The organism is Microbacterium marinum (assembly GCF_014204835.1).
GTDB classification, from domain to species: domain Bacteria; phylum Actinomycetota; class Actinomycetes; order Actinomycetales; family Microbacteriaceae; genus Microbacterium; species Microbacterium marinum.
This window is the reverse complement of sequence record NZ_JACHMD010000001.1, coordinates 619,742-677,412: the sequence shown is the minus strand read 5'-3', so window position 1 is coordinate 677,412 and position 57,671 is coordinate 619,742. Positions and strand designations below refer to the sequence as shown.

At 71.0% G+C, this 57,671-nt stretch carries 48 protein-coding genes (2 of these 48 running past the window's edge); 21 read left to right on the top strand and 27 right to left on the bottom strand.

Annotated elements, in window-relative coordinates:
- Both BKA24_RS15865 and purU read left to right on the top strand, forming a co-directional pair.
- On the top strand, positions 1–324 hold the end of the coding sequence (locus BKA24_RS15865; protein WP_184215060.1) for a rhodanese-like domain-containing protein. 531 nt of this gene lie to the left of the window's left edge; only the last 324 of its 855 coding nucleotides appear in the window; its start codon lies off the left edge, out of view; the stop codon is at positions 322–324.
- Positions 325–385: 61 nt separating this feature from the next.
- Positions 386–1,264, top strand: a complete 879-nt coding sequence (gene purU, locus BKA24_RS03305) for a formyltetrahydrofolate deformylase (protein WP_184215057.1) — start codon at positions 386–388, stop codon at positions 1,262–1,264.
- Between the two features lie 12 nt (positions 1,265–1,276).
- On the opposite strand, the gene BKA24_RS03300 is transcribed toward purU, so the two are convergent.
- Positions 1,277–2,050, bottom strand: coding sequence for an SDR family NAD(P)-dependent oxidoreductase (locus tag BKA24_RS03300; protein WP_184215055.1), 774 nt, complete (start codon positions 2,048–2,050; stop codon positions 1,277–1,279).
- An 84-nt stretch (positions 2,051–2,134) separates the two neighbouring features.
- On the opposite strand from BKA24_RS03300, the gene BKA24_RS03295 reads away from it, so the two are divergent.
- Entirely contained in the window at positions 2,135–2,614 is a 480-nt protein-coding gene (locus tag BKA24_RS03295) for a MarR family winged helix-turn-helix transcriptional regulator (RefSeq protein WP_184215051.1), read from the top strand.
- Positions 2,615–2,683: 69 nt separating this feature from the next.
- Here BKA24_RS03295 and BKA24_RS03290 read toward each other — a convergent pair whose 3' ends face one another.
- The 4 genes from BKA24_RS03290 to BKA24_RS03275 form a co-directional block, all read right to left on the bottom strand.
- Complete coding sequence (locus BKA24_RS03290) at positions 2,684–3,487, bottom strand: MerR family transcriptional regulator (RefSeq protein WP_221417271.1); 804 nt, start codon at positions 3,485–3,487, stop codon at positions 2,684–2,686.
- A gap of 139 nt (positions 3,488–3,626) precedes the next feature.
- The gene (locus tag BKA24_RS03285; RefSeq protein ID WP_246366997.1) at positions 3,627–4,184 is read right to left on the bottom strand and encodes a 2'-5' RNA ligase family protein; all 558 of its coding nucleotides are present in this window, start codon (positions 4,182–4,184) and stop codon (positions 3,627–3,629) included.
- Positions 4,185–4,186: 2 nt separating this feature from the next.
- Entirely contained in the window at positions 4,187–6,169 is a 1,983-nt protein-coding gene (locus tag BKA24_RS03280) for a M13 family metallopeptidase (RefSeq protein WP_184215045.1), read from the bottom strand.
- Between the two features lie 69 nt (positions 6,170–6,238).
- Entirely contained in the window at positions 6,239–8,023 is a 1,785-nt protein-coding gene (locus BKA24_RS03275) for an alpha/beta fold hydrolase (RefSeq protein WP_184220370.1), read from the bottom strand.
- 157 nt (positions 8,024–8,180) lie between these two features.
- Here BKA24_RS03275 and BKA24_RS03270 point away from each other — a divergent pair, with 157 nt between their 5' ends.
- The 4 genes from BKA24_RS03270 to araA all read left to right on the top strand — a co-directional run bounded on the left by BKA24_RS03270 (position 8,181) and on the right by araA (position 13,090).
- Positions 8,181–9,167: a LacI family DNA-binding transcriptional regulator gene (locus tag BKA24_RS03270; protein WP_184215042.1), complete on the top strand. Its 987-nt coding sequence runs from the start codon at positions 8,181–8,183 to the stop codon at positions 9,165–9,167.
- A gap of 85 nt (positions 9,168–9,252) precedes the next feature.
- On the top strand, positions 9,253–9,972 hold the full coding sequence (locus BKA24_RS03265; protein ID WP_184215039.1) for an L-ribulose-5-phosphate 4-epimerase: 720 nt from the start codon (positions 9,253–9,255) through the stop codon (positions 9,970–9,972).
- Positions 9,969–11,591, top strand: coding sequence for a xylulokinase (locus BKA24_RS03260; protein WP_184215036.1), 1,623 nt, complete (start codon positions 9,969–9,971; stop codon positions 11,589–11,591). Before BKA24_RS03265 ends, BKA24_RS03260 begins: the two co-directional genes overlap by 4 nt.
- Positions 11,588–13,090: an L-arabinose isomerase gene (araA, locus tag BKA24_RS03255; protein ID WP_184215033.1), complete on the top strand. Its 1,503-nt coding sequence runs from the start codon at positions 11,588–11,590 to the stop codon at positions 13,088–13,090. The genes BKA24_RS03260 and araA overlap by 4 nt, the downstream gene beginning before the upstream one ends.
- Before the next feature lie 211 nt (positions 13,091–13,301).
- Here the strand turns inward: araA and BKA24_RS15710 are convergent, their stop codons facing one another.
- From BKA24_RS15710 to BKA24_RS15500, 17 genes are all read right to left on the bottom strand, one after another.
- Entirely contained in the window at positions 13,302–13,424 is a 123-nt protein-coding gene (locus tag BKA24_RS15710) for a hypothetical protein (RefSeq protein ID WP_281385732.1), read from the bottom strand.
- A 340-nt stretch (positions 13,425–13,764) separates the two neighbouring features.
- Positions 13,765–14,871 (bottom strand): glycerate kinase, encoded by a 1,107-nt coding sequence (locus BKA24_RS03250; protein ID WP_184215030.1) that lies wholly within the window; start codon positions 14,869–14,871, stop codon positions 13,765–13,767.
- The gene (locus BKA24_RS03245; RefSeq protein WP_184215027.1) at positions 14,868–15,911 is read right to left on the bottom strand and encodes a LacI family DNA-binding transcriptional regulator; all 1,044 of its coding nucleotides are present in this window, start codon (positions 15,909–15,911) and stop codon (positions 14,868–14,870) included. The genes BKA24_RS03250 and BKA24_RS03245 overlap by 4 nt, the downstream gene beginning before the upstream one ends.
- Before the next feature lie 26 nt (positions 15,912–15,937).
- Entirely contained in the window at positions 15,938–16,843 is a 906-nt protein-coding gene (locus BKA24_RS03240; RefSeq protein WP_184215024.1) for a sugar phosphate isomerase/epimerase family protein, read from the bottom strand.
- Entirely contained in the window at positions 16,840–18,042 is a 1,203-nt protein-coding gene (locus BKA24_RS03235; protein ID WP_184215021.1) for a DUF993 family protein, read from the bottom strand. The genes BKA24_RS03240 and BKA24_RS03235 overlap by 4 nt, the downstream gene beginning before the upstream one ends.
- A 3-nt stretch (positions 18,043–18,045) precedes the next feature.
- Positions 18,046–19,173 (bottom strand): Gfo/Idh/MocA family protein, encoded by a 1,128-nt coding sequence (locus tag BKA24_RS03230; RefSeq protein WP_221417419.1) that lies wholly within the window; start codon positions 19,171–19,173, stop codon positions 18,046–18,048.
- A gap of 191 nt (positions 19,174–19,364) precedes the next feature.
- Positions 19,365–20,885, bottom strand: coding sequence for an arabinosylfuranosidase ArfA (gene arfA / locus BKA24_RS03225; protein WP_184215018.1), 1,521 nt, complete (start codon positions 20,883–20,885; stop codon positions 19,365–19,367).
- Positions 20,886–20,914: 29 nt separating this feature from the next.
- A complete protein-coding gene (locus BKA24_RS03220) occupies positions 20,915–21,580 on the bottom strand; it encodes a hypothetical protein (protein WP_184215015.1) in 666 nt (221 codons plus the stop codon).
- A 2-nt stretch (positions 21,581–21,582) separates the two neighbouring features.
- Positions 21,583–22,509, bottom strand: coding sequence for a carbohydrate ABC transporter permease (locus tag BKA24_RS03215; RefSeq protein ID WP_184215012.1), 927 nt, complete (start codon positions 22,507–22,509; stop codon positions 21,583–21,585).
- Positions 22,506–23,498 (bottom strand): ABC transporter permease subunit, encoded by a 993-nt coding sequence (locus tag BKA24_RS03210; RefSeq protein ID WP_184215009.1) that lies wholly within the window; start codon positions 23,496–23,498, stop codon positions 22,506–22,508. The genes BKA24_RS03215 and BKA24_RS03210 overlap by 4 nt, the downstream gene beginning before the upstream one ends.
- A 73-nt stretch (positions 23,499–23,571) precedes the next feature.
- On the bottom strand, positions 23,572–24,861 hold the full coding sequence (locus BKA24_RS03205; RefSeq protein WP_184215006.1) for an ABC transporter substrate-binding protein: 1,290 nt from the start codon (positions 24,859–24,861) through the stop codon (positions 23,572–23,574).
- A gap of 219 nt (positions 24,862–25,080) precedes the next feature.
- The gene (locus tag BKA24_RS03200) at positions 25,081–26,016 is read right to left on the bottom strand and encodes a family 43 glycosylhydrolase (RefSeq protein ID WP_184215002.1); all 936 of its coding nucleotides are present in this window, start codon (positions 26,014–26,016) and stop codon (positions 25,081–25,083) included.
- Positions 26,013–27,113 (bottom strand): Gfo/Idh/MocA family protein, encoded by a 1,101-nt coding sequence (locus BKA24_RS03195; protein ID WP_184214999.1) that lies wholly within the window; start codon positions 27,111–27,113, stop codon positions 26,013–26,015. The genes BKA24_RS03200 and BKA24_RS03195 overlap by 4 nt, the downstream gene beginning before the upstream one ends.
- A gap of 23 nt (positions 27,114–27,136) precedes the next feature.
- Entirely contained in the window at positions 27,137–28,912 is a 1,776-nt protein-coding gene (locus BKA24_RS03190) for an ATP-binding cassette domain-containing protein (protein ID WP_184214996.1), read from the bottom strand.
- A gap of 329 nt (positions 28,913–29,241) precedes the next feature.
- Positions 29,242–30,651 carry an MBL fold metallo-hydrolase gene (locus tag BKA24_RS03185; RefSeq protein ID WP_184214993.1) on the bottom strand — a complete coding sequence of 470 codons (1,410 nt, stop codon included), beginning with the start codon at positions 30,649–30,651 and terminating at the stop codon, positions 29,242–29,244.
- 152 nt (positions 30,652–30,803) lie between these two features.
- Positions 30,804–31,172, bottom strand: a complete 369-nt coding sequence (locus BKA24_RS03180) for a thioredoxin family protein (protein ID WP_184220364.1) — start codon at positions 31,170–31,172, stop codon at positions 30,804–30,806.
- A gap of 5 nt (positions 31,173–31,177) precedes the next feature.
- A complete protein-coding gene (locus BKA24_RS15500) occupies positions 31,178–31,363 on the bottom strand; it encodes a hypothetical protein (RefSeq protein WP_246366996.1) in 186 nt (61 codons plus the stop codon).
- Between the two features lie 99 nt (positions 31,364–31,462).
- Here BKA24_RS15500 and BKA24_RS03175 point away from each other — a divergent pair, with 99 nt between their 5' ends.
- The gene (locus BKA24_RS03175; protein ID WP_184214989.1) at positions 31,463–31,756 is read left to right on the top strand and encodes a metal-sensitive transcriptional regulator; all 294 of its coding nucleotides are present in this window, start codon (positions 31,463–31,465) and stop codon (positions 31,754–31,756) included.
- Between the two features lie 286 nt (positions 31,757–32,042).
- Here BKA24_RS03175 and BKA24_RS03170 read toward each other — a convergent pair whose 3' ends face one another.
- Complete coding sequence (locus BKA24_RS03170) at positions 32,043–33,008, bottom strand: M24 family metallopeptidase (RefSeq protein WP_184220361.1); 966 nt, start codon at positions 33,006–33,008, stop codon at positions 32,043–32,045.
- A gap of 169 nt (positions 33,009–33,177) precedes the next feature.
- On the opposite strand from BKA24_RS03170, the gene BKA24_RS03165 reads away from it, so the two are divergent.
- The 8 genes from BKA24_RS03165 (at position 33,178) to BKA24_RS03130 (ending at position 42,809) form a co-directional block, all read left to right on the top strand.
- The gene (locus BKA24_RS03165; RefSeq protein WP_184214986.1) at positions 33,178–34,176 is read left to right on the top strand and encodes a LacI family DNA-binding transcriptional regulator; all 999 of its coding nucleotides are present in this window, start codon (positions 33,178–33,180) and stop codon (positions 34,174–34,176) included.
- Positions 34,177–34,266: 90 nt separating this feature from the next.
- Positions 34,267–35,601 (top strand): Gfo/Idh/MocA family protein, encoded by a 1,335-nt coding sequence (locus tag BKA24_RS03160; protein WP_184214983.1) that lies wholly within the window; start codon positions 34,267–34,269, stop codon positions 35,599–35,601.
- A complete protein-coding gene (locus BKA24_RS03155) occupies positions 35,598–36,560 on the top strand; it encodes an NAD-dependent epimerase/dehydratase family protein (RefSeq protein ID WP_184214980.1) in 963 nt (320 codons plus the stop codon). The genes BKA24_RS03160 and BKA24_RS03155 overlap by 4 nt, the downstream gene beginning before the upstream one ends.
- Entirely contained in the window at positions 36,557–37,456 is a 900-nt protein-coding gene (locus BKA24_RS03150; RefSeq protein WP_184214977.1) for a 5-dehydro-4-deoxyglucarate dehydratase, read from the top strand. Before BKA24_RS03155 ends, BKA24_RS03150 begins: the two co-directional genes overlap by 4 nt.
- Positions 37,453–38,526, top strand: a complete 1,074-nt coding sequence (locus BKA24_RS03145; RefSeq protein WP_184214974.1) for an enolase C-terminal domain-like protein — start codon at positions 37,453–37,455, stop codon at positions 38,524–38,526. The genes BKA24_RS03150 and BKA24_RS03145 overlap by 4 nt, the downstream gene beginning before the upstream one ends.
- Before the next feature lie 24 nt (positions 38,527–38,550).
- A complete protein-coding gene (locus tag BKA24_RS03140) occupies positions 38,551–39,999 on the top strand; it encodes an aldehyde dehydrogenase (NADP(+)) (protein WP_184214971.1) in 1,449 nt (482 codons plus the stop codon).
- A gap of 93 nt (positions 40,000–40,092) precedes the next feature.
- The gene (locus tag BKA24_RS03135) at positions 40,093–41,844 is read left to right on the top strand and encodes a beta-galactosidase (RefSeq protein ID WP_184214968.1); all 1,752 of its coding nucleotides are present in this window, start codon (positions 40,093–40,095) and stop codon (positions 41,842–41,844) included.
- Positions 41,844–42,809: a serine hydrolase domain-containing protein gene (locus BKA24_RS03130; protein ID WP_184214965.1), complete on the top strand. Its 966-nt coding sequence runs from the start codon at positions 41,844–41,846 to the stop codon at positions 42,807–42,809. Before BKA24_RS03135 ends, BKA24_RS03130 begins: the two co-directional genes overlap by 1 nt.
- A 167-nt stretch (positions 42,810–42,976) precedes the next feature.
- Here the strand turns inward: BKA24_RS03130 and BKA24_RS03125 are convergent, their stop codons facing one another.
- Together BKA24_RS03125 and BKA24_RS03120 are read right to left on the bottom strand one after the other, a co-directional pair.
- On the bottom strand, positions 42,977–45,193 hold the full coding sequence (locus BKA24_RS03125) for a beta-galactosidase (protein WP_184214962.1): 2,217 nt from the start codon (positions 45,191–45,193) through the stop codon (positions 42,977–42,979).
- 319 nt (positions 45,194–45,512) lie between these two features.
- Complete coding sequence (locus BKA24_RS03120) at positions 45,513–46,451, bottom strand: AraC family transcriptional regulator (protein ID WP_246366993.1); 939 nt, start codon at positions 46,449–46,451, stop codon at positions 45,513–45,515.
- Between the two features lie 52 nt (positions 46,452–46,503).
- On the opposite strand from BKA24_RS03120, the gene BKA24_RS03115 reads away from it, so the two are divergent.
- Together BKA24_RS03115 and BKA24_RS03110 are read left to right on the top strand one after the other, a co-directional pair.
- Positions 46,504–49,737 (top strand): DUF5107 domain-containing protein, encoded by a 3,234-nt coding sequence (locus BKA24_RS03115; protein ID WP_184220355.1) that lies wholly within the window; start codon positions 46,504–46,506, stop codon positions 49,735–49,737.
- On the top strand, positions 49,734–51,038 hold the full coding sequence (locus BKA24_RS03110) for a cellulase-like family protein (protein ID WP_184214959.1): 1,305 nt from the start codon (positions 49,734–49,736) through the stop codon (positions 51,036–51,038). Before BKA24_RS03115 ends, BKA24_RS03110 begins: the two co-directional genes overlap by 4 nt.
- A 205-nt stretch (positions 51,039–51,243) precedes the next feature.
- Here the strand turns inward: BKA24_RS03110 and BKA24_RS03105 are convergent, their stop codons facing one another.
- Positions 51,244–53,562 (bottom strand): rhamnogalacturonan lyase family protein, encoded by a 2,319-nt coding sequence (locus BKA24_RS03105; protein WP_184214956.1) that lies wholly within the window; start codon positions 53,560–53,562, stop codon positions 51,244–51,246.
- Between the two features lie 296 nt (positions 53,563–53,858).
- Positions 53,859–54,863: a substrate-binding domain-containing protein gene (locus tag BKA24_RS03100; protein ID WP_184214953.1), complete on the bottom strand. Its 1,005-nt coding sequence runs from the start codon at positions 54,861–54,863 to the stop codon at positions 53,859–53,861.
- Positions 54,864–54,964: 101 nt separating this feature from the next.
- Between BKA24_RS03100 and BKA24_RS03095 the strand changes: the two genes are divergently transcribed.
- The 3 genes in view from BKA24_RS03095 to BKA24_RS03085 are tightly spaced (at most 43 nt apart) and all read left to right on the top strand, a layout consistent with a single transcriptional unit that may run on beyond the window.
- Positions 54,965–55,330 carry an L-rhamnose mutarotase gene (locus BKA24_RS03095; protein ID WP_184214951.1) on the top strand — a complete coding sequence of 122 codons (366 nt, stop codon included), beginning with the start codon at positions 54,965–54,967 and terminating at the stop codon, positions 55,328–55,330.
- Positions 55,327–56,493, top strand: a complete 1,167-nt coding sequence (gene rhaI / locus BKA24_RS03090) for an L-rhamnose isomerase (RefSeq protein ID WP_184214949.1) — start codon at positions 55,327–55,329, stop codon at positions 56,491–56,493. Before BKA24_RS03095 ends, rhaI begins: the two co-directional genes overlap by 4 nt.
- Before the next feature lie 43 nt (positions 56,494–56,536).
- Positions 56,537–57,671, top strand: the 5' portion of a protein-coding gene (locus BKA24_RS03085; protein WP_184214947.1) for a bifunctional aldolase/short-chain dehydrogenase. The gene runs 902 nt beyond the window's last position; 1,135 of the gene's 2,037 nt are visible here — the first part of the coding sequence; its start codon is at positions 56,537–56,539; its stop codon lies beyond the right edge, outside the window.

Genomic DNA, 57,671 nt, shown 5'->3' with positions numbered 1-57,671 from the left:
GGCCGCGCGGCGACCCTCGATCCCATCGGCGGCCACATCCCGGGTGCGGTGAACGTCCCCGCCGTGACCCACATGCGCCCCGATGGGCGACTGCGCGCCCCCTCCGAGATCGCGTCTGCCCTCGCCGCCCACGGCATCCGCCCCGGCGTGACCGTCGCGGTCTACTGCGGATCGGCCGTGGCGTCCACGCACTCGGCGCTCGCCTTCGAGCTCGCCGGCGTCGACGCGAAGATCTATACCGGATCGTGGAGCCAATGGTCGCGCACCAGCGGGAGACCCGTCGCCACCGGTGCCGACCCCTGGGATGTGACGGACTCCGCCTGAGCCGGGGGGATGAGTGGGGCGGCGTTCCGCGGCATCCACCCGCACAGGGCAGAATCGAAGGATGACCTCCCCCGCCCCGCAGCTGCACCCCGCCCACGCCTGCCTCATCGTGCACGGCAAGGACACCCCGGGGATCATCGCCGCCGTCTCGGCGATGATCACGCGGATCGGCGGGAACATCGTGGCGTTCGACCAGTACTCCGACGACCCGCGCGGCGGCGCGTACTTCCAGCGGGTGGTGTTCCACCGCCCCGACTTCGCCGCAGCCCGTCCGCAGATCGAGACGGAGATCGCGGCGACGCTCGACCCCTTCGAACTGGAATGGTCGCTGACCGACCAGTCGGTCCCCAAGCGCATGGCCATCCTCGCGTCGAAGCAGGACCACTGCCTGCTCGACCTGCTGTGGCGCAACCGCCGCGGCGAGCTGCCCACCACGATCCCGATGGTGATCTCGAACCACACGACGTCGGCGGAAGACGTGCGCTCGCTGGGCGTCCCGTTCTTCCACGTGCCGTCGGTCGCGGGCCCCGACAAGTCGGCATCCGAGGCGAAGATCCTCGAGCTGCTGAAGGGCAACGTCGACTTCGTCGTCCTCGCCCGCTACATGCAGATCCTGTCGCCGGAGTTCCTCGAGCAGCTGGGCGTGCCGGTCATCAACATCCACCACTCCTTCCTGCCCGCCTTCATCGGCGCCGAGCCGTACCGCAAGGCCAAGGAGCGCGGCGTGAAGCTCATCGGCGCGACGAGCCACTACGTGACCGGCGACCTCGACGAGGGTCCGATCATCGAGCAGGACACCATCCGCGTGACGCACGCCGACACCACGGAGGAGCTCGTCCGCCGCGGTGCCGACGTCGAGCGCCAGGTGCTCTCACGGGCCGTCCGCTGGCACGCCGAAGACCGCATCATCCGGCACGGGAACCACACGATCGTCTTCTGACCCCCGGGGGCGTCAGAGCGTCGTGGTGAGCACGCCGCCGTCGGCACGCAGTGCGGCACCGTTCGTGGCCGACGCGAGCGGGCTCGCGAGGTAGGCGACGAGGCTCGCGATCTCCGCCGGCTCGATGAACCGCTCGAGCAGACTCGTCCGGTTCTCCCCGATGACCGCGGCTTTGATCGCGTCGGCCGGCGCGCCCTGGGCAGCGGCGAGAGATTCGACGACGGATGCCACGCCGTCGGAGTACGTCGGTCCGCCGAGCACGGTGTTGACGGTGACCGAGGTGCCACGGGTGAGCTTCGCGAGCCCGTTGCCGAGCGCGATCATCGCCGCCTTCGTGACGCCGTAGGGGATCATCTCGGCGGGCACGTTCACCCCCGACTCGCTCGCGATGTTGACGATGCGGCCCCACCCGCGCGCGAGCATGCCCGGCAGCACCTCGCGCGACAGCCGAACGGCGCTCAGCAGGTTCACGTCGAGGTACCGCTGCCACTCGTCGTCGCCGAGGGTGGCGAAATCGGTGAGGGCGAACTGGCCCGCGTTGTTCACGAGGATGTCGACGTCGCCCAGGTCGCCCAGCGCGGCCGACACGTCTCCGGCGATCGCAGAGACGTCGGCGCCGGGCACCTCTTCGCGGAGGCGTGCGACGGCGGCATCCGTCCGGGTCTGATCGCGACCGTTGAGTACCACTTTCGCGCCTTCGGCGGCGAGCGCGGCGGCGATCGCGAAGCCGATGCCCTGCGTCGATCCGCTGATGAACGCGCGCTTGTGGCGCAGTTGGAGGTCCATGTCCTCGTCCTTTGTTGACTTGCTTGGGAAAGTCAGGCTATACAGCTTCACTTGCCTGAGCAAGTCATGCCGTACGCTGAACGCATGTCCGCCGACGCACTCGAACCCGCTGAACTCGAGACCTGGGCGTCGCTCGCGACGCTCCTCGAGTGGCTCCCCGCCGCGCTCGATGCGCAGCTCCAGCGCGATGCCGGACTCACCCACTTCGAGTACGGCGTCCTGTACGCGCTCGCGCACGCCGACGACCGGACGCTGCGGATGAGCGTGCTCGCCGGCTACGCGCACAGCACCTTGTCGCGCCTGTCGCGGGCGGCGACCCGCCTCGAAGCGCGCGGACTGCTGCGGCGCGAGACCGACCCGTCCGACGGCCGCTACACGCTCGCCGTCCTGACGGATGCCGGTGCCGACGCGCAGCGCGCAGCGGCCCCTGGCCACGTCGCGCTGGTCGAGCGGCTCGTTTTCGGCGCGCTCACCGCGGCGCAGGCGCGGCAGCTCGGCGACCACACCCGCAAGATCCTCGCCGCGCTCGAGGGCGACGCGGCGTGGCTGCCCGGGAGGGGTTGAGCGCCGCCGACCCGACGCAAACCGTCCGTCACACGCGTGCGAGACGACCGATTGCGTCGGGTCGAGCGGTCAGGCGACGGGCTGCTGCAGGTCGACGGTCCAGCGAGCACCGGGACCGTCGAAAGGCGTCTGCTCGTAGATCTCGCGCGCGGGGCCGTCCGAGCGCAGTCCGCGGCGTTCGATCTCGGCGACCAGTGCTTGCCATGCCGCCTGGATGCCGGAGAGGTCAGCGCCGTCGAGACGAACGGTCAGAGCGCGCGGGTGCGCCGCCACGGTCGCGGCGTCGAGCCCGTCGGGCACGGGAGCGTCGCCGATCTGCTCGGCGGCGGCCGCGATCATGCCGTCCTCGACGTCGGTGTACACAGCGACGCCCGGCCCGACGCGCGTCGCGCCGGACCGTCCGATCAGCTCGTTCACGCGGTCGAACATGCCGCTGATCTCCTCCTCGATCTGCGCCATCTCGCTGACCTTCGCGGCGAGTTGCACCAGATGCAGTTCGGGCAGCGGGGTCTCGATGAATGCGGACATGGGATGCTCCTTCTCGATCGATCGAAGTCTCGTCTCGACCTCGCGCAGACGCTGCCGGTCGGCGTCGATCTGCGCCGCCAACTCCTCGCGGCGCGTTCGCAGCAGGCCGGCCAGTGACACATCCGGCATCCCGTCGTCCAGCATCACGCCGACCTGCTCGAGGGTGAACCCGAGGTCTTTCAGGGCGACGAGCCGGTTGGCGCGATCCAGCTGCGACGCTGCGTATGAGCGGTACCCCGAGAATGGGTCGACCCGCTGCGGGCGCAGCAGACCGAGCTGGTCGTAGTGACGCAGCATCCGCACCGAGACGCCGGCGAGGCGGGCGAATTCTCCGATACTCAACATGGTGATCCCAGGCCACAGTCTGACACCGTGTGAGGGTCAAGCGACGTGCGGATTCTCCCACCCGCAGGCGCGTCGAGCCGACTGCAAAACATCGCATGAGCGGGCGGGGAACGGCAGTTCGCGTCGGGTCGAGCGCCGGTCAGTCGGGGAAACCGCCGAGGTCGGTGACGGTGGCGGATGCCGCGTCCCACCGCCGCAGCGAGAGGGCGCGGCCGTGCAGCTCGCCGCCGAGCAGGGGCAGCGCGCGCTCGAGGTCGGCCACCTTCAGGCGGCGCGCGAGGGTGACGTGCGGCATCCACTCCCCAGGGCTGGTGTGCGGCGCATCGGCGCCCGCCACGGCGAGCGACACGCCCTCCGCGGCGTGCGGCGCGCCAGACCCGGCGGCGGCATGCACCGCGGCGTGGAGCTCGAGCAACTCCGCAGACGGCAGCACCGCTCGCGCCAGCACCCGACGGTCACCGGCACCGAACAGCATCGGGGCGCCGAGCACGACCGGGAACGCCGCACGCTCGGCGACAGCGAACGGCCCCAGCTCAGGCCGCACCAGCAGCGTCACGTGCGGCCGGTTGCTCGGCGCCGTGTGCGCGGCGAGGCTTGACAGGCCCGCCGCGGCGAGTGCCTCCCACTCCGCGCGCACGGCGCGCTCAGTCGCCTCGTCGAGCAGCAGCTCGATACTGACGACCGGCGCGCCGCGCATGCTCACCAGATGGTGACGCGCTTGTCCTCGTCGAGCCACAGCGCGTCGGACTCGGTGACCCCGAACGCGGTGTAGAACTCGTCGACGTTGCGGACGATCTGGTTGCACCGGAACTCGTTCGGCGAGTGCGGGTCGATCGTGAGGAGCCGGATCGCCTCGGCGTCGCGAGCCTTCTGCTGCCAGATCTGTCCCCAGCTCAGCAGCAGGCGCTGGATGCCGGTGAATCCATCGACCACGGGACCGTCGGGGTCGGACGACCCGGTCGAGGCCAGGTGAAGACGGTACGCCTTGATCGCGATGCCGAGGCCGCCGAGGTCGCCGATGTTCTCGCCGATCGTCAGGGCGCCGTTGACGGTGTGGTCATCGGCGAGCCCCTGCGGGACGAGCGCGTTGTACTGCTCGATGAGCGCGCTCGTGCGCTCGGTGAACGCCGCGCGGTCCTCGTCGGTCCACCAGTCGTTCAGGGCGCCGGTGCCGTCGAAGGCGCTCCCCTGGTCGTCGAAGCCATGGCCGATCTCGTGGCCGATGACCGCGCCGATGCCGCCGTAGTTCGCCGCGGCATCCCGCTCGAGGTCGAAGAACGGGAACTGAAGGATCGCCGCCGGGAACACGATCTCGTTCATGAGGGGGTTGTAGTACGCGTTGACCGTCTGGGGCGTCATGAACCACTCGTCGCGGTCGATGGGGGCGCCGAGCTTGGCGAGCTGACGGTCGTGCTCCCACGCGTTCGAGCGGCGGACGTTGCCGGTGAGGTCGGATGCCGTGATCTCGAGGTCGCTGTAGTCCTTCCACTTCACGGGGTAGCCGACCTTGGGGGTGAAGCTGTCGAGCTTCTCGAGGGCACGCTCGCGGGTGGCGGGCGTCATCCACTCGAGACCGGTGATGGACTGCCGGTACGCCTCGATGAGGTTCGCGACCAACTCATCCATCTCCGTCTTCGCCTGCGGCGGGAAGTGCCGCTCGACGTACACCTTGCCGACGGCCTCGCCGAGGGCGGCCTCGACGAGCGAGACGCCGCGCTTCCACCGCGCCCGGTTGACGGGGACGCCGGTCAGCTCGGTGCCGTAGAACGCGAAGTTCGCGTCGACGAACGCCTGCGACAGGAACGGCGCCGACGCGCGGATCACATGCAGACGCAGCCACGCCTTCCAGTCCTCGAGCCGCTCCTCGATGAGCAGCGATCCGAGCCCCTCGAGGAAGCTCGGCTGGTACACGTTGACCTCGGCGATCGCCTCAGCCCGGCCGGGGGCGACGGCGTCGCGCCACGGTGCCAGGTCGACGCCGGCGAGCGCGACCGCGGCATCCCACGTCATCAGGTTGTAGGTCGCGACGGCGTCACGGCTGCGGACGTTGTCCCAGTGATGCGACGCGAGCTCGGTCTCGAGCGCGAGCACCCGGTCGGCCTGCGCCTCGGCGTCGGCGACTCCCGCCAACGACAGCATGGTGGCGACGTAGGTGCGGAAGGCTGCACGGGTGCCCTCGAAGTCATCAAGGCGGTAGTAGCTCTCGTCGGGGAGTGAGAGCCCTCCCTGGACGATGAACGTGACGTAGCGCTGCGGGTTGCCGGGATCGGGCTCGATGTAGGTCCCGAACACCCCGCCCACGCCTTCGCGCTCGAGGACGCCGACGGTGTGCAGCAGCCCCGGAATGTCGGTCACCCGGTCGACGAAGGTCAGCTGCGGGGCGATCGCCTCGGCGCCCTTCGCCTCGATCGCGTCGGTGTCCATGAAGCTCGTGTACAGATCACCGATCTTCCGGGCTTCCGTCCCGGGCTCCGCTGTCTGCGACTCCTCGATGATGACCTTGACGTCGTCCTCGGCCTGCTCGGCGATGAGGTGGAACGACCCCCAGCGCGCCTTGTCCTCGGGGATCTCGGTGCGGTCGAGCCACGACCCGTTCACGTGGCGGAAGAGGTCGTCCTGCGGACGCACGCTCTCGCTCAGCTCGTCGAGACGGATGCCGGAGGGGAGGGTGTTCTCGGTCATGCGTCCCAGGATATGTGCCGTCGTGCGGGCGGAGACCGGGGACGGATGCCGCGGCGCGGCATCCGCTCGTCAGTACCGCGTCGTCGAGCACCCCTCGGCGGCGGGGATGCCGGCGAAGCGGTCGCGGGTCCACTCGATGAGCTGGTCGAGCAGCGGCGACGGGCGCTCGACGACGGCGGCGTGCTCGTAGCCGTCGTAGATGCGGAAGTCGACGTCCTGACCCGCCGCGCACGCCCGATCGACGTAGTCGGACTGCGCGCCGACGGAGATGACGCTGTCCGAGCCGCCTTGCGCGAGCAGAAGGGGCGCGGTCTGACGCAGCGGCGCGGTGTTGTCGCGGAGGTGTCCGCCGAGCACACCGGTCGCCGGCGAGGTCGAGAACAGGCGGGTGTCCCCGCTCATCCCGAGCGCCGCGGCCACCGAGATGATGATCGACGGGTCGGTGAGGCAGCGGTCGGACATCTGACGCAGCGTGGTCTCGGCGCCGGGGCGGACGTAGTCGCGGTACTCGACATCGGGATAGATCTCCGAGAACGAGGCGAACGCGTACGAGGCGAAGATGCTGCCGCCGGTCACGTCGGAGATGTTCTGCACGAGAGCCGCCGGGTCGCTCGCCGGGGCGAGCGCCGCTACCCCCTGGACCCAGACGTCCGGCGCGTAGTCTCGGGCGAGCGCCCCCGCCCAGAGCGCCGCTCCCCCGCCCTGCGAATGTCCCCAGACCACGGTCCGCGCACCGAGGTCGGCCTCGGTGAGCTGCTTCGCCGCCCGCACCGCGTCGAGCGATGCGGTCGCGCTCGGAGGCCCGACCAGGTACGGGTGCGGCCCCTCGGTTCCGAGCCCGATGTAGTCGGTCGAGACGACCGCCCATCCCTCCCGGATGAGCGTCGGAAGGATGTACATCGCCCCCGACCACATGCCCCGCTCCTGCAGCGAGGGCGCGCAGTGCTGTGCGAATCCGGTCGTGCCGTGGTTCCAGTCCACGACCGGCCACCGCCCGTCGCCCTCCTTCGGCACCGCGACGATGCCGCTCGCCACGCGCACCCGCCCGTCGACACCAGTGGTCGTGTAGAGGATCCGCCATCCGTTCGCCGAGTTCGGGATGCCGGCGGTGAAGGGCTCCGCGCGCACGAGTTGGCCCGGCGCGTCGGGCAGGTCGCGGGGCGCCGCATAGAAGTCGTCGACGACCGTCGATCCTTCGCGAAGCGGTACCGTGACGACCGCGGTCGTGACCGCGAGGCCGACGGAAACGACCGCGATGACCGTCCGCCCCCATCGCCGCCGCGGGCGGTCCGCCGCGGGGCGCGCTGCGTCGTTGCGGCGACGGGCGCGCGTCCACAGGTCGACGACACCGCTCATGATGAGCCGGGCACCGAACACGACGGCGACGACGAGCAGGGTGATGTCGGGCCAGAACAGCGCGAGGGCGCCGAAGATGACGCCCGACGCCCCGAACGCGGCATCCGCGATGCGCGCATCGATCGTGCGTCCGCGCCCGAACGTGCCGATGAGGCCGAGCACGCCGGCGGCGAGCAGGAGGATGCCGACGAGACCCGCGAGAAGCCGGACCGTCAGTCCCGGCGCGACGAGCACGATGAGGCCGCCGACGAGCCAGCCGAGACCCGTGAGGGTGCGCCACCGAGGGCGCTCCGCCTCGTCCACGCGGCCCGTCAGGTCGAGAACGCCGGTGAGCACCATCCCGCCGCCGATCAGCCAGGCGAGCACGTCGAGGGCGGTCGTCGGGCGGATGACGATGACGACGCCGAGGACGAGCGCGAGCACCGCGATCGAGATCCGCACCCACTCGGGCATGCGCGCGTGGAGGCGCGCGAGCGCGAGGCGCTGCAGGATCCGCATCTGCACCCTCCGACGGTTCGGGTCTCCGGTCCTCTCCACGTTAACGAAGCCCGCGGATCCCCGCGGGCCCTCGACATTCCGTCCGCGGGATGCAAGGTGGGCGGGATGGCTGGCGCCGAGTCCGGGATGCGCGCGCCGCGCGGATAAGGTGAGCCGCATGGGACGAACGGGGACGACACGAGCGGGCGTGCGCGACGTCGCCGCTCGCGCGGGCGTCTCGACCCAGACCGTCTCGCGGGTGATCAACGCGAGTCCCAACGTCCGCCCCGACACCCGCACCCGGGTCGAGGCGGCCATGGCCGAGCTCGGCTACCGGGTGAACAACGCGGCGCGAGCGCTCGGCACCTCGACGACGCGGACCCTCGGCGTCATCGCCTCGGACGCCACCCTCTCGGGTCCGTCCGCCGGGATCGCCGCCCTCGACACCGCCGCGCGCGACGTCGGCCACTGGATCGCGACCGCGTACGCCGATGCCGACGACCCCGGCGCCGTGACCACCGCGGCATCCCGTCTGCTGGCGCAAGGAGTCGACGCGATCATCGTCGTCGCGCCGCACACCGCCACGCTCCCCGCACTCCGCGGCACGATCGGCGAGACGCCGCTGGCCGCCCTTCACACCGGGGCGGGCGGCGACGTGCAACGCCGCGCGGCCGCGCTCGCAGTGTCGCACCTGATCGACCTCGGTCACCGACGCATCGCCCGGCTCGCGGGGCCCGCCGACTGGCTCGAGGCGATCGCGCGTGATGCCGGCGCCGCCGAGACCCTCGCGGCTGCCGGGTTGAGCGCCGCGGGCGTCTGGCACGGCGACTGGAGCGCAGCGGCGGGCGCCGCGGTAGCCGGGGAGGTCACCGCGGCGCTCCGCGAACCCGACGGCCCGACGGCGGTGGCGGTGGCGAACGACCAGATGGCGCTCGGCCTGATCGCGGGACTGCAGCGACTCGGCATCGCCGTGCCGGGCGCCGTCAGCGTCACGGGCTTCGACGACAATGCCGATGCAGCCTTCTACACGCCGGCGCTGACCACCGTCCGCGTCGACACCGCCGGCGAGGCCCGCCGAGTCGTCGCCGACGTGCTCGGGCAAACAGCCGACGCCCCGGCGGCCGAGCCGGCGCTCGTCGCGCGCGACTCGACCGCCCCGCGCTGACCGGCCCGCGCTGACCGGCCGGCGCCCAAGCCTCGGCACCTCACCACGGTGGCGAATGCACCGTGTTATCGGTAACATTCGACACATGTCCGATCCCAATGAGGCGATCAGCCCCGAGGTGCAGCAGGCGATCGACGCCGTCCGCGCCGAGGTCGCCGCCCTGCACGCCGAACTCGTCCGCTACGGCCTCGTCATCTGGACGGGCGGGAACGTCTCGGGCCGCGTCCCCGGTGCGGACCTGTTCGTCATCAAGCCCTCGGGCGTCTCGTACGACGACCTCGCGCCCGAGAACATGATCCTCTGCGACCTCGACGGCAACGTCATCGCCGGCAGCCCGGGCAGCGACCGCTCCCCGTCGAGCGACACAGCCGCACACGCGTACGTCTACCGCAACATGCCCGAGGTCGGCGGCGTCGTGCACACCCACTCCCCCTACGCGGTCGCCTGGGCCGCCCGCGGCGAGGAGATCCCCTGCGTCATCACCGGGATGGCCGACGAGTTCGGCGGTCCGATCCCGATCGGACCGTTCGCGATCATCGGCGACGACTCCATCGGCCGCGGCATCGTCGAGACCCTCACCGGCCACCGCTCGCGCGCCGTCCTTATGCAGAACCACGGTCCGTTCACGATCGGCGTGACCGCGAAGGATGCCGTGAAGGCCGCCGTCATGTGCGAGGACGCCGCCCGCACGGTGCACTTCGCCCGGCAGGGCGGCGAGCTGATCCCCATCCCGCAGGACAAGATCGACGCCCTCTACAACCGGTACCAGAACGTCTACGGCCAGAGCACGGACGCCCGCCGATGAGTGCGGCATCCGTCATCTCTTCGGGCGGCGCAGCGCTGGGCATCGAGCTCGGCTCGACCCGCATCAAAGCGTGCCTCGTCGACGCATCTGACCCCACGGTCGTGCTCGCCGTCGGCAGTCACGAGTGGGAGAACGCGCTCGAGGACGGCGTCTGGACGTACTCCGAGGATGCCGTGTGGTCGGGCCTGCAGGCCGCGTACGCCGACCTCGTCGCCGACGTCCGGCGGCGGGGCGCGGAGCTCACCGACCTCGCCGGCATCGGCGTCTCGGCGATGATGCACGGCTACCTCGCGTTCGACGCGGACGGAACGCTGCTCGTCCCGTTCCGCACGTGGCGGAACACCTCGACCGGTGCCGCCGCGGCGGAGCTCACCGACCTGCTCGGCGTCAACATCCCGCTCCGCTGGTCGATCGCGCATCTGCACCAGGCGATCCTCGACGATGAGGCGCACCTCGCCTCGCTCGCGAAGATCAACACGCTCGCCGGGTGGGTGCACGAGAAGCTCACCGGCCGCTTCGTGTTGGGTGTCGGCGACGCGTCGGGGATGTTCCCCATCGACGCGTCGGGCGGGTACGACCGCGACCGGATTGCCGCGTACGACGCTCATGCCGCCGGCTTCCTCGCCGGCCGCAGTCTCGTCGACCTGCTTCCCGAGGTCCTCCCCGCGGGAGCGGATGCCGGGACCCTGACCGCCGACGGCGCAGCCCTCCTCGACCCATCGGGCGCCCTCCGCCCGGGCGCGGTCGCCGCCCCTGCCGAGGGCGACGCCGGCACCGGCATGGTCGCCACGAACGCCGTCGCGCCGCGCACCGGCAACGTCAGCGCGGGAACCAGCATCTTCGCGATGGTCGTCCTCGAGCGCCCCCTCGAGCGGGTGCACACCGAGATCGACCTCGTCACGACGCCCGCCGGCGACCCGGTGGCGATGGTGCACTGCAACAACGGCGCGAGCGAGCTCGCGGCCTGGGCGTCGCTGTTCGCGCGCTTCGCCGCGGCATCCGGTCAGTCCCTGACGACGGATGCCGTCTACGAGACGCTCCTGCGCGAAGCCCTCGAGGGCGCCGCGGATGCCGGCGGCGTGCTCGCGTACAACCACCTGTCGGGCGAGCCGATCGCCAGCCTCGACGAGGGCCGGCCGCTCGTGGTGCGCACTCCCGACGCCGACTTCTCGCTCGCTAACCTCATGCGCGCGCAGGTGTACGGCGTCTTCGCGACGCTCGCGATCGGCATGCAGACCCTCGCCGAGGAGGGTGTCGCGCTCGAGAAGATGTTCGCGCACGGCGGCGTGTTCCGCACCGCGGGCGTCGCGCAGCGCTTCCTGGCCGGGGCGCTCGACGCACCCGTCACGGTCGGGGACACCGCCGCTGAGGGCGGGGCGTGGGGCATGGCCGTGCTCGCCGCGTTCGCCGCCACGGAGCGCACGACCGACCTCGCGACCTACCTGACCGATCGCGTCTTCGCGGGAGCGGCGTCCGTCACCGCGGACCCGCAGCCCGCCGACGTCGCAGGGTTCGCCGACTACCTCGCCCGCTACCGCGCAGGCCTCGCCGTCGAAGCCGCCGCGATCCCCGCTCTGCCGCTGCGCGGCATCCGCTCATCGAACGAAGGAACAGCATGACCCTCTCCACCAGCCTCGAGCAGTACACCGTCTGGTTCGTCACCGGCAGCCAGAACCTGTACGGCGAGGAGACGCTGCGCCAGGTCGCCGAGCAGTCGCAGGCCGTCGCCGAGGGCCTCGCCGGGCTCCCCGTGAAGGTCGAGTGGAAGCCGGTGCTGAAGGATGCCGACTCGATCCGCCGGCTCGCTCTCGACGCGAACGCCGACGACTCGGTCATCGGCGTCATCGCGTGGATGCACACGTTCAGCCCCGCGAAGATGTGGATCTCGGGCCTCGATGCCCTCCGCAAGCCGCTCCTCCACCTGCACACGCAGGCGAACGTCGAGCTGCCGTGGAACGACATCGACTTCGACTTCATGAACCTCAACCAGGCCGCGCACGGCGACCGTGAGTTCGGGTACATCCAGACGCGCCTGGGCGTCTCGCGCAAGACGGTCGTCGGGCACGTGTCGAACCCGGTCGTCGTGCAGCAGATCGAGGACTGGCAGCGCGCCGCCGCCGGCTGGCAGGCTGCCCGCACCCTGAAGCTCGCCCGTTTCGGCGACAACATGCGCTACGTCGCGGTGACCGAGGGCGACAAGACCGAGGCCGAGCTGCAGTTCGGCGTGCAGGTCAACACGTGGGGCGTGAATGAGCTGGCGGATGCCGTGGCGCAGGCCACCGACGCCCAGATCGACGCCCTCGTCGAGGAGTACGTCGCGTCCTACGACGTCGCCGAGGAGCTGCTGCCGGGTGCCGAGCGCCACCAGTCGCTGCGCGACGGCGCCGCGATCGAGATCGGGCTGCGCTCGTTCCTCGAGGGAGGCGGCTTCGGCGCCTTCACCACGTCGTTCGAGGACCTCGGTGCGCTGACGCAGCTGCCCGGCCTCGCGGTGCAGCGCCTGATGGCGGAGGGCTACGGCTTCGGCGCCGAGGGCGACTGGAAGACGGCGATCCTCGTCCGCGTCGCGAACGTCATGGGTTCGGGTCTGCCTGGCGGTGCGAGCCTCATGGAGGACTACACCTACGACCTCGTGCCCGGCAAGGAGCGGATCCTCGGCGCGCACATGCTCGAGGTGTCCCCCTCGCTCACGACCGCAAAGCCGCGCCTTGAGGTGCACGAGCTGGGCATCGGCGGCAAGGCCGACCCCGTGCGGCTGGTCTTCACGGCGGACGCCGGCCCCGCGCTCGTGGTCGCGATGAGCGACATGCGCGACCGCTTCCGCCTCGTCGCGAACGTCGTCGAGAATGTCGACGCCCCCGACCTGCCGAAGCTGCCCGTCGGCCGCGCCGTGTGGGAGCCGGCGCCCGACTTCGCGACCTCGGCGGCGTGCTGGCTCGCCGCCGGCGCCGCGCACCACACCGTCATGACGACGGCCGTGGGTATCGAGGTGTTCCGCGACTTCGCCGACATCGCCGGCACCGAACTGCTCGTCATCGACGAGGACACGACCGTCCGCGGCTTCCAGAAGGAGCTCCGCTGGAACCAGGCGTACTACCGCCTCGCCCGCGGCCTCTGATGAGGAGTGGATGCCGCGGCTCGCGGCATCCACTCGTCTTTTCAGGTGGCAGGACACGCCGCATCCCACTCGACGACGCGACCAGAACTGCCACCTGAACGAGGGGGCTGTGCGCCTCGCGCCTTTTCAGGTGGCAGGACACGCCGCATCGCGCTCGCCGAAGCGACCAGAACTGCCACCTGAACCAGGGGCAATGCCACCTGAACGAGCGTCAGTGCCCGTCGTGGCCAGGGAAGACGAGCTGGTGCTCCGAGTGGCTCGGCGCGTCGCTGCCGACGGCGGTCGATCCGAGCGCGGGCGTGACGAGCCCGGAGATGACGACGCAGCCGACCACGAGGCCGAGGACGCTGGTGACGGGGGCGCCGCGCGGGGCCGGCGAGGTGCGACGGATGCCGCAGTCCTGCAGTCCTTCAGGTGGTGCAGTGTGTGTTCGGTGTGAGCTCGGGATCGGATTGCCCCGGGGTTCGACCGATCGTTCCGTCAGCTGGCGGCGGTCCGGTGGGACTGCCAGGTGTCGTCGGCGCGGGGTGGCCGGCGGCGGCGTGGTGCCTGGCCCGAGCGTAGGAGCGGCGGCGCGCGCTGTTCCCGGGCATGTGCGCGGTGAGGCCGAGTGGTATCAGCGAACGCACAGGTTCGCGACACGGGTGCCGTCGGGCCCGGATCGACCGCTCGGGTCAGGCGTGCGCGCGGGCAAGGCGTCGCCCCGCTTCACGCAGCCACGTCGCCGGGTCTGCGAGGGAGGCCGCCGCGCTGCCGGCGAGGTCGGTCAGCGAGACGGTGTGCGCGAAGCCCGAGATGTCGGCATCCGCCCCCAACCTGCCGGCGACCAGCGCTGTGGGCACGCCCGCATGCGCGGCGAGCGCCTGCACGAAGGCGGGGACCTTCCCCGCGGCAGACTGCCCGTCGTACGACCCCTCGCCCGTGATCACGAGCGATGCCGCGACCATCGCGCCGCGCAGGTCGATGAGGTCGGCCACCTCACCCGACCCCGGGACGAGGCGCGCACCCCAGGCGGCGAGCGCGAACCCGGTCCCTCCGGCGGCGCCGGCTCCGGGGGCCGCCGGATCGACGCCGGGGCGGTGGCTGCCGACAAGGTGCGCGAAGCGGTGGAGCGCCGTGTCGACCGCGGAGACGTCCGCCGCGGGGAGCCCCTTCTGCGGCCCGAAGACGGCGGCGGCGCCGGCCGCACCGGTCAGCGGGTTCGTGACGTCCGAGAGGACGAGGGCACCGCCCGGCGGCAGGGCGCGCAGGCGCGAGACGTCGACGGCGGCGAGCGCCGCGAGGCCCCGCGCGCCGCGGGCGGTGTCGACGCCGTCGGCGTCCCGGAACCGGGCGCCGAGGGCGCGCAGCATCCCGGTGCCGCCGTCGGTCGAGGCCGACGACCCGATTCCGAGCACCAGGCGGTCGACGCCGGCGTCGAGGGCAGCGGCGATCGCCTCGCCGAAGCCCGTGGTGTCGGCATCCCACGGCAGACGATCCTCGCCGAGCAGCTCAATGCCGCTCGTCGAGGCGAGTTCCACGACACCCGTGCCGTCCGGCAGGAGGAGCCACTGCGCGTCGATCTCGGCGCCCCGAGGTCCGTGCACGCGGACAGGATGCCGCCGGGCGCCGGGGACGGCCGCCGCGAACGCGTCGAGCGTCCCCTCGCCGCCGTCGGCCATCGGGCGCGGCACGAGATCCGCTTCGGGATCGATGTCGTGCCACCCCGCGGCGAGATGAGCGGCGGCGGCAGCGGCAGGGATGGAGCCCTTGAAGCTGTCGAGGGCGATGACGACGCTCATGCGCGCGTCGGCGTGCTCTCCCGGAGGAGGACTTCGAGCTTCAGCTGTGCGGGGTCTGCCTGCCACTCGGGATCCGTCGCGGCGCGGAACGCCTGGTAGCCGACCTCTTCGAGCGGGATGCGCACCGTGGTGAGGGCCGGCGTGACATCGCGACCGGTGGGGATGTCGTCGAAGCCCGCGAAGGCGATGTCGCTCCCCGGCTCCCGCCCCGCCGCGCGCGCCGCCGACAGGGCGCCGATGGCGACCACGTCGCTGATGCCGAAGACGAGGGTGCCCGGCTCGACGCCGTCGGCGAGGGCACGCGTCATCATCTCGTGCCCCGACTCCCGGGTGAATCCGCCGCGGTAGACGCGAGGCGTCTCGCCGCCCGCAGCCGTGAATCCGGCGGTGAAGCCCGACACGCGGCTGTCGCTCGTGAGGGTGCCCTCCGCCGCCGCCAGGACGATCGCGTGCCGGTATCCGTGCGCGACGAGAGCCGAGCCCAGCGCTTCGGCGCCGCCCCGGTTGTCGAGGATGAGCGACCGGAGTCCGTCGGACTCGGCGCCGAACGCGACGACGGTGCCGCCGACGGCGCGGAGCTGATCCAGCTCGCGGGTGAGGTCGGGGTCGAAAAGACCTGCCGGGCGGGATGCCGCGAGGATGAGTCCCCGCGGACGCTGACCGCGCAGCGCCCTCACGAGACGGACCTCGCGGGCCGGATCGCGCTCGGTGATGGCCACCGTCACGACGAGGCCCGCCTCATCGGCGCCGCGCGCGACGCCGGACGCGATGAGACCGAAGTAGGGGTCGGCGATGTCAGCCACGAGGAGCGCGATGATCGCCGACGTCCCCCGCGCGGTCGCCTGCGCCGACAGGTTGGCGGTGTAGCCCAGGCGTGTCGCCGCCGCCTCCACCCGCTCGCGGTACGAGTCCGCGACCTTTCGCGCGGAACCGTTGAGCGCACGCGATGCCGTCGCGAGCGAGACCCCCGCCTCGCGCGCGACGTCGTCGAGGGTCACCGCCCCCGTGGAGGCGCGGCGCAGCGGAATCTGGTCGGTCATGATCCGAAGTCTAGGGGCGGGTCGGCTCAGCGCCCGAGATGCGGGGACACGGATGCCGCGAACGTCGCCGCCGTGCGCGCCACGGCCTCAGCGGGGTCGCTCGCCCAGACGTCGGCGTTGAAGATCTCCACCTCGACGTCGCCGTCGTAGCCGGTGTCGGCGACGGCACGAGTGAGCCGCGCCAGGTCGATGACGCCCTCGCCCGGGTAGTGACGCCCGAGAAGCACGTCGGCCGGAAGCGGCGTCTTCCAGTCGCACACCTGATACGACGCGATCCGCCCTTCACGGCCGGCGCGCTCGATGGAGTCGTAGACGTCGGGGTCCCAGAAGATGTGGAACGTGTCGACCGTCGCGCCGACGACCGACGGGTCGAAGTCCGCGGCGATGTCGAGCGCCTGCCCGAGCGTGGAGACCACGCAGCGGTCGGTCGCGTACATGGGGTGGAGGGGTTCGATCGCGAGGGTGACCCCGGCGGCCGCGGCGTGCGGGGCGAGCTCGCCGATCGCGTCGCGCACCCGCTCCCGGGCACCTGCGAGATCGCGGGACCCGTCGGGGAGGCCGCCCGCCACGAGGACCAGGACGGCCGCGGAGCCGGGCGCGCCCGCCGCGGCAAGGGTCGCGGCCTCGTCGATGGCGACGAGGTTGTCGTCGATGGACGCCCGACGCGCGGGACCTTCGGGCATCGTGAAGAAGCCCGAGCGGCAGTGCGTGGAGAAGCGGAGCCCGGAGTCGCTCAACATCGAGGCGGCGGTCGCCAGCCCCACCTCCTGCACCGGTTCGCGCCAGAGCCCGATCGAGCGGACGCCCGCCTCGGCGGTGACGCGCAGCGCCGTCGCGAGGTCGGCGTGCTTTATCGTCCCCTGGTTCAGGGAGAGCCGCTGGTCGACGCCCAGCCCGTCGGACGCCGGTGCGGGGGTCTCGATCGTCGTCATGCGTCGACTCCGTTCAGCCTGAGCAGGGCGGTCCACCGCTCCGCGGCGATCTCGGGGCGCTCGAACGCCTTCGCGTCGTTGGCGAGCTCCACGATGCGCGAGAGGTGCGGGAGGCTGCGTGCCGAGTGCAGTCCGCCGACCATCTGGAACGCCTTCTGGTGGCCGTTCAGCCACGCGAGGAAGGCCACCCCTGTCTTGTAGTAGAAGGTGGGCGCCGCGAACACCTGACGCGAGAGCGCCTCGGTCGGCCCGAGCACGTCGAGGTAGCGCTCCGGGTCACCGGCATCCAGCGCCTGAATGGCGGCGGATGCCACCGGAGTGAGCGCGGCGAACGCACCGAGCAGGGCGTCCGAGTGCTGCCGCGGCGACGAAGCGTCGCGTTCGGGCTGAGGAGCCGCCGGCACATCCGCGCCTCCGATGAGACCGACGTAGTTGAAGTCGTCGCCGGTGAACATGCGGACGCCCTCGGGCAGCCGTTCGCGGACCGACACCTCCGACGCGGCATCCAACAGGCTCATCTTGACGCCCGCGACCTTGTCGGCGTGCTCGCCGATGACATCGAGCAGCACCTCGGCGGCGCTCTGCCAGTCGTCGGCACCGAAGTAGCCGCGCAGCTGCGGGTCGAAGGCCGTCCCGAGCCAGTGGAGCACGACGGGGGTGGTCGCCTGGGCCAGCACGGCGCGGTAGACGCGGCGGTAGTCCTCCGCGCTTTCGGCCGCGCGGGCGAGGTGGCGTGAGGCCATCAGGACGGGGCCGGCACCCTGCTCCTCGGTGAAGTGCAGCTGCTCCGTGTAGGCGTCGATCACCCGGTCCAGCGCGATGTGCTCCTCTTCGACGTGGTCGGTGTTGACGCCGACCACGACCGCGCCGCCCTCCTCCCGGGCGACGTCCGCCGACCGGGAGATGAGCTCGCGCGTCGCCGCGGCATCCAGCCCCATGTTGCGCTGGGCCGTGTCCATCGCGTCGGCGACGCCCAGACCCCACGAGTACACGTTGCGACGGAAGTCGAGGGTCGCGTCCCAGTCGATGTCGGCCGGCTGGCCGGGGGTGTTGTCGGCGTGCGCGTGCGGCACGACGTGTGCGGCCGCGTAGGCCACGCGACTGCGAAGCGGCCCGGCGGGGCGCGTGTAGCCCGAGGTGTCGACGAGGGCGACCCGACGGGTCGCGCCGTCGTCCCCGAGGAGCGTGAAATCGGTCACGGGTCAGTCCAGGGTGAGCGCGGGAAGCTCGACCTTGCGGCCCTCGCGGCTCGACTGCAGACCGGCCTCGGCGAGGAGCACGCCGCGCGCGCCGGCGAGCAGGCCGAACTCGTACGGGGTGTCCTGCACGTAGGAAAGCAGGAACTCCTCCCACTGCTGACGGAATCCGTTGAGGAAGACATCGTTGGTCGGCACCGACTGCCAGTCGGCGTCGTAGTCGTGCGCGTCTTCGAGGTCGGGGTTCCACACCGGCTTCGGGGTGGCGTTGCGGGGCTGGATCTTCGCGCCGAACAGACCCACGACAGCGGATCCGTGCGTGCCGTCCACGTGGAACTCGACGAGCTCGTCCCGGTTCACGCGCACGGTCCACGAGGAGTTGATCTGCGCGACGATGCCGCCCTCGAGCTCGAACACGCCGTAGGCGGCGTCCTCGGCGGTCGCGGTGTAGTGCTCGCCCTTCTCGTCCCAGCGGTCGGCGATGTGGATCGCGGCCTGCGCGTAGACCGAGGTGACCTCGCCGAACAGGTTCTCGAGCACGTAGTTCCAGTGCGGGAACATGTCGACGATGATGCCGCCGCCGTCCTCGGCGCGGTAGTTCCAGCTGGGACGCTGGGCGGGCTGCCAGTCGCCCTCGAAGACCCAGTAGCCGAACTCGCCGCGGACGGAGAGGATGCGGCCGAAGAAGCCCGAGTCGATGAGGCGCTTGAGCTTCTGGAGACCCGGGAGGTAGAGCTTGTCGTGCACGACGCCGGTCTTGACGCCCGCCGCGGCGGCGAGCTTCGCGAGTTCGAGGGCCTCCTCGACCGATTCGGCGGTCGGCTTCTCGGTGTAGATCGTCTTGCCCGCGGCGATCGCCTTGCGCAGGGCCGTCGCGCGAGCCTTCGTGACGAGGAAGTCCGCGTAGATCTCCCACCGCGGGTCGGCCAGCGCGCCGTCGAGGTCGGTCGTGTAGTCCTCGATGCCGTGCTGGGCGGCGATCTCGGCGAGCTTCGCCTCGCTGCGTCCGACCAGGAGCGGTTTGACCGTGACCTTCGATCCGTCGGGGAGGTCGATGCCCCCCTGCTCGCGGATTGCGAGGATCGAGCGCACGAGGTGCTGGCGGTAGCCCATGCGGCCGGACACGCCGTTCATGATGATGCCGATCTCGCGCACCCGGGGCGCGGAGGAGGGCGCAGCCGGGGCGGTCGCGGTGAGGGTCGTCTCTGACACGGTGGATCCTTCGGTTCGAGCGCGCTCTGCCCGCCGTTGCGGTGGGTAAGCGCTTTCCAGTTTCATCAGTGTGACATCGGAAGACGCTTTCCGCAAGCGTCTTCCGAGGAAGTTCAGACCAGCCGGATCGCCGCCCAGCTGACGGCCGGAAGGTCCAGCACCAGCACGTCGCCGTCGACCGCAGCGCCGTCGAGGGGGCGGACCCCGACCCGCTCCGGCGTGGACAGCGTGTTCGCCGCGTAGATGTCGTCGTCGTGGAGCAGATGTGACTCGACGACCCGCGGAGCCCGCCCGTGCGCGCGGACGAAGCCCGACACGTCCAGGCGCAGCGACGCGGCATCCGTCGTCGACCGGTTGACGACGAAAAGGCTGAGGCCCTCATCGTCGACGGTCGCGACGGCATTCACCTTCGCCACGTCGCCGAACCGCTCACTGCGGAAGGTGCCGGCATCGACAGGCACCCGGAGCACCCGCTCCCCCGCGAGCCGCGAGGTGATCGAGAACGGGAAGAAGGTCGTCTGGCGCCAGGTCGGTCCGCCGGGCTCGGTCATGATCGGCGCGATCACGTTCACGAGCTGGGCCAGGGATGCCGAGCGGACCCGATCGGCGTGCTGGAGCAGCGTGATGAGCAGGTCGCCGAAGACGACCGCGTCGAGCGCGTGGTACTGGTCCTCGAGGAGTCGAGGGGCGATCGGCCAGCCGCGCTCCTCGGGCTTGTCGTTCTGACCGCCGTCCTCGTTATGGAGGTACCAGACGTTCCACTCGTCGAAGGAGATCATGATGCGCTTGCGGCTCTTCTTGGTGGCGGCCACCGCATCGGCGATCGCGACGACGGAGGAGATGAAGCGGGACATGTCCACGCCCGACGCGAGGAACTCCTGCGCGTCACCGCCCATCTCCTGGTAATAGGAGTGGCACGAGATGAAATCGACGTCGTCGAACGTGTGCTCCAGGACCGTCCGCTCCCACGAGCCGAACGTCGGCATGCCGCTGCCCGAGGACCCGCAGACGACGAGTTCGATGTCGGGGTCGAGCATCCGCATCGCCTTGGCCGTGCGCGAGGCGAGCTTGCCGTAGTCGTCGGCATTGCGGTGGCCGATCTGCCACGGTCCGTCCATCTCGTTGCCGAGGCACCACATCGAGACGCCGAACGGCGTCACGCGGCCGTTGCGGGCTCGCTCGCGCGTCCACGAGGTGTCGGCGTCGGAGTTGGCGTACTCGAGGAGGTCGAGCGCCTCGGCCGTGTCGCGCGTGCCGAGGTTGACGGCGAGCATGAGGTCGCTGCCGACGAGGTCGAGCCACTGGGCGAACTCGTGCAGGCCGACCTGGTTGGTCTCGGTGGAGTGCCAGGCGAGATCGAGGCGCTGCGGTCGGTCCTCCTTGGGTCCGATGCCGTCCTCCCACCGGTACCCCGAGACGAAGTTGCCGCCGGGATAGCGGATGGTCGAGACGCCGAGCTCCTTCACGAGCGCGACGACATCCTGGCGGAACCCGTCGGCGTCGGCGCTCGGATGACCCGGTTCGTGGATGCCGTCGTAGACGTGCCGCCCCAGGTGCTCGACGAATCCGCCGAACAGGCGACGGTCGATGTCGGTGAAGGACGAGCGCGGGTCGAGGGAGCCGTGGGTGGTCACGGTGAGCCTTCCTGTGGGAGGTGGAGCGGTCAGCGCGTGCGACGCCGCTGCGGAACGGCGACGACCGCCAGCGCCGCACAGCCGATGGCCGCCGGGAGGAGCGGGGGCAGAGCCCAGGTCAGCACCACGACGAACACAGCGGCCGAGAGGGAGTAGAGCGCGCCGATCGGGTCGCGCGAGACGTCGGCGGGGATGCCGCGGATCGCCGCCTTCCACCCGGCCTCCGGCGTCCATGCGCCTGCGGCGGCGAGGAGGGCGACGGCGAGCGCGCCGAGTCCTGCCCAGCCGACGATCTCGACCACCGCGCCGCCCGGGAGGAATCCCGACCGCGCGAGGTCGATGTCGATGAGGAGGGCTACGGCGATGGCGGCGGCGGCGAGGCCGACGAGCGCACCGGACGCGAGACCGGCCCGGACGTCTCGCCAGAAGAAGGAGAGTCGGGAGTCTTCGGCGGCGACGAAGCGTCGAAGGTGACGGATGCCGGCGGCCAGAGCGATCGGGAGGGTGACGACGACGATGCCGACGAGCGTGATGAGCAGACCGATCATCAGCACTTCGCCGAGCAGGGCGAACTTCGCTCCGGCGCCCGGGAACCGAGCGACGGGACGCGCATCGAGCGTCGGCCCGCTCCCGGTCCGGTCGGCCCGAACGGCGGCGCGGTGCGCGCGCCGGTCGGAGCCGCGGGTGGTCGTCACGATCAGCCCTTGAGTCCCTGCGTGGCCACGCCGTCCACGAGGAACCGCTGGAACACCAGGAAGAAGATGAGCACGGGCAGCAGCGCCAGGAAGGAGGCGGTCACCGTTGCACCGTAGTCGCTCGTCGAGGACTGGTCGTTGTAGAGGCGCAGCGCGATGGGCAGCGGGTAGTTCTCGGGGCTGGTCAGGTAGAGCAGCGGACCGAGGAAGTCGTTCCACGACCAGATGAACGCGAAGATCGCGCAGGTGATCAGCGCCGGCTTCACAAGCGGCAGGATGATCGCCCAGAAGATGCGGATGTGACCGGCGCCGTCGATGCGCGCTGCCTCGTCCATGTCACGCGGCATCTGGCGCATGAACTGCACGAGGAGGAACACGAAGAAGGCTTCGGTGGCCAGGAACTTCGGCAGGATAAGCGGCCAGAACGTGTCCACGAGACCGAAGTTGTTGAAGAGGATGTACTGCGGGATGATCACGACGTGGAACGGCAGCAGCAGCGTGCCGATCATGGCCGCGAACAGGATGCCGAGCCCCTTGAACTGGATGCGCGCGAAGGCGTACGCCGCGAGCGCGCTCGACAGGACGGTGCCGACGACCGCGGCGACGGCGAGGATCAGCGAGTTCCAGAAGAACTTCCACAGCGGGACTCCCGCGATGCCCTCGAGGACCTTGGTGTAGTTGTCGAAGGTCGGCGAGTTGGGGATCAGGCCCGGGTTCTGTCCGAACTCACCGTTCGGCTTGAACGTCGAGAACGCCAGCCAGACGAGCGGGTAGAGCACGATCGCGGTCAGCGCGATGAGGCCGATGAGCCACAGTGCGGTCTGCCACGTCTTGCGGTGCACCTTCCGGCGGGGAGGCAGCGGCGTGGTCTGCTGTAACGCGAAGGTCAGGTCGGTCGCGCTCTGCGAGGTGGGGGCGTTGAGGCTCATCGGTTGTCTCCCGCGTAGTGCACCCAGGAGCGCTGGGTGCGGAACAGGACGAAGGCGATGACGGCGACGACCACGAGGAGGACCCACGCGATGGCGGCCGCGTATCCCATCTGTCCGTCGGCGAAACCGCGCTTGTAGAGGTAGAGGGTGATGAAGTTCGTCATGCCGGCAGGGCCGCCGGATCCGTTGGAGATGATGTAGGCGGACGCGAACACCTGGAAGGCGCCGATCAGGCCCAGCAGCAGGTTGAAGAAGATGACCGGCGAGAGCATCGGGAGCGTGACGGCACGGAAGCGGTGCCAGGCGTTCGCCCCGTCCATCTCGGCTGCCTCGTAGAGCTCCTTGGGGATCTGCTTGAGCCCAGCCAGAAAGATGACCATGGTCGCCCCGAACTGCCAGATCGACAGCACGATCATCGCGGGGAGGACCAGGTCGGGGTTGCCGATCCAGCCGCCGAGGTCGAGTCCGAAGAACGAGAGCGAGCTGTCGACGGGGCCGTCGCCGGCGAACATGGCGCGCCAGACGATGGCCACGGAGACCGAGCCGCCGATGAGCGAGGGCGCGTAGAACGCCGACCGGAAGAAGCCCGATCCCTTGTCGCGGAAGTTCAGGAGCATCGCGACCACGAGTGCCGCGGCGAGGGTGATCGGTGTTCCGACGAGGACGTAGACGAGCGTGATCTGGGCCGACTGGATGAACTGCGGATCGTTCGTGAACAGGCGGATGTAGTTGTCCAACCCGATCCAGGACGGCGGCTGGAAGATGTTGTACCGCGTGAACGAGAGGTACAGCGAGTACACCATCGGGATGATCGTGAGACCGAAGAAGCCGATGAGCCACGGCACGAGGAAGCCGTATCCCGCGAGGGTCTCGCGGCGCGAGCGCGCACGCTGTCCGGGTCGGTCGAGGTTCTCGGGACGGCGGGTGCGCAGCAGCGCCTTGCGCCGCTTGTCGCCGGTGACGATGACTCTCGTCGCGGTGGTGCTCACGGGTGCTCCTGGGGGTGAGGGGAAGGGATGAGAGCGGGGGCTCGGGCGCGGACGTCCGAGCCCCCGCCTGTCATCACTGGTTCAGGACGACGTCCATCTCGGTGAAGAACTGCGAGACGGCCTCGTCGACAGTGATGGTGCCGAAGTTCAGCTCCACCCCCAGCTGACGGAACTTCTCCTCGAGCGTGCCGTAGCCGACGATCGGCACCGGCGGCGCGTCGCCCAGGCGGTCGGCGATGGCCTCTTCGTGAGCCTGCACCTGCTGGCTGAGCGGGTCGAGGTCGGCTGCGGCGAGCGCGGTCTCCGAGGCCGGCAGGCCGCGGTTCGTCCCGAAGATCTCACCGGCTTCGGGCGAGTTCACCAGGAAGTTCACGAGCGTCGCCGCCGCCTCCGGGGCGTCGGTGTTCGCCGAGATCGTGTGGAGCATCGAGGGCTTCAGGTACAGGTCCTTCGCCCCTTCCTCGGTGATCGGCGGCGCGATGAGGTTGAGCTCGGTGTATCCCTCGCCGAGGTTGCCCAGGTAGCCGGCACCGAAGTTGTCCCAGGTGAGCTCGCTGGCGGAGATGGCGGTGTCGAACGGGCCGAGCGGCAGCGCCTCCTCGACGGTCTGCTGCGGCACGCCGATGCCGTCGCGGATCTCCTGGCCTTCTTCCCAGAAGGCGGCGAGGCGCGCTTCGTCGAACTGCGGCTCACCCTCCTCGCTGAAGAGATTGCCGCCCTCGGCGCGCAGCTGCAGTTCGAAGTTCTGGATGCGGCCGGTGTAGTCGGCGCCGCCCCAGAACTCGCCGCCGGACGCCTCCGTGACCTCGGCCATCCACGCGGTGTAGTCGCTCCAGGTGCCGCCTTCGAAGTCCTCGACGCCCGCCTTCTCGAGGAGGACGGGGTTCGTGAACAGGCCCCACGCATTGGTGGAGGTCGCGATGCCGTAAGTCGTGTCGTTCACGACGCCGATGTCGAGAATGTTCTGCGGAAGCGGGTCGGTCTCGATGATGCCGCCGAGGTAGGGCTCGAGATCGAGCAGGAGCCCGTTCTCCGAGTACTGGCGCAGGTACGAGTAGTCGAATTGCATGACGTCGGGGAGGTTCTTGCCCGCCGCCTCCGTCTGGCGCTTCTCCCAGAACTCGGGGAAAGCGAGGAACGTCGGGTTGACGGTGATGTTCGGGTATTCCTCGTTGAACGCGTCGATCGCCTTGTTGTACAGATCGGCGCGGACGTCGTTGCCCCAGAACGCGAGGTCGAGGGTGACCTTCTCGTCGGGGTCGTACGTTCCTGCCGGCTCAGGGCTGCCGGCGCATCCTGCCAGGGCGAGCGCCGAGCCGGTCGCGAGGGCGACGGCGGCGATGACCCGCTTGCTGATGAACATCCTTGTCCTCTCTTGAACGTCCGTGTTCCGAGTGCTCCGGACGTCCTGGTCCGTGTGTGCGGTGCGCTCTCGGTGCTGTCGAGTGGGAACTCGGGAAAGCGCTTGCCAGCGACGGTACTACGCGTGGAATCGTTTGGCAAGACATTTCGGAAAGCGATTTCCTTCCGGAGCACCGGGGATGGGACCGGTAACAACCCTCATGCTAACGAAGGCGCCCGGTCAGCGCTCAGATGTCACCAGAACGTCACCCACGACGCGGAGGAGCACCCGGTAGACCGCGCATCGGCGGTCATCGACCGTCTCGGCATCCACATCGGGGACGTAGGCGGCGGCGGGGTGGCCGAAGAAGTAGAACCACAGGTCATCGCCGTGCCGGACGGCGGCGCCATGGTGACCGAAGCCCGGACCGGGCACCTCCCCCGCACCGAGGATCACGGTGTCGGCGTCGCCCTGCCGCTCCCATGCCACGCCGTCGCGCGAACGATGCACGGCCATCCCCCGCCACTCGTCGACGATCATCCACCACCAGCCCGAGAGCTCGAAGACGAACGGGCCCTCGTGCGCGCGCCCGGCGATCGCAGTCCCGTCGGAGCGCCACTGCGCGAGGTCGTCCGAGACCGCCACCTTCGTCACCGAGTCGGCCGCCTCGTCCTTATACCAGAGCCGCCATCTGCCGTCGGCGACCTTCGCGACGGCCGCGTCGATCACCCGGTCGCTGTCGAGCTCGAGAGCGCCCTCCCGGTGCCACTCCCGCAGATCCGCAGACCGGTACTCCACGATGTGCCGGGCGTATCCGGGCCAGCGGTCGGGGATCCCCTCGATCTCGGTCAGGTACATGCGCCACCCGACCCCGTCGCTGATGACCTCGGGGGCCCAGTGCGTGCGATCGACGATGGATGCCGGGCCCGCGGCATCCCGTCGGAGGGAACCGTCCGGCTGCGGCTCGAGGGTTCCCGCGTGGTCCCAGGCGACACCGTCGGCCGAGCGGGCCACCCCGATCCGACTGCCGTGGACCCAGGCGACGCCGGGTCCGGGATCGGGGTGCGTCGCCCGCCGCTGCGTGTAGAACATCCACCAGGTGCCGTCGTCGATGACGACCGTCGGGTCGGTCGCGCCGTCGTAGATCGGGTCGCGGTAGAGCTCGGCGAGGGTCACGCCCGCTCCTCCGCCGGACGCATCTCAGCGACGGTGCTGCGCAGCCCCGCACGGTGGGTGGGGTGCACGGCGAGGTCGGCCGGCGTGACGACAGCACCATCGGCGGCGGCGGACGCGTAGATCGCACTGACGAGCTCGAACGAGCGCGCCGGCTCGTCGGCGGTCGACGGCAGCGGAGCGCCCGAGAGGATCGCGTCGAACACGTCCCGCAGGAGCGGTCCGTGGTCGCTGCGCTCCTCAGCCTCGGGGAACGCCCACCCCTCAGCGGCAGCCTCGAAGCCGGGCGCCGGCGTGATCGACCAGTTCTCGTGTCCGTGGCCGTAGAGATGGTCGACGGTGATCGTCGCCCGCTGCGTGTCGATGCGGATGGAGCTGGTCTGCCGGGGCGACACCGCGCTCGTGAGCACCTGCGCGACGACGCCGTTCGCAAAGGTGACCGTCGCCGTCGATGCGTCCTCGGTCTCGGTCTCGCGGTCGAGACGCCACAGCCGCCCCTGGACGCTCGCCCAATCACCCAGGAGATAGGCGAGCAGGTCGAGTTGATGGATGCCGTGGCCGAGCGTCGTGCCGCCGCCTTCGGTGGCCCACGTTCCGCGCCAGTCGACGGCGAAGTAGTCCTCGCCTCGGAACCAGAGCGTGCGGCAGTCGGCCAGCAGCGGTCGGCCGAGTTCTCCCGACTGGAGGAGCCCGCGAACGTGCGCGGCGGCGGTGCCGGTGCGCTGCTGGAACACGACGGCGAGTCGCCGGTCCGCTGCGGTGGCCGCGGCACGCATCGTGTCGAGCTCCGCGAGCGAGGGTGCGGGGGGCTTTTCGACCACGACGTGCGCGCCCGCGGCCACGCTCGCGATCGTCTGCGCGGGGTGCGCAGCCGGCGGGGTGCAGATGAGGACGACGTCGGGATGCTCCGCCGCGAGCAGAGCGTCGAGGTCGTCGTAGACGGCGGGCTCGCCCCATCGGGCGGCGAAGTCCTCCGCCTTGGCACGGGTGTGGTCGGTGACCGCGACGAGCTCGGCGTGCGGGTGAGCGGCGACCGCCGCGGCGTGCAGCTCGGCGACGCCGCCGGTGCCGACGATCGCGATGCGGAGGGACGAGGGCATCGGGGTACCTTCCTGCGCGGCGGTCATGACAGTCCCGCCTGAGTGAGATGCAGCTGGGCGTAGCGCCCGCCGAGGGCGAGGAGCTCGTCGTGCGAGCCCTGTTCGACGATACGGCCGCGTTCGAGCACGACGATGGTGTCCGCCTGGCGGACCGTCGAGAGCCGGTGCGCCACGACGAGTGTGGTGCGCCCCGACATGAGGCGGCCGAGCGCGTCTTTCACGAGCTCTTCCGACTCGGGATCGAGCGCGCTGGTCGCCTCGTCGAGCAGCAGGATGCGCGGGTCGCGCACCAGGGCGCGGGCGATCGCGAGACGCTGCCGCTGCCCTCCCGAGAGGCGAGCGCCGCGTTCGCCGACGACGGTGTCCCATCCGTGCGGCTGGTCGCGCACGAACTCCCACGCGTTCGCATCGCGGAGGGCCCGCTCGATGCGGGAACCGTCGATCTCGCCGAGACCGTAGGCGACGTTGTCGCGGATGGTGCCCTCGAACAGCACGGACTCCTGTGGCACCACCGACACGAACCGGCGCACCGTGCGCAGATCGAGCGCCTGCATGTCGCGACCGTCGATCAGCATCCGCCCCGAACTCGGGCGCAGGAAGCCGAGCACGAGGTTCAGGAGCGTCGACTTGCCCGATCCCGAGGATCCGACGAAGGCGACGGTCGTCCCCGCGGGGATCTCGAGGTCGATGCGGTGCAGCGCGTCGTCGTCGGAGCCCGGGTACCGGTGCGAGGCGCCCTCGAGCGAGAGCGTGCCGGTCACGGCATCCACCCGCTCCTTGCCCTCGTTCTGCTCCAGGTCGGGCTCCTGCAGCACCTCGGCGATCGACCGCACCGACTCGAGGCCGCGGGCACCGACGGGGATCAGCATGAGCAGCTGGGTGAGCCCCTGCGTCAGCAGCGTGAAGTAGGTCGACAGCAGCACCACTTCGCCGGGGGTGATCGGCAGGATGCCGGTGAGCGAGAAGACCGCGGCCAAGACCAGGCAGCCGACACCGAGAAGCTGCATCGCGACCCACGAGATCGAGGCGACGTGGCCGTTGAGCATGTCGAGGTGCAGTCCTGCACGCCGGACGCCGTCGGCGCCGTTCGCGACCCGGGTGACGGCGGTCTGCTCGAGTCCGTGCGCCCGCGTCACGGGGATGAGCGACGCCATCTCGCCGACGCGGGCCGAGAGGGTCTCGACCTCGCGTCGGAACAGCTCGTTGCGCTCGCGCGAGCGGTTGCGCATGCCGTAGCGGATGCCGATGGCGATCGGCACGGCCAGGGCGTAGACGGGCAGGAACTGCGGCACCGCGATCGCGGTCATCGCGATGGCCCCGACCATGACCATGGTGGCCGAGAGGAGGGGGTGGGTGACCTGCTGGAGCATGAGCTCGACGTTCTCGACGTCGCGGACGACCTTGGTCTGCACGATCGAGGAGCTCATCCGCGTGTGGTAGCCGATCGACAGGCTCTGCAGTCGTTCGGCGAGCCCGTTGCGCAGGTCGGCGCCGGTGTCGCGGACGACCGTCATGAAGCTGCGGGTGTAGAGGATGTGGTTCGGGTAGTTCTGGAGGAGGAGCGCGGCGGCGAGCGCGAACCACCAGATCACGGCGGTCACGTCTCCCCGCTCGGCGACGATGTCGATGATCGCCGCCGTGATGACCGGCAGGAACCAGAGGGGGATCTCTTTGAACGCGAAGGCGAGGATCGCGACCGCGAGGCGGCCGGGTCGGCGCGCGAGCACGCGGAGGACCGACCGCGTCGGATGCGCTCCGTCGATCAGCTCCGAGATTCGGGAAAGCGTTTTCCTCACCACGCGTCCATCGTACGTCGCGGAGTGTGCGCCTGACTAGGTGTCAGAGTCCTGCAGGACCGGCAGGACGATAGGGAGGCCCTCGGGCCGAGAATGCGCGCCTTGTCGGCCGGCATGGGCAAGGGTTACGTCTTTGGGCCGGACGATAGAGATTCCGGTGGTGATGATGGCGAGCACGGCGAGGGCGAGACGGCGCACGTGCGTCCTTCTAGGTTGTGGAGGACTATCGGTCGCCGGCGCCGCTGGCGCAGTGGCGGGCGGGACGGCCAGGGCGGTCAGGCGGTGAGCGTGGCGGTGACGATGGACTCACTGACTCGAGCTCTCCGGCCCGATCAGGCCGCGGTGGGTTGGGGCGCGGTGGCGGCGACCCAGGCGCTGTAGCTGCCTTCGAGTTCGATGACGTCGTGCCCGGCGCGGCGGAGCGCGCTGGCGACGACGCTGTTGCGGACGCCGCTCTGGCAGTAGGCCAGGATCTTCCCGGCGGGCAGTTCGTCGGCGTGCCAGAGTACTCGGCCTCCGGAGAGCTGCTTAGCACCGGGGATGTGCCCCGCGGTGTACTCGGTGCGGTTGCGAACGTCGAGGAGGAGTGCCGCGTCGACCTGGTCAAGGTCGGTCGGGGCGATCGTCTTGGGCTGCACCGTGGGGAGACCGTCGAGGGTGGTGATGAACCCGTCGACCCGGTCGATGCCCACGCGAAGGAGGTGGTCCCGGAACTGGGCTGCGGCGTTCGCAGAGTCGATGAGCAGCACGAGCGGGCGGGTTTCGGTCTCGGGGTCGTAGACCCAGGCGCCGTAGCTGGCTGCCTTCGTGACACCGGGAACGTTCAGTGCGCCCGGCACGGTGCCCTCGTGGACGAGCGAGTGGTGGCGGGTGTCGACCACGATGACCCGGTCGCCCTCGAAGTCCGCGCGAAGCTCGGACGCCGAGTACTCGGTCAGTGAGCTGACCTGGCCGCGCAGGGCCGGGCCGACCCGATTCTGCCGCTTCATGCGCGCAAAGTACGCGTGCGCGTCAGGCTGATCCTTCAGCAGCGTGTCGATGAAGCCCTGCTCGTCACCGGCGTCGAGGTACGGCGCCCACCACGCGAAGCGGCGTTCGTAGCCGACGGTCGAGCTGGGGACGGCGCCGAGGGCCTTGCCACACGCAGACCCCGACCCATGAGCGGGGAGCACCTGCACGTAGTCGGGCAGAGTGAGCAAGCGGTCGCGGAGGCTGGCGAACAGGTCGCGCGCACCGTAGAAGCGGGTGTCGACACCGCCGGCGGCTTCGTCGAGCAGGTCAGGGCGCCCCACGTCACCGACGAACACGAAGTCACCGGTCAGGAGGTAACCCGGCTCAGAGGAGGCGGCGCCGTCGGTGATGAGGAAGGACAGGTGCTCGGGGGTGTGCCCGGGAGTGTGGACCGCCTCGACGGTGATGTTCCCGATAGCAATGCGGTGGCCGTGCATCATCCGGGTGGCGTCCTGGAACCCGGAGCCGTACTGCCAGTCAGGGCCACCTTCGCCGGAGACGTACACCGTCGCTCCGGTGCGGGCCGCGAGTTCGCGGGTGCCGGAGAGGTAGTCCGCGTGAATGTGGGTTTCGGTGACCGCGGTCATGGTCATGCCGTTCCTCGCGGCGAGGTCGAGGTAGACCTGCACGTCACGGCGAGGGTCGACGACGATCGCTTCGCCGGTGCGCTGGCATCCGATGACGTAGCTGGCGTGGGCGAGGTCGTCGTCATAGAGACGTTCGAGGAGCATGGTTCGGCTTTCGTGTCGCTGTCAGTGAGCGCAGCTGCAGCGCTCGTCGTTGGGGGTGCCCGCGAGGGCTTGTTCGATGTGCTGTCCGCAGCCGGCCCAGGTGGGCTTACCGCAGGTCGAGCAGGTGATCTGTGCACACATAGGGGGTCCTTTCAGGCGGCGGTGGACGATTCGGCGATCTGCCAGCGCACGTCGTCCATGTCGAGTTCGCGGGCCTTGCTGATCAGAAGCTCGAGCTGAGGTTCGGGGAGAGCGCCGGGCTGCTTGTAAACCAAGACGCCGTCACGGATGACCATGAGCGTGGGAATGGAGGTGATGCGGTTCGCTGTGGCGAGCCCAACTTCCGCTTCGGTGTCGACCTTCGAAAAAACGACGTCGGGGTGGCGTTCCGACGCGGCCTCGAACACGGGGGCGAACGCGCGGCAGGGCCCGCACCAGGCCGCCCAGAAATCCACGAGGACGATGCCTTCGCCCGCAACCGTACCGCCGAAGGTCTCGCCGGTCAGATCGATCGTTGCCATGCCCGTCACTTCCCGAACAGGCGGGAGAAGAACCCACCACGCTGCGACTGCGCGGCCTGGACCTCGCCGCGGGTGTGGTTGCCGTTGCACCATTCCGATGCGGGCACGCTCTTGCGGACGGCTGCGACATGCTGTCCGCATCCAGCCCACGTCGTCTTCCCGCAGGTCCGGCACTTCGTTGCTCTGCACATGTGATCCTCAATCTGTAATACCCCTGGGGGTATCGGGCGGGGTAGACTCAGCATACCCTGGGGGGTATCGTGATTGTCAACTTCGCGGAAGGAACGAAGATGAGCGCAGCCGAGACCCCCATCGCAGAGTTCGCCCACGACGCCGAGGCCAAGCGAAAAGTCGTCAACCGTCTCAAGCGCGCTCAGGGTCAGCTCGCCGCGGTCATCGCTGCCGTGGAGAGCGACGCGCACTGTCGCGACGTCGTCCAGCAGCTCGCCGCCGTCTCCAAGGCCCTCGACCGGGCGGGGTTCCTCGTCATCTCCACCGCGCTGCGCGACTGCATGACCGCCCCCGACGCAGACGGCGTCAGCACCCCGGATGAGCTGGAGAAGCTCTTCCTATCTCTCGCCTGAGCGACTCGGACCCGTCCGATCCGAACACAGCGCATCTATCCACTCCGAACACAGTGGATCTATCCGCGTCAGTGTCACAGCAGACGTCGAAGCCCGGGACACGCTGGCAGGCATGCACCTGCGCATGTACGTCACAACCACGAAGCTCACCGCGAGTCAGCACCGCCACGTCGTCGGCTTCCTCACCTCGATGGCGGAAGCGATCGATTCAGTGGACGCTCGCTGGGCAGTCCGCGCCGGACGGTGGCTGGGGAGCCATAGCGAAGACGACTCCCGCACGGCGGACTCAGCCGAAGGCGCGGGCGGTCGGTCGCAGACGGCCCGCGCGGGACATGGTGGGCCAGCGCTCGTCCACGGTCAGCACCTCGATGCCCGACGCCGTGGCGAGCACCGTGTCCTCCACCTTCGCGCCCGGCGCGCTCGGATTCCAGGCGAAGGCGTGCGCCGCAGAAACGACGTCGACGGTCTCCGCCGTCGCGCGGGGGTCGCGCCCCGCGTACCCCGCGGCTCCGCCCTGGTGGTGCCGTCGCCACTCGTCGGCATCGAACCCCGCGGCGCCGTAGGCAGCGCACCCGGCGGCGAACACCTCATCGAGGCGCGCCCCGGGCACGGTGGCCGCGAAGTAGGCCGCCTCGACGTCGAGGATGCGCTCATCGTCGGGTCCGGCATCGCCGACCCACCGGGTCGCATTGGTGATGAGCCCGTGGCGTCGGCCGCAGACGACGAGGATCGCGCGCGGCCCCAGCGGTGCGGAGGTGGGGAGGGGATGCCGATGGGCGAGCCGTCCGCGTCCCGCGACGAGCACCACGAGTGGGTCGATCCCGCGTGCGACCAGCGCCCCCGAGAGGGCGGCCGCGGCGTCTCGCTCGGAGAACGAGGGCAGGAGGACGGATGCCACATCGGTCAGCACCTCCGCCGTCTCACGCCCGAGCCGCCGGTAGCGCTCGGTCTCGGCGGGCAACAGCTCGGCCCGCGCGGCCCGCATGAGCTGCGCGATCTCGGCCTCGGAAACGGCGGCACCCGCGGCGGCCGCGGCGAGCGCCGGCGGCGTCTGCCAGGGCACGGGGATCACGGTGGCGGCATCCGTGTCGAGGAGTTCTTCGGCGACCAGGCGGTCGACTTCGTTCGCGGCGACGTACAGCTCGTCGCCGGCCGCAGTGACGCGCACCGCCGCGACGGGCGGGCCCGCGAGGGAGACGTGGGTGCGGACGCCGTCCAGATACCAGGCGATTGCCTCGTGGGAGGTGAGCAGCAGCGCCTCAGCATCCAGTGCCTCCCGGACTGCGCCGAGGCGGCTCTGTTTGACGTGCCGGTCGGCGGCGGACGGTGGCATGGCGCTCCCGGGGTGATGAAACGTTTTCTCGGTAGTATGTCCCATGCCGCTCCGCCGAGCGGCGACCCTCCCGACGAGCGGAGCACGCATGGCACGGTCCGCCCGCGCGACCATCACGCAGGTCGCTCGCACCGCCGGCGTGTCCCTCTCGACCGTGTCGAGGGTCATGAACGGCAACCCGACGGTCGACGCCGCACTCGCCGAGCGGGTGCGCGAGGTCGCAGCGGAGCTCGGCTACAGCGCCAACCCGCTCGCCCGGTCGCTGGTGCTCGGACGCACCCAGACGGTCGCGGTCGTCATTCCCGACCTCGCGAACCCCACCTTCCAGTCCATCCTCCGCGGGCTCAGCCGCGCGGCATCCGACGACGGCTTCCACGTCCTCATCGCCGACACCGCCGAACAGGTCGCCGAGGAGGCGACGCTCGCCACGGCGACCCGACGCCGCACCGACGGCGTGATCCTCTGCGCACCGCGCATGCCTGCCGACGACCTCGCCGCGCTCCTGCCGTCACTGTCGCCGGTCGTGGTGGTGAACCGGCCGCCCCAGGAGGCCACACCCACCGTCGCCGCGGACTACCGCGTGGGGATGGCGCAGCTCGTGCAGCACGTCTACGACCTGGGTCACCGGCGGGTCGCGTACCTCGCCGGCGTCGTCGGCAGCGCGTCAGGAGCGGCCCGACGGAGCGCGCTCGACGAGGCGCTCACGGCGCACCCCGACCTCGAGATCATCGAGATCGCCTCCGGCGTCGACTTCGACAGCGGCGCGGGCTCTGCCGACGCGGTGATGGCGGCGGACGTCACCGCGGTCCTGGCCTTCAACGACCTCGTCGCGATGGGGCTGCTGTCGGCTGTCGGCGATCGCGGCATCCGTGTGCCCGAAGACCTGTCGATCGCCGGGTTCGACGACATCCCGTTCGCCCGCTACACGACTCCGCCATTGACGACGGCGGCGGTGCCCGGGCTCGAGCTGGGCCAGGAGGCCTGGCAGGCGATGAGCGCGCTGCTCGAGGGGCGGGATGCCGCGACTTCGACGGTGCGCGATCCCGCGCTCGTCGTGCGCGGCAGCACCGGGCCGCGCCCGTCCTGACCCGTCACGCGATCGCCGCCTCCGGCGACGGCGTGCTACAGTCGCCACACCCGAGAAAACGTTTCCTGACCCGCTCGTGAAAGGTCCCCCATGTCGCGCACGCGCTACGCCCTCGTCGGAGCAGGCCATCGCGCCCAGATGTACGTCGACGCGATCAGCGAGACCTACACCGAACGCGCCGAGCTCGTCGCGATCTGCGAGCCCAACCCCGTGCGCGCCCAGGTGTACGTCGATCTCGTCGTCTCGCGGGGACTGCCCGCCCCCGCGGTCTTCACCCCCGATCAGCTCGAGCAGCTCATCGCCGACGAGAAGATCGACCGCGTCATCATCTGCTCGCGCGACGACACCCACGCCGAGATGATCGTGCGCGCACTGCACGCCGGAGCCGACGTCGTGGTCGAAAAGCCGCTCACGATCGACGCCGAGAAGGCCGCCGCGATCGAAGCCGCCGTGGCCCAGACCGGGCGCGAGGTGGTCCTGACCTTCAACTACCGGTACGCGCCGCGCAACAGCACACTCCGCCAGGTGATCGCCGAGGGGCACATCGGGCAGGTCACCTCCGTCGAGTTCACGTGGCTGCTCGACACCCACCACGGAGCCGACTACTTCCGCCGCTGGCACCGCGAGAAGGAGCACTCCGGCGGCCTCCTCGTCCACAAGTCGAGCCACCACTTCGACCTCGTGAACTGGTGGATCGGCCAGCGCCCCCAGCGCGTCTTCGCGTCGGGTGGCCTGCGCTTCTATGGCGCCGAGAACGCCTCGGCTCGCGGCCTCGTTGACCGCCCCGCGCGCGGGACCCACGACGGCGAGCGCGACCCGTTCGAGCTCGACCTCCGCGGCGACGCGAGGCTCACCGCCCTGTACCTCGACGCTGAGGGGCACGACGGCTACCTGCGCGATCGCGACGTGTTCGGCGAGGGCATCAGCATCGAGGACAACCTCGCCCTGATCGTCGACTACTCCGGCGGCGCGACCCTGTCGTACTCGTTGAACGCGCACGCTCCGTGGGAGGGCTATCGCGTCGCCGTCAACGGCACCGAGGGCCGGGTCGAGCTCGACGTCGTCGAACGCGGCGCCGTCCTCATCGGCGACGGACTCCATCCGGTCGTCGACCCCAGCGCCACCGACGCCGGTGACACGTCGAGCATCCGGCCGGTCGGCGACCGCCTCGTGCTGCAGCGGCACTGGAGCGAGGCCGTGGAGATCCCCATCGAAGGCGGCGGCGAAGCGCACGGCGGGGGCGACGTCCTCCTCCTCGACGATGTCTTCGCCGGGCCGGTGAACGACCCGCTCGGCCGGCCTGCCGACTGGACCGACGGGGTGCGATCGATCGCCGTCGGCATCGCCGGCAACCAGTCGCTCGCCACCGGCTCCGCGATCCGCGTCGCCGACCTCGGCGTGAAGATGCTCGCGAGCGATTCGTGACCCGCATCGCCGTCACCGGCGGAGCCGGACGCCTGGGACGCACCCTCGTCTCGGGTCTCGCGGCGCGCGGCCACGACGTCATCTCCCTCGACCGCGCGCGGGCCGCAGCGCTCGACGTCGACGGCGTCGAGCAGGTCGCCATCGACCTCCTCGATGCGGATGCCACGGCGAACGCCCTCGCCGCTGCCCGTGTCGACGCGCTCATCCATCTCGCCGCGATCGCGGTGCCCTTCAGCGCTCCCGAAGACGTCATCATGCGCACCAACACGGGACTGGCCGTCTCTGTGCTCGACGGCGCGATCCGGGCGGGGATCGGACGCATCGTGGCGGCATCCAGCCCCACCGTCCTCGGGTACGGGAACCCGAGCGGCTGGCTGCCGGAACGGTTCCCGCTCGACGAGGAGACCGCGCCTCGTCCGTGGAACGCCTACGCCCTGTCGAAGCTCATGATCGAGCAGACCCTCGCGATGCTGCAGGCGCGCACCGGCGACGCCGTCCGCTACGCCGCCTTCCGTCCCTGTTACGTGATCGCCCCGGAGGAGTGGGCGGGGGTTCCGACCCAGCAGGGCCACACCGTCCGCGAGCGACTCGCCGACCCGGCGCTGTCCGCGCCCGCGCTGTTCAACTACGTCGACGCGCGTGACGTCACGGCCTTCGCTGACACCCTCCTCGCCGCGCTCCCCGACATCCGAAACGGCGAGACCTTCTTCGTCGGCGCCGACGACGCACTCGCAACGCGTCCGCTCGCCGAGCTGCTTCCCCGGTTCGTCCCGGGGTCGGAGGCGCCGGCGGCCGCCCTCACCGGCACCTCCCCCGCTTTCTCCACCGCCAAGGCGGCACGCGTGCTGGGATGGCGCCCCGCCTACCGCTGGCGCGACCAGCTCCCCGACGTGGCCGCCGCGGCATCCGCCCCTCTCCCGGCGACCGCCGCCGCCGATCGAAAGGACGTGCCGGTATGAACTTCGACGGCATCCTCTTCTTCCCCGTCACCACCTTCGACGGGTCGGGAACCGTCGACGTCGACCTGCTGCAGCAGCACGTCGCCGCCGGTGTCGCGGCCGGCGCGGGTGGCGTGTTCCCCGCCTGCGGCACCGGCGAGTACCACGCGCTCTCCGCCGCGGAGTCTGCGCTCGTCGTCCGCACCGCCGTCGACACGGTCGCCGGGCGCGTGCCCGTCGTCGCGGGCGCCGGCGGACCCCTCGGCCATGCCATCGACACGGCGCGCTCGGCGGCGGATGCCGGTGCCGACGCGCTCCTCGTGATGCCGCCGTACCTGGTCGGCGCGCCCCAGGCGGGCCTCGTCGCCTACGTCGAGGCGATCGCCGCGGCATCCGACCTGCCGGTCATCGTCTATCACCGCGCCAACGCCGTCTTCGCCCCCGCGACGATGCGCGAGCTCGCGGGGAACCCGCGCGTGGTCGGGTTCAAGGACGGGCTGGGCGACATCGGGGCGACGCAGCTGATCGTCCGCGCGGTCGCGCAGACCGGACGGGAGGACTTCGCGTTCTTCAACGGCCTGCTGACCGCCGAGCTGACGCAGGGCGCGTACCGGGGCATCGGCGTGCCGCTGTACTCGTCGGCCGCCTTCGCGATGATCCCCGACGTCGCGAACGCGTACTACCGCGCGTACGTCGACGGCGACGAGGCGCGCCGGATGGCGATCCTCGACGGCTTCTACGCACCGCTCGTCGCGCTCCGCGACGAGGCGCCCGGCTTCGGCGTCTCGCTGATCAAGGCGGGCCTGCGGCTGGAGGGGATGCCGGTGGGCTCCGTTCGCGCTCCGCTCGTCGACCCGACGCCCTCCCAGGAGGAGCGCCTCGGCGAGATCCTCGCCGCGGGTCGCGCACTGCTGTGACGACGATCGCCTCGTTCGACGCCCGCCTGATCCGGGTGCCGTTGACGCGCCCGTGGGCCGCGGACGTCACCTCGGTCGGCGTCATCGCGACCCACGTGGTGCGCTCGGACGGCGCCGAGGGGTGGGGCTTCTCGTGGACACCGCAGATCGGCGCCGAGGCGGTGCTGGCGCTGCTGCAGCATGACATCCCGGCCTTCGCGGTGGGGCGAACGGTCGAGCCACGCGACCTGTGGCCGCAGCTCTGGCGCCACCTCCACGAGGCGGGCGGTGGCGGTCTGACGACGATCGCCATGGCCGGACTCGACCTCGCGCTGTGGGATGCCGCGGCGCGCGGCGCCGACGCGTCGATCGCCGACCTGCTCGGCAGACGCCGCAGCGTGGCACGCTCCTACGGCAGCGGCATCAACCTGCACTACGAGCTCGACGACCTGCTCGCGCAGGCGCAGCGCTGGGTGGATGCGGGTTTCGACGCCGTGAAGATGAAGGTCGGCAGCCCCGACCTGGCGCGCGACATCGAGCGCGTTGCCGCGGTGCGCGATGTCATCGGACCGAACCGGGCGCTGATGATCGACGCCAACCAGCGCTGGGACCTCGATCGCGCGACGGGCGCGGTGGAAGCACTCGCCGGCAGCGGCATCGCGTGGATCGAAGAGCCCTTGCGCGCCGACGACCTGGCCAGCCACGCCGAGCTCGCACGACGCCTTCGCGGCGGCTGCGGTGTCCCGATCGCGCTCGGAGAGAACCTCCACACGCGGTTCCGGTTCGATGACTTCGTGCGCTCGGGCGCTGCGGCCATCGTTCAGCCGAACGTGGTCCGCGTGGGCGGGATCACCCCGTTCCTCGAGATCGCCGGGGACGCGCACCGGGCGGGGGTGGAGCTCCATCCGCATCTGCTCCCCGAGCTGTCGGGCCAGCTCGCGATGGTCCTCGAACAGGACGTGCTCGTCGAGGACATCGAGGACGCCTCTTTCGGCGGACTCGGCGCGCTGCTCGACCCCTCTCCCGTCGACATCGCCGACGGCTCGCTCACCGAGACCCCGCACCGGGGCCTCGGGCTCCGCTTCACCTGATCAGACCGCACCGGAAGGACGGCGATGACCACCTCGCTCGAAGAACTGAACCGACTGACGGAGGCCGCCGCGGCCGCCGCCCCGATCTGGCGCTCCTCGTCGGCGGATGATCGCGCGGCCTGGCTGGGCGCCGTCGCCGACGCGCTCGACGCGCATGCCGACGAACTCGTCGAGATCGCCGACCGCGAGACCCGGCTGGGCGTCACGCGTCTGCGCGGCGAGGTCGGTCGCACGACGGGGCAGCTCCGTCTGTTCGCCGCGGTCGTCCGCGAGGGTTCGTATCTCGAGCTCACTGTCGACGACGCGGCTCCGGATGCCACGCCTCCCCGGCCCGAGCTGCGACGCCTGCTCGTGGGAGTGGGCCCGGTCGCCGTCTTCTCGGCGTCGAACTTCCCGTTCGCGTTCTCGGTCTGCGGCGGTGACACCGCGTCGGCTCTCGCCGCCGGCAACCCGGTCATCGTCAAGGCGCATTCGGGGCATGTGGAGCTGTCCCGCCGGACAGCGGTGATCGCGGCGGAGGCGCTGACCGCCGCGGGCGCGCCGGAGGGCTCCCTCGCGCTCATCGAAGGGCGGGAGGCGGGCAACGCCCTCGTCGGCCATCCCACCGTGCAGGCCGCCGGGTTCACCGGATCGCTCTCGGGCGGGCGCGCCCTGTTCGACCTCGCCTCGCGGCGCCCCGACCCGATCCCGTTCTACGGCGAGCTGGGCAGCGTCAATCCGGTGGTGATCACCGCCGCGGCCGCCGCCGCGCGAGGCGAAGGCCTCGCCACCGGGCTCGTGGCGTCCTTCACCCTCGGCGCCGGACAGTTCTGCACCAAGCCGGGCGTTGTGTTCATCCCTGCCGGCGGGGGTATCGAGGACGCGGTGGCGGACGCGGTTCCGACCGCTCCCGGCGGACCGCTGCTCACCGATCGCATCACGGCCGCGTTCCCCGACGGCATCCGGAGCCTGCTGGCCGACTCGTCGGTCGAGATCCTCGCGCACGGCGCCGAGACGACCGACGGGGCTCGGCCGGTGGTGCTGACGACGGATGCCGCGGCCGTCGCCGCCCGGCCGGACGTGCTGGCCGAGGAGGTCTTCGGCCCGGTGACGCTGCTCGTGCGCTACACCGACGGCGCTGACCTCCACGCCGCCCTCGCCGCCGTGCCCGGGAGCCTCACCGCGACTCTGCACAGCGAGGCGGATGAGGACGTGACGCGGACGCTCGAGCTCCTCCAGGATCGGGCGGGGCGCGTCCTGTTCGCCGGCTGGCCGACCGGGGTCGCAGTGACGTGGTCGCAGCAGCACGGCGGGCCGTGGCCGGCGACGACGTCGCTCCACACCTCCGTGGGCGCGACGGCGATCCGTCGCTTCCTCCGCCCCGTCGTGTACCAGGACGCGCCGGAGGCCCTGCTGCCGGCACCCCTTCGGAACGAGGCGCTCACCGCACTCCCGCACCGCCGGAACGGTGTGCTGCGGGTGCCGTCGGTCTGACGGGGCCGGAACGGGGCATGCGGGTCGCATCGTCGCGGCATCCGGTTCGGAAAGCGCTTCCCGGTGGCTTAGGATCTCGCTAGGGTGGGGCGGGTGACTTCCCGCTTCGCCATCGGCGAGACCGACTTCCTCCTCGACGGTCAGCCGCACCGGATCATCTCCGGCGCCCTGCATTACCCCCGCGTACACCCCGACCTCTGGCGCGACCGGATCCGCAAAGCGCGGCTCATGGGGCTGAACGCGATCGAGACCTACGTCATGTGGAACGCACACGAGCCCGTCCAGGGACAATGGGATGCCACCGGCGCGCTCGACCTCGGCCGCTTCCTCGACATCGTCGCGGAAGAGGGGATGCACGCGATCGTCCGTCCCGGCCCGTACGTGTGCGCCGAATGGCACGGCGGCGGCCTGCCGACCTGGCTGACCTCCGACCGCGACCTGCGGCTGCGCAGCTCCGACCCGCGCTATCTCGAAGCGGTGACCTCGTACCTCGAGAAGGTCAACGCGATCGTCGCGCCCCGACAGATCGACGCCGGCGGCTCGGTCATCCTCGTGCAGATCGAGAACGAGTACGGCGCCTACGGATCGGACAAGGACTACCTCGCCGAACTCATCCGCGTCACCCGCGCCGGCGGCATCACGGTCCCGCTGACGCAGGTCGACCAGCCCATCCCCCACATGCTGGAAGGCGGTGCGCACGAAGGGCTCCACAAGACCGGCTCGTTCGGCGGACGCATCGACGAACGGCTCGCCGTGCTGCGCGAGCACCAGCCGACCGGGCCGCTGATGTGCATGGAGTTCTGGTGCGGCTGGTTCGACCACTGGGGCGAGAAGCACCACACCACGACCTTCGCCGACTCCGCCGCCGACCTCGACCGCCTCCTGGCCGCCGGTGCATCCGTGAACATCTACATGGTCCACGGCGGAACGAACTTCGGGCTGACCGCGGGCGCCAACGACTCCGGCCGGTACCTGCCCATGGTCACGAGCTACGACTACGACTCACCCATCTCGGAGGCGGGCGACATCACCGAGAAGTTCCGAGCCTTCCGCGACGTCATCGCGAAGCACGCCCCGGTGCCCGACGAGCCCCTGCCCGAGCCGGTCGACGCACCGACCCCGACAGTGCGGCTCGAGGCCGTGGCGTCGCCCCTCGACCTCGTCGCCACGAGCCGCGAGGAGTTCGCGGCGCCGCCGACGATGGACGAGCTCGGAGCCGACGTGGTCCTCGTCGAGTACCGCGTCGACGCGCCGCTCGACCGCCCTGCGGTCCTGCGCGCCGAGGTGCGCGATCACGCCTGGGTGCGGCGGGACGGAAACCTCGTCGGCCGGCTGCAGCGGACGCTCGGCGACGACACCCTCGTCGTCCCCGCCGGCGGCGAGCTCAGCCTGCTGGTCGAGGAGACCGGGCGCGTCAACTACGACACGAAGATCGGCGAACCGAAGGGCCTCATCGGCGACGTGCAGCTCGACGGCGCACCCGTCACCGGCCCGTGGCAGGTGCGGACGATCGACGTCCCCGCCCTGGCGGTCGCCGTCACCGCCGCGGACGCGAACCCGCTGGACGGCCCCGCCGTGGGCCCGGTCGGGCTCCGCGGCGCCTTCGAGCTGGCGGCATCCGCCGATCTGTTCCTCGACACCCGCGGGTGGGGCAAGGGCTACGCGTGGGTCAACGGCTTCTTCCTCGGACGGTACTGGCGACGCGGCCCGCAGCGCACGCTCTACGTCCCGGGCCCGGTGACGCGCGCCGGGGCGAACCAGATGGTCATCGTCGAACTCGAAGAGACCGCCGATCCGACGGCGCGCTTCCTCGCGCGCCCCGACCTGGGACACGAGGTGGAGTGATGGCCTACGCCGCTGCATTCGATCTGGTCGCACGCCACGTCGCGGAGGGTCGACTGCCCTCCGCGGTGCTGGGCGTGGCGACCGCCGAGGGCACGATCGCCCTCGACGCCTTCGGCGCCGACACGGCCGACCGGTATCCGCTGTTCTCGATCACGAAACCGCTCGTCGGCATCGCGGCGGCGCGCGCCGTCGAGTGGGGGCTGCTCACGGCGGAGACGCCACTGTCGGCCGCGATTCCGGGATTCGATGGCGACCGTGAAGACGTCGTGCGCCTTCGCCACCTCGTCTCGCACACCGTCGGGATCGCCGACCCGCCGCTCGATTCCGCCATCCCGCTGCGCACCGAGCTCACCACGCGCGGACGGGATTTCGCTCCGGGAGCGGCTTCGCGCTACTCCACCCTCGCCTTCGAAGGCATCGCCGCGCTGCTCGAGCACACCACCGGCCTCACCTGGGATGCCGCCGTCGCGGAGTGGAGTGGGGAGCTCGGCGCGACCGGGCTCAGCCTCGACCACGCCGACGCGGCGACCATCGTCGACGCCGCCGAGGCGGGCGTCGACATGGAGCGCTTCCGCGCGGCGAAGAACCCGGGCGCAGGGCTCGCCGGCCGCGCCGACGACCTGCTGCGGCTGGGAAGCGCACTGCTGCGCATCGGCACGGGCGAGACCGGCGGCATCCTGCAGCCGGCGACGCTCGCGATGATGCGCCGACCGATCACCGGCGACATCCCGCGCCTCGAGCCCTACGTCGCCTCGCGGGGCCAGGACTGGGGCTTCACCTGGAACCTCCGCACGCGCGCGCCCGGCCTCATCGACCAGGACGTCTACGGCCACGGCGGGTGGGCCGGGACGGAGTTCTGGGTGCACCCCTCCGCGGGCATCGCCTGGGTGCTCCTCACCAACCGCGCCCTCCGCACCGGCGTCGACCTCGACGCGCTCGACAACGCGATCGTCTCCGGGCGCTGAGGGGTCGGGCGCGCGCCGCCGCGCCGCGCCGCGCCGCGCCATCGAAAGCGTGCGTTCGTGCCGAAAGCGCCGCTTACAGCGCGTCAAGAGCGTGCGCGCTCGGCACGAGGGAGCGCTTTCGCGCTGACGTGCGGGTGTCGGTTCGCTGCCGCCCTGCGGGGCGCAGCTCAGCCGACCTGCGCCTCCGCGCTCGACTCGGCGCGGGCTGAGACGACCGCGGCCCCGGCGGGCGGCGCCGCCGGGAAGTACACCGGCGCCGACGGCGGGGCGGGCAGGATCTCGATTCGTAGCTCGACGGCGTCGCCGCGCGCCTCCGCCGGGATCCGCCACGGCCGACCCGTCCAAGCCGCGTCCGAGACGAGGCGTTCGCCCGACCACGCCCGCGCCACATCACCGTGCCACTCGATCACCCACGACCGGTCGTCTCCCGGCCGCACCGGCATCCGCACGACGGCGGCAGCCGACCAGTCACGGGGGACCGACGCCCGCCCCGACTCGCCATATGTGCCCGCGGGTGGGTCTCCCGCGCCATGCTCGATCGTCCAGTCCAGCTCCTCCGCAGGGGATGCCGCGACCTCCAGCGACTGCCACCCGACATCCGTCAGCACCTCGGCGCGGGCGGTCTCGGCGCCCGCCCATCGGATCACGCCGTCGGCGGTGACGACCGCGCCCGGCGCCCACACCAGCCGGCCGTCGACCACGGTGGCGGCGTCGGCATCGGGTTCCTCGAGGATCAGCACCCGGGCGCGAACCTGTCCGTCGCGGCGCAGCGCGAACCAGCGTCCGCGGCCCGGGACGTCTTCCGCCTCGGCGGTGGCGTCCGCCTCCAGGCGGGCCGGGATGCCGTCGGTCGCCGCCGCCACGAGCAGCGGCGCGCCCTGCCAGTCGAGCTCGGCCACCGGCTGGGCGGTGAGCCACGCCAGCGTCACATCGCCGAGCGGCAGCCCGAAGGGCCATGCGAACGACGCTCCCGAGGGGACGTCTACGGGCGGGAACGCGACCTCGGTGGCATCCGTGGTCACGACGAACCGCACGTCGCGGTGCTCAGGCAAGGCCACGTGCGGCTGCCGATTGACGACGAAGACGAAGCCCGTGACCCCGTCGGAACGCACCGACCAGCGCAGCCCGGTGACATCGGGCGTGTCGACGGCACCCGCGGGGAAGGATGCCGGCATGTCTGCGAGCGCGCTCCCCCATCGCTGCAGCAGGTGGTGCTGACGACGGAGGGCGAACCAGCTCGGCCGTACCGCCCCGTCGACCTGCACCGGCGCGCCGAAGTCGTACGACAGCTCGACGAAGTCGTTGGGCGATCCGGTCTCGTGGGACTCCTGCAGGTCGCGGCGCGGATTGACGCCGTCCGCATACATGTAGAAGCCCTGCCACACACTGCCCGAGGCGAGCTTGGCGAGCGCGAGGGCGGCGACGTCTTCGGCGGGGACGTCCAGCCGGCGGTGATACGCCGAGGTCATGCCGGCACCCAGCTCGCACGTCGCGAAGGGATACGGCTCCGCGGGGGTGGTCACTGCGCCCGCGGCATCCACTGCGCCTGCGGCATCCACTGCGCCTGCGGCATCCACTGCGCCCGCGGCATCCACTGCACCTGCGGCATCCACTGCCCGATGATCGGCGCCGATCGAGTCGTCGTCACGGCGCGGTGACGGGTAGAAGTTCGAGAAGCTGCGCAGATCCGGGCCGGCATCGGCATCCACCCAGAACGATTCGGGGTAGCCGCCGTAGACCGGAAAGAATCCGTTCGGCACCTGTGCCGCGCCCCATGCCGTCGCCGTCCAGATCGGGGCCGCGAATCCGTGCCGTTCGGCCATGTGCCGCAGGCGGGCCAGGTGGGCCGCTCCGTCGTAGAGCTCGTTGTCGACCTGCACCGAGAAGAGCGGGATGCCGGCGACCTCGGCGGCGAGCCGCGCGTACCAGGCATCGACGATCGCGAGATAGTCGGGATCGTTCGTCCGCAGCGCGAGACCCCAGCCGGCGAGCCAATCCGGGAGCCCGCCGTGCCGCGCCTCGGCGTGCGCGTACGGTCCGATCCGGAGGATGACTCCGAGGCCCACGTCGATCGCGGTCTCGGCGAAGCTGCGCAGATCGAGTCCATCCGAGAAGTCGATCTCGCCCCGCACCGGCTCGTGGTGATTCCACAGCACGTAGGTGGAGACGTGGGTGAGACCACCTGCTCTCGCGGCCTCGAGCACGGCCCGCCATCGCCGTCGGGGCACGCGCGAGTAGTGAACCTCTCCCGAGACCGGGAAGATCGCGTGACCGTCACGGCGGATCGCGCGTGTCGTGACGGAGACGGCCGACGCGGCCGTCGGGGTGACATCAGCGACATCGGCGGGGGCGGGCCTCGTCACGGTCACGTGGTGGTGCGGCATCGGATCTCCATCGACTCGGGCGGGAAAGCGTCATCCGAGCCTACGAGGGACGGATGCCGCAGCAGCGAGCACCCGCGAATCGTCCATGCTCACCCCCGCATCCACCATGCCGCGTCTTGCCGCCGGTTTCGTGGCCGGCGCGGCTTGCCACTGAGAGCGCCGCGTTGTGCCGAACGCGCCGGCTTGTGCGCGGCAGTACCCGGCGCTCTCGACACCAACGCACGCGCTCGACGCCCGCCCCGCGCTGCAGCGCTTCTGGCGCGCAGACCTCACCGCCGGCGCCACCAAGGGGTGAAGGACGCCGCGGCGCGGCATCCACTCACCCTTTTCGGTGCTCGCGGTAGGCCGTCGGCGCCATGCCGTGCGTGAGGCGGAACCGGCGCGAGAAGTAGAACGGGTCGTCCATGCCGACGCGGCGGCCGATCTCGGCGACGGGGAGGTCGGTGGTGTCGAGCAGCTGCCGCGCCCGCGCCATCTTCAGCGCGAGGTGGTGCGCGACGACGCCGCCGCCGGTCGCCTCGCGGAAGAGCGAGGCCAGGTGCGACGGCGACACCCCGACCATCGCGGCGAGCTCAGGGACGTGGACGCTCCCGTCGACGCGGTCCTCGAGATAGCGGAGCGCGCGCTCGAGCGGGGTGCCGTGCTCGGGCAGCAGCCGGTCGACGGCGAGCTGGGTGAGGAGCCGCCACGCCATGCCGGACGTCGCAACCAGACGCGCGGGCGTCGTGTCGCGCTCGAGCGACGTCGAGATCTCGTCGAGCATCGCCGTCACCCGGTCGGCTCCGCGCAGCGACAGCGTCACGCGCGCCGGTGAGATGTCGGCTGCGTCGAGCAGCTCCGCGACGTCGGAACCGCGCACATGGCACCACCAGATCGTCCAGGGGTCATCCGCGGACGCACCGTAGGAATGAGGGATGCCGCCGGGCAGCACGATCGCGGTCGACGAGCCGACGCGCGTGCGCTGTCCACCCGCCTCGACCCACCCGCTGCCGTCGACGCAGACGATCACGATGGTCTCGGCCGCGCCGTTCGGGCGGTGGCGCCCATGGTCGGCGGCGCGTGGGAAGTAGCCTGCATCCGTCACGACGATCCGACGCGTGACCGGTCTGAGCAATGCCGCCTCGACGAGCGGTCGCGGGACGACGCTCAACCTCTGCCGCTCGAAGCCTTCCGCCCGTTCCACGACCCCATCCTGCCACGCAGCGGCCACCGCGTCGCTGACCATCGGATCGTCCAGGCCCACGCGGCGATCGGGCATGGAGCGCCGACCCCTCCGACCGTAGATTCGCCTCGTGACCGACGACGACACCCTGCCCCGCCGCGCCACGAGCCGGATCGACCTGCCTGCTGCGCCGGCCGACCAGCAGGCGATCCTCGACGCCGGTGGTGTGGCCTGCTGGGCGGACGATGTCGAGATCGACACGTACGAGCCCGGCGCTCCCGACCCGTACCCGGCGTTCCTCGAACGGCGCGTCTACCAGGGCTCGAGCGGGAGGGTGTACCCGCTGCCGATGACCGAGACGATCTCGCACGCCAAGCGCCCGCGCTTGTGGCGCGCGATCCACCTCGAGAACGCCTACGTCCGGTTGATGCTCCTCCCCGAGATCGGCGGCCGCATCCACATCGGCTACGACAAGGTCGCCGGCTACGACTTCTTCTACCGGAACAACGTCATCAAGCCCGCGCTCGTCGGGCTCGCCGGCCCCTGGATGTCGGGCGGTGTCGAGTTCAACTGGCCGCAGCACCACCGCCCCGCGACGTTCCTGCCGGTCGATTCGCGCATCGAGCGCGAGCGCGACGGCGGGGTCGTCGTCTGGCACAGCGATCTCGATCCGCTCCAGCGGATGCGTGGGCTCCACGGCATCCGACTCCGTCCGGGCTCGTCGCTCATCGAGCTCGACGCGCGCCTGCACAACCGCACCGACGTGCCGCAGACCTTCCTCTGGTGGGCGAACGTCGCCGCGCGCTCGCACGAGCGGTACCAATCGTTCTTCCCCGACGACGTCCGGTTCGTCGCCGACCACGCCCGCCGCGCGATCACAGCCTTCCCGCGCGCCGACCGTCCGTATTACGGCGTCGATTACCCGGCCCTCGCCGCCGAGCGACCTGACGCCGACCGCATCGACGTCTACAGCAACATCCCGGTGCCGACCTCGTACATGATCACCGACACCGCCGACGCGTTCTTCGGCGGCTACGACCACGACGCCGACGCCGGTTTCGTCCATTGGGCAGACCCCGCACTCTCGCCCGGCAAGAAGCAGTGGACATGGGGCGACGGTCCGATCGGCCGCGTCTGGGACGACCAGCTCACCGACACCGACGGCCCGTACGTCGAGCTCATGGCGGGCGTCTACACCGACAACCAGCCCGACTTCGCCTGGCTCGTCCCCGGCGAGACGAAGACGTTCCGGCAGTACTGGTACCCGATCCACGCGACCGGTCCGGTGCGGCAGGCGACGACGGATGCCGCGGTGTCGGTGTCCGGTTCACGCGTCTCCGCGATCGCCACCAGCGCGTTCGACGCCCGCATCACGATCACCCTGGTCGACGGCTCGACGATCGACTCGGCGACGCCGCTCGGACCGGACGCACCATGGGCCACCGAGGTGGCCGGCGAGGTCGTCGGGGTGACCGTCCGCGCGGACGACCGCGAGCTCGTCGCCTGGCGCCAGCGCGAAGAGGACGCCGGGGAACCGTGGGTCGCCACGGCACCGCCGCAGCCGACCGAGATCGACGCGGCCGACGAGCTGTACGCGACCGCGATGCACCTCATCCAGTACCGGCATCCGACCCGGTCGCCGCTGCCGTACCTCGGCGAGCTGCTCCGCCGCGACCCGGGCGACATCCGCGCCCGCACCGCGCTCGGCGCGTGGCACCTGCACCGCGGCGCGTACACCGCCGCGCGGGAGCACCTCGAGATCGCGGTGGCGCGGGAGACCCGCCGCAACCTCAACCCCCGCGACGGCGAGGCGCACGCGCTGCTCGCGCTCGTCCTCGAGCGGCTCGGCGACGCCGCCGGCGCCGACCGCCGGTGGGGCCGCGCCGGATGGAACGCCGTGTGGGCGGCGCCGGCGGCGCTCGGACGCGCGCGCATCGCGCTCCGGGCCGGACGGCCGGGCGACGCACTGCAGCTCGCCGAGAGCGCGGCATCCATTCCCGAGGCGCAGCGGGTGCGGGTCTTCGCACTCCGCGCACTCGGTCGGGACGTAGAGGCCCGCGAGGCGCTCGACGCGCTCGTCGCGGCCGACCCGCTCGACCCCGTGACGATGCTGCTCGCCGGATCGGGCACGCCGGTCGACCCGCGCACCGCGCTCGATGCGGGCGCGGAGTTCGCCCGAGTCGGCGCATGGCGCGAGGCGCTCGAGGTGACGGCGACGACGGCGACAGGGCCCGCCGGGTTCGGCAACGTCGAACCCACGCGCCGCCTCCTGCGCGCAGCATGGGCGGATGCCCTCGGCGACGCCGGCACAGCGGCGACCGAGCGTGCGGCGGCCGACGCGCTCGACCTGGACGGGGCGTTCCCCGCCGGCCTCGACCAGTACGACGCATTGGTCACCGGTGCAGCACGGGGGTCGATCGCGGCGGCGAGCCTGCTGGGCTCGTGGCTCATCGATGCCGGGCGCGACGCCGACGCCCGCGAGGCGCTCCAGCGGGCGGTCGACGGTGGTGCGGCCGACCCCGTCACCCTCCGGAACCTCGCACTCGCGACGGTGCGCGCGGGCGGGGATCCCGCCGACGCCGCCGACCTCTACGAGCGGACGCTCCACGCCCGCGTCGATGGACGGCTCGTCCTCGAGCGCGACCTCGTCGCACAGCTGATGGGGACGGATGCCGCGACCCGACTGACCCTGATCGAGCGGCACCGCGATGTCATCCCGGCGCGCGACGACCTGTCCGTCGTGCACGTCGGACTGCTTCTCGACGCCGGGCACATAGACGAGGCGTGGGCCATCGTGACGACGCGCACGTTCCGCGCGTTCGAGGGCGGCGAGGGTGTCGTCCTGGCCGCTTACGACCGGGCCGCGTGCGCCGTCGCGCGGCGGCTGCTCGCCGTCGGCGACGCCGCCGCGGCGGTGGGTCTGCTCGAGGCGGGCATCGCTGCACCGGCGAACCTCGGCGAGGGGCGGCATCCGTCGGTCCCGCTCGCCGAACGGCTGGTCCTCCTCGGCGACGCACGCCGTCTTGTCGGCGATGCGCCGGGAGCGGATGCCGCGTGGCAGGCCGCCCGCGCTGCGACGCCGCTCGCGGTCGCGCCGCGACCCGCGGACGCCGCGACGTACTGGATCGGCGTCGCGCACACCCGGCTCGGCGAGCGCGAGCTGGCGGCCGCCGCCTGGGACGCCCTCGACGCGCGGGCCGCCGAGATCGACGCGGCGCCCGACGCCGTGGACTACTTCGCGACCTCACTCCCGGAACTGCTCGTGTTCGATCTCGACACCCCCGAGCGTCGCCGCGCGCACGCCGAGGCGCTGCGCGCTCTCGCTGTGCAGGGTCGCGCGGATGCGGCATCCGTGACAGCACCCGAGAGGATGGACGCATGACCGAGCGCTACCTGGGTTCCGGCACCGTCGCCGCCGACAGGAGCGGTCTCACCGGTCCGGTTCCGGCGCACCTGCCGGAGCGCCTGGCCATCACGCTGTGGGACTTCTCCTGGTACACCCGCGCCGGCCACGGCGATGTCTACGCCGACCTGGATGCCGCGTGCGCCGACGCCGCCGCGCTCGGCTACAACGCGATCCGCATCTGCGCGGCGCCGATGCTGCTGTTCGGCGGGCTCGGGCTCGACGACCTCGCCCGGGACCTCGACGTCGAGGGGCTGGGCGCCGCGCCCGGCGGCGGGTACTACGGGCAACGGACCCGCTGGTACGACACCCCGGGCGGCTACCGGATCGACCTGCTCGCGCACCTCGCCGCGCTGTTCGTCGCCGCCGAGCGGCACGGGCTCGTGCTGATCCTCGCGAGCTGGGAGTACCAGCAGTCGCCGTCGTTCGCGCGGTCGCCGCGGTGGTTCGAGGCGATCGACGCCGTCCCGCTTGCCGAGCGCTACCGGGCACTGGCCGACGCCTGGGACCGGATGCTCGAGTGGATCGATGCGCAGGGGTTCCGCGACCTCGTTGCGCTGGTCGAGCTGCACAACGAGGTCGACTTCTCGATCCTGCCGGCGCTGGAGGACGGCGGTGCCGACGAGGTGGCGCGCCTGCGATCGCGGCATCCAGACCTTCTGATCACCGCCAGCTACGGCAAGCCTCCGCACCTCGCGATGCACCGGGTGCCGGATGGGCTCGGCGCCGCGCAGTTCCACGTGTACAGCTACGGGGTGCTCGACGCCCTGCAGCAGCGGATCGACATCCGGTCGGAGGGGACCGAGGGGTTCCCGAATGCGGAACTGCGGGCGCTGCTCCTGCCGGACGCGCCGACGCCCGCCGAGTACGGCCGACCCGCCGACTGGAAGCTGCGGGCGACCGTCGTGACGAATCAGATGATCTACGGGTACGACTGGGTCGACGTCGAAGCCTGGGACGCCTGGCTCGACGCGGAGTATCCGCGGTACGCCGAGGTGATGCGCCGCGAGATCGAGTCCCGCGTGATCGCGATCGCGGAGTGGGCGCGCTGGCAGGGTGTCCCGGCGCTCGTCGGCGAGGGCTGGGTCGGGTACACGCCCCTGCACGGCACGTTCGAGGAGGGTGAGATCGGTCGCGGCCTCGCCGAACACGGCATCCGCACCGCTCTCGACCACGGCGCGTGGGGTGTCGTCCCCTGCTCGAACGCAGCGCCGCACCACCCCATGTGGCAGCTGCGCGACTGGCAGCGCGAGGTCAACGCCCTCGTCCGCGGCAACTGAGCCCTTTCCACCCCGTCGACATCATGTCCTCTCGCCGAAGCGACACGATGTGCGCGCGCACGTCGTGTGCGTTCAGTGAGAGGACATGATCCGGACAGCGGATGCCGCGCACGCGAGTGCGCACGCTCGTGCCGAACGCGCCCACTGTTGCCCTCCAACAGCGGGCGCGTTCGGCATCAGGCGGCGCGCTCGGCGAAGGCCGGGCTCAGCGCCCGCGCTTCGACCCGAGCGGCACGTCCTCGAAGGACATGTCCGACGCCAGGTAGAAGTCCGTGTACGCGGGCTGGTTGTATGTCGTCTGCTGACGCGCGATCTCGGCCCGGTACTGCACGTCGTGCATGAGCGTGTAGAGCTTGTGCTCCGTCGGCTCGGTCGAGACGTAGATGCGCAGCGCCGACGAGTCCGCCGTCCGCACGAGCAGCTCCTCGCGCCAGTCACCCAGGACGTCGGCGACGAGCGACGGGTTGCCCTTCGTGCCGTTGTTCGTGAGGGTGCCGGATGCCGTGAGCACGGTGCCCCGCGTCCAGTCATCGATCGTTGGCGTCACCGTCTGCGCGCCGTTCACGATCTGCGTCGTGAGGTCGCCGGCCCACCGGATCGACATGTTCGTGCCCGGGTTGGTGGACTGGAGCACGTCGCCGGAGGCGGAGAGGAGCCCGGAGGCATCCGTTCCGGCGGGCATGCTCGACCAGACCTCGACACCGTCGACGTCGGGCCGCACGTCGCCGACCATTCCGCGTCCGGTGTCGCGGCCGGAGTACGCCCCGAACAGCACCTCGCCGGTCGCGGCATCCCGCATCGCCGTGCCGTACGGCGCGTACGCGCCGCCCTCGTGGACCGTGAAGATCTCCTTGCCGGGTCGGTTCGGGTCGAAGTCGCCCACGTGCATCGCGTCGCCGTGGCCGAGGCGCACGTTCTCGCCGGGCGTCGCACTGCCTGCGGGCATCGTGTCGAACGAGGAGTAGAGCAGGCTGCCGTCGTCGTCGAGGGTCGCGGATCCGTAGACGATCTCCTGCTTGCCGTCGCCGTCGACGTCGGCGGCGCTCAGGCTGTGGAAGCCCTGCGTCGTGAGGGTGCCGTACTCGGGGTCGGTGCCGTCGCGCCCGTGCGGGCCGTCGTTGAACGGGTTCGTCATCGGCACGTGGCCGCTGTCGACGAACCAGCGCTTCGTGAGGTGCTTGCCGTTCCAGTCGTAGGTCGCGACGGTCGAGCGCGTGTAGTACCCGCGGGCGAAGACGGCCGAAGGACGCTGACCGTCGAGGTAGGCGACGCCCGAGAGGAAGCGATCGACGCGGTTGCCCGGCTCGATCCGCGACATCGCGTAGTCACCCCAGAGCAGGCCGTCGTCACCGCGGCCCGGCTCGTAGCGGACGGTCTCGAGCTCCTTGCCGGTCTTGCCCTCGAACACCGTGAGGTACTCGGGACCGTCGACGATGAAGCCCTCGAAGTTGCGCAGCACGTTGCGCGCCGACCGCGACGGCGCGTAGACGTCGATGAAGTAGTCGACGAGCTCTTCGGCGTCGGCGCGGCTCAGCGGGTAGTCGTACTGCGGCTCGGCGCCGAGCGCCTCTTCGATCGTGGCGGGCCACTGACCCGACACGACCTCTTCGCGCTCCGACCAGCCCTCGAAGACGCCCGCGAGGTGGGCCGCATAGTCCTGGGCGCTCATCCGGTAGTCGTCGGCGTGGGAGTAGCCGGCCTTGCGGTCGGCCTTCGGCATGGTGACGAACTCGGCCTTCTTCGCCTTGCCCTTCTTGAACTCCGTGCTCTTCGTACCCGGCGCCGTCTTCATCATGATCTCGGCCTTGCCGTTCCCGTCGAAGTCGTAGACGAGGAATTGCGTGTAGTGCGCGCCGGCGCGGATGTTCACACCCAGGTCGATGCGGTTCAGCAGCGTGCCGTCGAGCTCGTACGTGTCGATGTAGACCGGGCCGGTGTAGCCGACCTGCGAGACGTCCTTCGAGTTCGACGGGTCCCACTTGACGACGTATTCGTACGCGCCGTCGCCGTCCACGTCGCCGACGGAGACGTCGTTCGCGGAGTACGTGTACGCCTCGCCGGCGGGGGTGACCCCATCGGCGGGCTTGGTGAGCGGGATGTCGAGGAACGGCGACCCCTGCACCGTGACCTTCTCGGAGGGCTTGCCCTCGCGCTTTCCCTGCAGCGGCGAGACGGTGTAGCGCGAGCGCTCCGTGCCGTCCGGGTCGACGTACGTGGTCGAGTCGGTGACGGTCGCGATGCGCTTGCCGTCGCGCTTCACGACGAAGTCGGTGCCGGTGAGCCCGGTGGCCGACGCGCCGGTCGCCTCGCTCTTGAACAGGCGCCAGGTGAGGTGGATGCCGTCGTCTCCCGGGAGCGCGACGAGACCGCGATCGAGCTTCTCCAGCTGCGGCGATGCCGCGGGCTTCGGCTTGCCGGGGCCGTGTCCCGGCTGTGCCATCGCGGCCTGGGCCGGGATGACGAGGGCCGCCGCGGCGAGCGCGGCGACCACGGATGTACGGACGGGTCTTCTCATCGGATTCACTTTCGGTCGTTCATCATCGAACTTCGGAATGCGCTTTCCCCAGTCGCCGATTCCGAGCCTAGATCCGGTTGTGAATCGTGTCAATGGATGCCGCGGCCCATACCGCCCCGCGGGCGGCGGCACCGCCCACGCCTCCAGGTGGCAGGACACGCCGCATCGCGCGCGGCGAAGCGACAATAGCTGCCACCTGAACGCGGGAGCTGGGCACAAGCGGCGCTCGACAGTGAGCGCCGCGCTGCGCGCGATCGCGCGAGCGCGCGTCAGCCCACTTTCGCGACGCCTGAGCGGGCGCCCGCTCAGCCGCCGGTCGAGGCGCGCACGACGAGCTCGGGGCGGAACCGGACGCGCGCGGGCGCGGCATCCGGATCCGACAGCGAAGCGAACAGCGCATCGACCGCCGCGACCCCGATCTCGCGGGCCGGCTGGCGGACGGAGGTGAGCGGAACCACGGTCGCCTGCGCGAAGTCGATGTCGTCGTAGCCGACCAGTGCGACGTCGTCGGGCACCCGCAGGTCGCCCAGGATTCCCGCGCCCTGGAGCACCCCGACCGCGAGCAGGTCGTTCGCGCAGAAGACGCCGTCGGGGCGGTCTCCCACCGCCCGGTGCCCGAGTTCCTCCCCCACTGCGCGGCCCGCCAGCACGGTGAGCGCCGGCGTCTCGATCACCTCGAGCGTCGCGGTCGGCACCTCGGCCATCGCGCGTCGCGCACCCTCGAGGCGGTCGGCCACCTGGCGAATGGATGCCGGCCCCCCGGCGAAGGCGATCCGGCGGCGTCCCGTGGCGAGAAGGTGCTGGGCCGCGAGGTAGCCGCCTTCGACGTCGTCGACGGCGACGGAGGGGAACGAGCCGTCCGGGTCTTCGGCGTCGACGAGGACGACGGGGATGCCGGCGGCGGCGAGGGCCGCGGCGCGCACCGTGTCGCCGGAGAGGGGCGTGAGCAGCACGCCGTTGACCCGCTGCTCGCGGAAGAGGTCGAGGTAGGCGTTCTCGCGCTCGTCGTTCTGGTCGCTGTTGCCGAGCAGCACCGAGACGCCGTGGTCCGCCGCGCGCTGTTCGGCGCCGCGGGCGACTTCGGCGAAGAAGGGGTTGGCGCTGTCGAGGACGACGAGCCCGAGACTCCGGCTGCGGCCGGCGCGCAACTGCCGGGCGGCGTCGTTGCGCACGAACCCGAGCTCGGCGATGACGGCGTGGACGCGCTCGACGGTCGCCGGGGCGACTTTCGCCGGGCGGTTGAGCACGTTCGACACGGTGCCCACCGAGACGCCCGCCGCGCGGGCGACGTCCTTCACGCTGACTGCCACGGTCACCTTTGCTTGACGGATGATTCCGTTCACACTACAGTTTGAATCGTTTCACGAATGCATCACGGATGCCACGACCCGGCATCCCACAAAGGAGTGACATGACCCGCGTGGCCTTCCAGCTGCAGGTCGACCCGGCGCTCCTCGACGAGTACATCGCCCGCCACACGCCCGTCTGGCCAGAGATGCTCGCCGAGATCGCGGCATCCGGTCGGCGCAACTACTCACTCTTCCTCGGCGACGGCGGCCGGCTCTTCGGCTACTACGAGACCGACGACGATGCGGCAGCGCAGGCCTACCTCGCCGCCTCCCCCGTCGCCGCCCGGTGGGAAGCCGAGATGGCGCGCTTCTTCCTCGGTCTCGACGGCCGACCCGACCAGGCGGCGACACCCCTCGCCGAAGTCTTCAACCTGCACGACCAGCTGGCGGCATCCGCCGGCGATCACCGAGAAAGCGACCCCTCATGACGACGCTGTCCCCCGAGATCCTCACCCAGCTCGCAGGCCAGGGCATCGAGCTGCCCAGCTGGGCCTTCGGCAACTCCGGCACGCGCTTCCGCGTGTTCGCGACGCCCGGCACACCGCGCGATCCGTTCGAGAAGATCGCGGATGCCGCGCAGGTCAACCGCTACACGGCCCTCGCTCCCAGCGTCGCGCTGCACATCCCGTGGGACAAGGTCGACGACTACGCCACCCTGCGTGCCCACGCCGAGGACCTGGGCGTCGAGCTCGGCACCGTCAACTCCAACACGTTCCAGGACGAGGACTACAAGTTCGGCGCTCTCACCCACCACGACGAGAGCATCCGCCGCAAGGCGATCGACCACCACTTCGAGTGCATCGACATCATGCACGCGACCGGATCGCGCGACCTGAAGATCTGGCTGGCCGAGGGGTCGAACTACCCGGGCCAGAACGACATGCGGGCCCGCCAGGATCGCCTGCAGGATTCGCTCCAGCAGATCTACGCGCGCCTCGGCGACGCGCAGCGCCTCGTGCTGGAGTACAAGTTCTTCGAGCCGTCGTTCTACCACACCGACGTTCCCGACTGGGGCACGTCCTACGCCCAGGTCGCCGCCCTCGGCGACAAGGCGATGGTCTGCCTCGACACCGGCCACCACGCGCCCGGCACGAACATCGAGTTCATCGTCATGCAGCTGCTGCGCCTCGGCAAACTCGGCTCCTTCGACTTCAACTCGCGCTTCTACGCCGACGACGACCTCATCGTCGGGGCGGCCGATCCGTTCCAGCTGTTCCGCATCCTCTTCGAGGTCGTCCGCGGCGGTGGGCTGAACAACCCCGACGTCGCCTTCATGCTCGACCAGTGCCACAACATCGAGGACAAGGTTCCCGGCCAGATCCGGTCGGTGCTGAACGTGCAGGAGATGACGGCGCGCGCGCTCCTCGTCGACCGCGCCGCCCTCGACGCCGCACAGCAGGCGAACGACGTCCTCGGCGCGAACGCCGTGCTGATGGACGCCTTCTACACCGACGTGCGACCGGCCCTCGCCGAGTGGCGCGTGTCGCGCGGTCTGCCCGCCGACCCGATGGCCGCATACGCGGCATCCGGCTACCAGCAGCAGATCGCCGCAGACCGCGTCGGCGGCACGCAGGCCGGCTGGGGCGCCTGAGCGCCGCCCGTCGCCGACCCTTTCGACTCTGGAGACCATCAACATGACCAACCCGACTGCCGCCGAGCTCATCGCACGCAGCAACCGCCTGGGCGCCGACCCGAAGAACACCAACTACGCCGGCGGCAACACGTCCGCGAAGGGCACCGACACCGACCCGGTGACCGGTGAGCCCGTCGAGCTGCTGTGGGTCAAGGGATCCGGCGGCGACCTTGGCACCCTGAAGCCCGAGGGGCTCGCCGTCCTCCGCCTCGACCGCATGCGCGCGCTCGTCGACGTCTACCCGGGCATCGACCGCGAAGACGAGATGGTCGCCGCGTTCGACTACTGCCTGCACGGCAAGGGAGGCGCGGCTCCCTCGATCGACACCGCCATGCACGGACTGGTGGATGCCGCACACGTCGACCACCTGCACCCCGACGCCGGCATCGCGATCGCGACCGCCGCCGACGGCGAGGCGCTGACGGCGGAGATCTTCGGCGACAAGGTCGTCTGGGTGCCGTGGCGCCGCCCCGGTTTCCAGCTGGGCCTCGACATCGCCGAGATCAAGGCGAAGAACCCGCAGGCGATCGGCACGATCCTCGGCGGCCACGGCATCACCGCGTGGGGCGACACATCGGAGGAGTCCGAGGCCAACAGCCTCTGGATCATCGAGACCGCCGCCGCCTACATCGCCGAGCACGGCACGGCCGACCCCTTCGGCGGCGTCCGCGCCGGATTCGAGGCGCTCCCCGAGGCCGAGCGCCGCGCGAAGGCCGCCGCCCTCGGCGCCACCATCCGCGGGCTCGCGTCGACGGACAAGCCGATGGTCGGGCACTACACCGACAGCGACGTGGTGCTCGACTTCCTGGCATCCGAGAAGGCACCCGCCCTCGCCGAGCTCGGCACGAGCTGCCCCGACCACTTCCTGCGCACCAAGGTCAAGCCGCTCATCCTCGATGTGCCGGCGACCGCGTCGGTCGAGGAGTCGATCGCACGCCTGAAGGAGCTGCACGAGACGTACCGCGCCGATTACCAGGCCTACTACGACGCGCACGCAGCGGCCGACTCGCCCGCCATCCGCGGCGCCGACCCGCTCATCGTCCTCGTCCCGGGCGTCGGCATGTTCAGCTACGGCGCGAACAAGCAGACCGCCCGCGTGGCCGGCGAGTTCTACGTCAACGCGATCAACGTCATGC

What these genes read in the sequence shown, in the direction of transcription:
- purU (WP_184215057.1), top strand. Translation starts at nt 386, where the DNA reads ATGACCTCCCCCGCCCCGCAGCTGCACCCCGCCCACGCCTGCCTCATC.
- BKA24_RS03300 (WP_184215055.1), bottom strand. Translation starts at nt 2,050, where the DNA reads ATGGACCTCCAACTGCGCCACAAGCGCGCGTTCATCAGCGGATCGACG.
- BKA24_RS03295 (WP_184215051.1), top strand. Translation starts at nt 2,135, where the DNA reads ATGTCCGCCGACGCACTCGAACCCGCTGAACTCGAGACCTGGGCGTCG.
- BKA24_RS03290 (WP_221417271.1), bottom strand. Translation starts at nt 3,487, where the DNA reads ATGTTGAGTATCGGAGAATTCGCCCGCCTCGCCGGCGTCTCGGTGCGG.
- BKA24_RS03285 (WP_246366997.1), bottom strand. Translation starts at nt 4,184, where the DNA reads ATGCGCGGCGCGCCGGTCGTCAGTATCGAGCTGCTGCTCGACGAGGCG.
- BKA24_RS03280 (WP_184215045.1), bottom strand. Translation starts at nt 6,169, where the DNA reads ATGACCGAGAACACCCTCCCCTCCGGCATCCGTCTCGACGAGCTGAGC.
- BKA24_RS03275 (WP_184220370.1), bottom strand. Translation starts at nt 8,023, where the DNA reads ATGCGGATCCTGCAGCGCCTCGCGCTCGCGCGCCTCCACGCGCGCATG.
- BKA24_RS03270 (WP_184215042.1), top strand. Translation starts at nt 8,181, where the DNA reads ATGGGACGAACGGGGACGACACGAGCGGGCGTGCGCGACGTCGCCGCT.
- BKA24_RS03265 (WP_184215039.1), top strand. Translation starts at nt 9,253, where the DNA reads ATGTCCGATCCCAATGAGGCGATCAGCCCCGAGGTGCAGCAGGCGATC.
- BKA24_RS03260 (WP_184215036.1), top strand. Translation starts at nt 9,969, where the DNA reads ATGAGTGCGGCATCCGTCATCTCTTCGGGCGGCGCAGCGCTGGGCATC.
- araA (WP_184215033.1), top strand. Translation starts at nt 11,588, where the DNA reads ATGACCCTCTCCACCAGCCTCGAGCAGTACACCGTCTGGTTCGTCACC.
- BKA24_RS03250 (WP_184215030.1), bottom strand. Translation starts at nt 14,871, where the DNA reads ATGAGCGTCGTCATCGCCCTCGACAGCTTCAAGGGCTCCATCCCTGCC.
- BKA24_RS03245 (WP_184215027.1), bottom strand. Translation starts at nt 15,911, where the DNA reads ATGACCGACCAGATTCCGCTGCGCCGCGCCTCCACGGGGGCGGTGACC.
- BKA24_RS03240 (WP_184215024.1), bottom strand. Translation starts at nt 16,843, where the DNA reads ATGACGACGATCGAGACCCCCGCACCGGCGTCCGACGGGCTGGGCGTC.
- BKA24_RS03230 (WP_221417419.1), bottom strand. Translation starts at nt 19,173, where the DNA reads ATGAACGGCGTGTCCGGCCGCATGGGCTACCGCCAGCACCTCGTGCGC.
- BKA24_RS03215 (WP_184215012.1), bottom strand. Translation starts at nt 22,509, where the DNA reads ATGAGCCTCAACGCCCCCACCTCGCAGAGCGCGACCGACCTGACCTTC.
- BKA24_RS03205 (WP_184215006.1), bottom strand. Translation starts at nt 24,861, where the DNA reads ATGTTCATCAGCAAGCGGGTCATCGCCGCCGTCGCCCTCGCGACCGGC.
- BKA24_RS03195 (WP_184214999.1), bottom strand. Translation starts at nt 27,113, where the DNA reads ATGCCCTCGTCCCTCCGCATCGCGATCGTCGGCACCGGCGGCGTCGCC.
- BKA24_RS03185 (WP_184214993.1), bottom strand. Translation starts at nt 30,651, where the DNA reads ATGCTCCTCGAACGTCTCTATGACGACGACCTCGCCCACGCCAGCTAC.
- BKA24_RS03180 (WP_184220364.1), bottom strand. Translation starts at nt 31,172, where the DNA reads ATGGCAACGATCGATCTGACCGGCGAGACCTTCGGCGGTACGGTTGCG.
- BKA24_RS15500 (WP_246366996.1), bottom strand. Translation starts at nt 31,363, where the DNA reads ATGTGCAGAGCAACGAAGTGCCGGACCTGCGGGAAGACGACGTGGGCT.
- BKA24_RS03175 (WP_184214989.1), top strand. Translation starts at nt 31,463, where the DNA reads ATGAGCGCAGCCGAGACCCCCATCGCAGAGTTCGCCCACGACGCCGAG.
- BKA24_RS03165 (WP_184214986.1), top strand. Translation starts at nt 33,178, where the DNA reads ATGGCACGGTCCGCCCGCGCGACCATCACGCAGGTCGCTCGCACCGCC.
- BKA24_RS03160 (WP_184214983.1), top strand. Translation starts at nt 34,267, where the DNA reads ATGTCGCGCACGCGCTACGCCCTCGTCGGAGCAGGCCATCGCGCCCAG.
- BKA24_RS03150 (WP_184214977.1), top strand. Translation starts at nt 36,557, where the DNA reads ATGAACTTCGACGGCATCCTCTTCTTCCCCGTCACCACCTTCGACGGG.
- BKA24_RS03140 (WP_184214971.1), top strand. Translation starts at nt 38,551, where the DNA reads ATGACCACCTCGCTCGAAGAACTGAACCGACTGACGGAGGCCGCCGCG.
- BKA24_RS03130 (WP_184214965.1), top strand. Translation starts at nt 41,844, where the DNA reads ATGGCCTACGCCGCTGCATTCGATCTGGTCGCACGCCACGTCGCGGAG.
- BKA24_RS03125 (WP_184214962.1), bottom strand. Translation starts at nt 45,193, where the DNA reads ATGCCGCACCACCACGTGACCGTGACGAGGCCCGCCCCCGCCGATGTC.
- BKA24_RS03120 (WP_246366993.1), bottom strand. Translation starts at nt 46,451, where the DNA reads ATGCCCGATCGCCGCGTGGGCCTGGACGATCCGATGGTCAGCGACGCG.
- BKA24_RS03110 (WP_184214959.1), top strand. Translation starts at nt 49,734, where the DNA reads ATGACCGAGCGCTACCTGGGTTCCGGCACCGTCGCCGCCGACAGGAGC.
- BKA24_RS03095 (WP_184214951.1), top strand. Translation starts at nt 54,965, where the DNA reads ATGACCCGCGTGGCCTTCCAGCTGCAGGTCGACCCGGCGCTCCTCGAC.
- rhaI (WP_184214949.1), top strand. Translation starts at nt 55,327, where the DNA reads ATGACGACGCTGTCCCCCGAGATCCTCACCCAGCTCGCAGGCCAGGGC.